Genomic DNA, 44,150 nt, shown 5'->3' with positions numbered 1-44,150 from the left:
ACTGGTGTTTCCACACCTTAACGTTTAGAAGTGGAGGACTTTTGCCCTAAGCTGTTAAATTTAGTTGCTGTCCTCTTTTTATTTGCCTTTAAGTCCTAACTTTCCCGATGGCGTTATAATTATACTAGGTAGTATTGGGGGGGATAATATGTTTAAAGATGAACAAGAAATCAAAGAAGAAACTCAGAGAATAAGAGAAGAGACGATAATGGGTCTTTTTAAAATGTATGCAATCTTTTTTATAATGAAAAAAAGATGGATCCTGACAAATTATTGTCGTGATCCATCTTTTTTTATAAAACGTTCTTGAACGCGCCCGTTTTTTCGGTCACGGCGCAGAAGGAATCCTGCGAAAAACGCTAAACCTGCACCAAACATGAGCAGACCGACTATAAATTGCAACCAGCTTGCTGGAAAAGGGGAGAAAACAATCCCATATAATGAATCTCTCATAAATTTTATCCCACCAGCAGCAATGACTCCTGGAATAATAAGTACAATAAAAGCAGCTAAGCGTGCCATTAAAACAACTCCTTTAGATACTTTAATTTTAACTGCTGAAGATATATTGTCAAGAAGAGGGCAATCGTGTATGATAATAGTGTAATTGCAAAAGATTGCACACGCCAAAAAGGAGAATGAATATCCTTGCAAAACGTTCTTATTGTTGGAGCTGGAACAGGCGGTTTAATCATTATGGACCTTCTTCAAGATCTTGATTTTATGAATGTGAGGGCAATCATTGACACCGATGAAAAAGCACCAGGAATAATTCGAGCAAAAGAACTAGGGATTGTCCACGGTAGTGATTGGAAAAAACATCTTTCATCAGATATACATATTGTGTTTGATGTATCCGGTGATCAGGAAGTTTTTACTGAATTATTGAAAGTCAGATCAAATCATACTGTACTCATTCCTGGTTCAGTCGCAAATCTACTTGTTCGTCTGCTAGAAGAGAATGATTCATATACAAAAAGGATTCGTGCCGAGGTACATAAACAACGGATGGTCTTCAATTCGGTGGATGAAGGTATGATTGGCATAGATCAACAAGGGAAAGTCGATTTCTTTAATAAGAGTGCTGCACGTATGACAGCTACATCAATCGATAAAGCGATTGGCAAAAAAATTACTGAAGTCATACCGACCTCTAGATTGACCCATGTATTCAATTCGGGCAGACCAGAGTTAAACAAGGAATTAGTCTTAGCGAACGGTCTTAAAATTGTCACATCCAGATATCCGCTTTATGATCATAAAGGTAGGATTGTTGGCGCATTTGCAGTTTTTAAAGATATGACTGAGGTTTTGACCCTTGCTGAAGAGATTACAGATTTGAAAAGCGTTCAGACGATGCTAGAAGCGATTATTCAATCAAGTGATGATGCGATTTCGGTCGTTGATGAAAAAGGAAACGGAATACTTATTAACCGTGCCTACACACGTATCACCGGGCTTAAGGCTGAAGACGTAATTGGAAAGCCTGCTGGGGTAGATATTATTGAAGGCGAAAGTATCCATATGAAAGTACTGAAAACAAGACAACCCGTTCGCGGTGTGAATATGCGTGTTGGTGAGAATAACAATGAAGTCATTGTCAATGTCGCACCAATCATCGTAGATCGACAAGTGCGGGGAAGTGTTGGAGTCATTCATGACATTACCGAAATTAGAAATTTAATGACTGAATTAGACCAGGCGCGAACTATTATTCGGAAATTGGAATCGACGTATACATTTGACGATGTATATGGAAAGTCAGCCGACATTCAAATTGCGATTGAACAAGCTAAACTTGCTGCTAGAAATAACCTACCAGTCTTGCTAAGGGGCGAGGCCGGAAGCGGTAAAGAATTATTTGCACATGCAATACATAGTGAAAGCGAACAGAAGTTTAATAAATTCATTCGCGTTAACTGTGGTGTCAGTGATCCGCATAAATTGGATGCCGAATTATTTGGTACCACTGACGGTGTTCAAGTGCCTAGTAGAAAAGACAACCTATTCATGCAAGCGAAAAATGGAACGCTTTTTTTAGATGAAATTGCGGACATGCCTTTAACGGTGCAAAGAAAGATTCTAATTTACTTACAAGAAGGAAAAATATATACCGGAGACGGTAAAGAAACAATGACTATACCTGTTCGCATTATTGCGTCCTCATCAAAAAAAATAGAGAAGGCCATGCAAGATGGTCAATTATTGGAAGATCTCTATTATGTATTAACTAGAATCTCTATTCAGATTCCATCCCTTCGTTCGCGAAGTGAAGATATCCCAGTCATTGTCGAAAATATACTCATTAAGTTAAACCAAGAATTTGGTATGAATGTCATTGGTATTACAAAGGAAACAAAGGATTTTTTAAAACGTTTCGATTGGCCTGGAAATGTTCGCGAACTTGAAAACGTGTTAAGCCGTGCAATGATTTATATCGATCAAGGGAAAAACATGTTGGAACTTGCGGACATAACAAAATCTCTTTTTATAGGCAACCATAAAGAAGAAAATGCTGTGCTACCAGAAAAAAGTACACTTAGTTCAATAATGGATGACTATGAGAAAACGATATTAGAAACAGCTTTACGTGAACATAAGGGCAATAAATCGATTACTGCAAATAGGTTAGGCATTTCACTTCGTTCACTTTATTATAAGTTAGAAAAATTTAACCTAGTGTAGTAGTAGGAGGAATCGATATGAAAACACTTGCGTCCTTAGTCGAAAAAGCTGCAAGAGAAAGTAATCCAATTGTAGCGGTTGCATCTGCTGCGGATATGGAAGTGCTTACATCTGTTTACGAAGCAATAAAGAGAGGAATAGCCTCATTTATATTATTTGATGATCAAGATAAAATAAAGCAATTACTCACACAAAATTTCAGAGAATTACTAACGCATGAAAAGTTGGAAATTTTCCATACGGCGAACCTAAAAGAATCAGCCATTGAAGCCGTTAAAGCTGTGTCAAAAGGCCAGGCGCATGTTTTGATGAAAGGGAATATTCCAACGCCTGTGTTGTTGAAAGAAGTATTACATTCAGAATATGGTCTTAGAACAGGGAAAATACTTTCACATGTTGCTGCATTTGAAGTGCCAAACTATGATAGACTTTTGTTTGTTACAGATGCAGCGATGAACATTGCACCAGATTTAGAAGCCAAAGCACAAATCATTCGGAATGCTGTGGCGATCGCTCATTCTTGTGGAATCGCTGAACCTATCGTTGCGCCGTTAGCTGCAATTGAAACAGTAAACCCTGCGATGAGCACGACAATTGATGCAGCTTCTCTAGTTGCAATGAGTAAACGTGGTCAAATTGATGGTTGTATAATCGATGGTCCATTGGCTCTTGATAATGCAATCTCCGTAGAGGCTGCTAGACAAAAAGGAATTATTGGTTCAACAGCTGGAAATGCGGATATCTTAGTGGTTCCAAATATCGAAGCTGGTAACATTTTATATAAGTCGCTGATGTATTTTGCCGGAGCCAAAGTTGGAGCAGTCATTGAAGGAGCTAAAGCGCCAATTGTACTAACATCTAGAGCGGATAGTGCAGAAAGTAAACTATATTCGCTTGCACTCGCAATCCTTTCAATCAGAAATTAAAACATACCTACTAGGAGGAATTAGTAATGGAAATTTTTAAATATATGGAGAGCGAAGATTTCGAGCAAGTTGTTTTTTGCCAAGATAAAACATCGGGGTTAAAAGCAATCATTGCAATTCATGACACAACATTAGGACCAGCTCTTGGTGGAACGCGAATGTGGACGTATGCAAGTGAAAGCGAAGCAATTGAAGATGCACTTCGATTAGCACGTGGAATGACTTATAAAAATGCTGCTGCCGGTTTAAATCTAGGCGGAGGAAAAACAGTGATAATCGGAGACCCAAAAACAGATAAAAACGATGAAATGTTTAGAGCATTCGGTCGTTACATCGAAGGTTTAAATGGTCGATATATTACTGCCGAGGATGTTGGAACGACTGAAAAAGACATGGACCTGATTCACCTAGAAACTGATTATGTCACAGGAACCTCTTCCGAAGGTGGATCTTCTGGGAATCCTTCACCAGTAACTGCATACGGTATTTATGTAGGTATGAAGGCAGCTGCAAAAGAAGCATTCGGCACTGATTCACTTAAAGGTAAAAAAATTGCTGTACAAGGTGTTGGAAACGTTGCTTTTACACTCTGTAAACATTTGCATGAAGAAGGCGCAATCCTTTTTGTTACAGATATTGATCAGGAAGCGGTTCAACGTGCAGTCGATGCATTCGGTGCTACAGCTGTAGATATAAATGATATTTACGGACAAGATGTTGATATTTTTGCACCATGTGCACTTGGTGCAGTTATAAATGATGAAACAATACCACAATTTAAGTGTAAAGTAATTGCAGGATCCGCGAATAATCAATTGAAAGAAAATCATCATGGCGATCAAATCCATGAAATGGGTATTATTTATGCACCAGACTATGTTATTAACTCAGGTGGGGTCATTAATGTTGCCGATGAATTAGCTGGCTATAACCGTGAACGTGCACTAAAACGTGTTGAAGGAATTTACGACATTATTGGTGAAATCTTCAATATTTCTAGACGTGATAACATTCCGACATACGTGGCTGCAGATCGATTAGCAGAAGAGCGGATAGCGCGTGTTGCGAAATCACGAAGCCAATTTTTACAAAATGAAAAAAGCATCTTAACAAATCGATAATCGGAAATTAAAGAATTTCGCGATTTAGTGGAAGGAGGTATGATTGTGCAACCAATAGAAGGTCGAGTTTTAGTTATTAATCCAGGTTCTACTTCTACAAAGATTGGTGTCTTCAATGGTAGCACTTTACTGATGGAGACCACTATTCGACATACAGTAGATGAGATTGCACAATATCCTTCCATCATTGAACAATATAGCTTTCGAAAAGATGCCATATTATCTGCCTTAGAATTAGAAGGTATCAGCATTTCAAAACTACATGCAGTATGTGGCCGTGGTGGATTGCTTCGTCCAATAGAAGGTGGAACTTATCAAGTGAACGATGAGATGCTCGAGGATTTGAAAAAAGGATATTCGGGTCAACATGCATCTAACTTGGGCGGTATTTTAGCGAACGAAATTGCCGTAGGCTTGAATATTCCTGCATTCATCGTTGACCCGGTTGTTGTCGACGAACTCGAACCTGTCGCCAGGATATCTGGATTTTCATTAATAAATCGAAAATCAATTTTCCATGCCCTCAATCAAAAAGCTGTCGCAAGAAGGTACGCAAAAAAAGTCAATAGAAATTATACCGATCTTCGTCTTATTGTGACACATATGGGCGGTGGAATTACAGTAGGGGCCCATGTTGGAGGAAAAGTAATCGATGTCAATAATGGGTTACATGGTGATGGTCCATTTAGTCCTGAAAGAGCAGGAACCGTCCCCACTGGAGAACTTGTAGATTTATGTTTTTCAGGAAAGTATTTTAGAAGCGAAGTTATGAAGTCACTTGTTGGTGAGGGCGGACTAGTCGGTTATCTCGGAACAAATGATGCTGTTCTTATTGAAAAAAGAATTGCTTCAGGTGATGAAAAAGCAAAACTAATCTATGAAGCGATGGCTTATCAAATTGCTAAAGAAATTGGTAGTGCAGCCGTTGTACTAGATGGCCAAATTGATGCAATTATTTTAACCGGCGGACTTGCGTATGGAAAAGAATTTATAGAAATGATTTCTTCAAAGATAGATTGGATTTCTGATGTACTCGTCTACCCCGGGGAAGACGAATTAGAAGCACTTGCTGAAGGTGCACTGCGTGTGCTTGCCGGTGAAGAGAAAGTGAAAAACTATCCGTCATAATAGATAGTTTTAGGGAGGTAACTGAATTGGGACGAGAATATGATGTTGTGATATTAGGCGGCGGTACAGGCGGTTACGTTGCTGCTATACGAGCCGCACAGTTGGGACTAAAAACAGCACTTGTTGAAAAAGAAATGCTAGGTGGAACATGCTTGCATAAAGGTTGTATACCTAGTAAAGCATTATTAAAAAGTGCTGCAGTCTACGATCTCGCGAAAAATCAAGCTGCTGAATTTGGCGTAGATACAAATGATGTTTCGCTTGATTTTACCCGTGTGCAAGAACGTAAAGATGGAATCATCAAACAACTTCATCAAGGGGTAACTAGCCTGATGAAAAAAGGAAAGATTGATGTTTTTGAAGGACTAGGCAGAATGCTTGGACCCTCTATTTTTTCTCCAATGCCAGGCACAATTTCAGTTGAAATGACTAACGGCGAAGAAAACGAGATGCTTATCCTAAAACATTTAATAATTGCTACAGGATCAAGACCAAAGTCATTACCAGGACTGAAAATTGATGAAACTGACGTCTTATCTTCTGACGGGGCTCTTTCTATGGAAGCGCTTCCGAAGTCGATCATTATTGTTGGCGGTGGGGTTATCGGAATCGAATGGGCATCTATGCTACATGACTTCGGAGTTGAAGTAACAGTTCTCGAATATGCTGAACATATCATTCCGACAGAAGATGAAGATATATCAAAGGAAATGAAGAAAATCCTTTCGAAAAAAGGCATTACATTCATCACAAATGCGAAAGTATTACCAGAAACACTTGTAAAAGAATCCGGTTCAGTTACAATTTCAGCAGAAGTATCTGGAGAAACCAAAGAATATTCGGCGGAAAAAATGCTTGTATCAGTTGGGCGACAAGCTAACACTGAAGGTATCGGCATTGAAAACACCGAAATCGAAGTGGTCAATGGCTTTATCCAAACGAGGCCAACTTTTCAAACGAAAGAACATCATATTTATGCGATTGGAGATGTAATTGGTGGCTTACAGCTAGCACATGTCGCTTCTCATGAGGGAATTGCCGCTGTCGAACATATCGCAGGTTTGAAAAATGAACCAATCGACTATCAAGCAATTTCACGTTGTATATATTCTAGTCCAGAAGTTTCAAGTGTTGGAATTACAGAAAAACAAGCAAAAGATCAAGGCTTCGATGTCAAAGTAGGTAAGTTTCCATTTATGGCAATCGGCAAGTCTTTGGTAAATGGTAATTCAGATGGATTTGTGAAAATTATTGCTGACAAAACGACAGATGATATTCTTGGTGTTCATATGATTGGTTCTCATGTGACAGAACTCATTTCAGAAGCTGGTTTGGCTATGGTACTAGATGCAACACCGTGGGAAGTAGCAAGTTCGATACATCCACATCCATCACTTTCAGAAGTTATGGGCGAAGCGGCATTGGCTGTAGATGGAAAAGCGATACACATGTAAAAGGGGGACATATATAATGGTGAAAAATCGTCATGAAGAACTTGGATTGTCCGATCAAGACGTACTAAACATTTTTGAAACGATGGTTCGAGCGCGCCGTATTGATGAGCGGATGTGGTTATTGAACCGGGCTGGGAAAATCCCTTTTGTTATTTCTTGTCAAGGTCAAGAAGCGGCGCAAGCAGGTGCGGCTTATGCATTAGATAAAGATAAAGATTGGATTGCACCTTATTATCGAGATATGGCTGTTGTTTTACATTTTGGCATGACTACAAGAGAATTGATGCTATCTGCATTTGCAAAAGCAGAAGATCCGAATTCGGGCGGACGTCAAATGCCAGGTCATTTTGGACAACGGAAAAATAGAATTCTGACGGGTTCATCTCCGGTTACAACGCAATTACCACATGCGGTTGGTGTGGCATTAGCAGCGAAAATGCAAAAAGAAGATTTTATTACGTTTGTCACTTTGGGTGAAGGATCTTCTAACCAAGGCGACTTCCATGAAGGAATGAACTTTGCAGGTGTTCATAAATTACCTACGATAATTATGGTTGAAAACAATAAATATGCCATTTCTGTGCCGATTGAAAAACAAATTGCAGCAGAAAATGTTTCGGACCGTGCAATCGGTTACGGCATGCCAGGTGTTACAGTGGATGGAACTGATCCGCTTGAGGTTTATCGTGTAGTAAAAGAAGCAGCTGACCGTGCGCGTAACGGAGAAGGACCTAGTCTAGTTGAAACTGTTTGTTATCGACTCACTTCGCATTCATCTGATGATGATCAACGTCAATATCGTTCTGCTGAGGAGCTTGAGATTGAAAAGTCAAAAGACCCAAACATTTCGTTTGGTGCTTATTTAAAAGAAGTAGGGGTTTTAACAGACGAACTCGAACAAGAAATGGAAGCGCGTATTATGAACGAAGTAAACGAAGCGACTGATTATGCAGAAAATGCACCTTATGCAGATGCTGAAACCGCGCTCCTTCATGTATATGCCGAAGAAGGAGGTAATGAATAATGACAGTTATGTCTTTTATTGATGCAATCACGCTAGCGATGAAAGAAGAAATGGAACGAGACGATCGTGTTTTCGTTGTTGGTGAAGATGTTGGTGTAAAAGGTGGCGTTTTTAAAGCGACACAGGGCTTATATGAACAATTTGGTGAGGCACGTGTAATTGATGCGCCTCTAGCAGAATCTGCCATTGCCGGTGTAGGAATTGGTGCGGCTATGTACGGGCTACGTCCAATTGCAGAAATGCAATTTGCGGATTTTATCATGCCAGCAGTAAACCAAATTGTTTCAGAAGCAGCAAAAATTCGTTACCGGTCTAATAATGATTGGTCATGTCCAATTGTCATTCGTGCACCATTCGGGGGCGGAGTACACGGTGCGCTTTATCATTCGCAATCTGTTGAAGCAATGTTTGCCAGCACACCAGGTTTGAAAATCGTTATTCCTTCCACACCTTATGATGCGAAAGGTCTTTTAAAAGCAGCAATACGTGATGAAGATCCTGTTTTATTTTTCGAGCATAAGCGCGCTTACCGTTTAATTAAAGGACAAGTTCCAAGTGATGACTATGTTCTTCCAATTGGAAAAGCTGACGTAAAACGTGATGGTGATGACATTACGATTATCACTTATGGTCTTTGTGTGCATTTTGCACTTCAAGCGGCTGAACGACTTGCAGAAGATGGGATTTCAGCACATATTCTCGATCTTCGGACAGTGTATCCACTAGATAAAGAAGCAATCATTGAAGCGGCTTCAAAAACTGGTAAAGTACTTCTTGTTACTGAAGACAATATGGAAGGTAGCATTATGGGAGAAGTGGCTGCAATTATTTCTGAAAACTGCCTATTTGACCTAGACGCTCCGATAAAACGTATTGCAGGTCCAGATGTACCGGCAATGCCATATGCGCCGACAATGGAACGATTCTTTATGATGAACCCTGACAAAGTTGAAAAAGCGGCACGTGAACTTGCCGAGTTTTAATAGAGATGGAGGTAAATTAATTGGCGATTGAAAATATACTAATGCCACAACTCGGTGAAAGTGTTACTGAGGGGACAATTGAAAAATGGTTGGTTAAACCTGGCGATAAAGTAAACAAATACGATCCACTCGCAGAAGTGAATACTGACAAAGTAAATGCTGAGGTGCCTTCATCATTTGAAGGCGTTATTAAAGAGCTGGTTGCCAAAGAAGGCGAAACACTGGCTGTCGGTGAAGTTGTTTGTGTGATTGAAACGGCAGAAAAAAGCACGAATAATGAAGATTCACAAATAGCTGCCTCTCCGGCAAAAGAAGAACCTGCTAATGAAATGCCAGCTGATGGTTCCCTTAAACCGACATCACCTATTAAGCGTGATAAAAGTGAAAGTGGTCGATATTCACCAGCAGTCTTACGTTTATCCCAAGAAAACAATATCGACTTATCGCTGATTGAAGGTACAGGGCGAGGTGGAAGAATTACACGAAAAGATTTGTTAGCAATCATAGAAAGTGGCGAAATACCGACAGCAGTGGCCGCGCCAGAAACGAAAGTTCAAACGCCACCATCCGCACCTGGACCTGTAGAACAAGTAAAAGCGGACGTGCCGGTTATGGCCGGTGATATCGAAATACCAGTTACTGGTGTCCGTCGTGCTATCGCGAACAACTTGTTACGTTCAAAACACGAAGCACCACATGCTTGGATGATGATTGAGGTCGACGTCACAAATCTTGTTGCTTATCGAGATTCTTTGAAAAATGAGTTCAAACAAAAAGAAGGATTCAACCTAACGTACTTTGCATTTTTCGTAAAGGCGGTATCACAAGCGTTGAAAGAGTTCCCGATGATGAATTCTATGTGGGCTGGCGATAAAATCATTCAGAAAAAAGATATTAACATTTCAATTGCAGTCGCAACAGAAGATTCACTATTTGTTCCAGTTATTAATCATGCAGACGAAAAGACGATTAAAGGAATTGGCCGAGATATTCAAGAATTGGCCACTAAAGTACGTACTGGAAAGTTAAAGTCAACTGAGATGCAAGGTGGAACTTTCACCGTGAATAATACTGGATCATTTGGTTCTGTACAATCTATGGGGATTATCAATCATCCACAAGCTGCAATTCTTCAAGTCGAATCAATTGTTAAACGTCCCGTTATCATGGACGGTGGCATGATTGCTGCACGCGATATGGTTAACCTTTGTCTATCGCTTGATCACAGAGTACTTGATGGACTTGTTGCGGGTCGTTTCCTTGCGCGCGTTAAAGAAATTTTAGAAAATATATCTAAAGAAAATACATCAATTTACTAAATGGAAAAAGCCCAGAACAGAAATAAGGTTCTGGGCTTTTTCAACTTACAATATGCTCGGTGCTCATGTAAAATAGAAGTTAGTCCAGTAGTTTAGGAGGGAATCGAAAAATGACAATACATACGATGAAAACAACGACTTTTGAAGATGTAAACTATTCCGAATGGAAAGAGGTTGCAGTTAAATCATTAAAAGGGAAACAGTTTGAAAAACTAATTACGAAAACGCCTGAAGGCATCGACTTACAGCCATTATATGTTAAAGAAGAAACAGATCATTCAGCGATGATTTCGACTATCAGGGCTGCAAAAAAACAACCTGGATGGGTGGTTGCTCAACATCAATATGCCGATGACGGGAAGTCATTTGTTCTAGCGCTTTCAAATTCACTTGAACGTGGAAACGAAGCGATTGTTTATGATGGGACAAAGCAACTTAAATGGGATGATAAGTCACTTGAAAGATTAGCGAATCTTCTTCCTTTACACCCAATATTCATAACAAATACGAAGCATGACGATTCTGTACTTAAAATATTTGATTTAGTAACAACAGAAAATCGAAGCAAGGTGCGGGGTGCCGTTTCGATTACGGGTTGTTTTTTACCAGAAGGCTATAAAAATATTCGAACTAATTTTTCAGATACACGCAGTGCGCATTTAAACGGTGCAGATGCGGTTACAGAGCTGGCACTTGCACTTGCAAAAGGGGCTGAAACTGCAACTACTTATAAAAGTTTTCATGAGTTTAGTGAACAGTTTTTTGTTGGTTTTGCAATTGACAGCCATTTCTTTATGGAAATCGCTAAAATCCGTGCTTTTCGTGTTTTATGGCAAGCACTTGGTACATCATTCGGTGAAACGAAGGTTGGTCATGTTCCAATTTTAACAGAAACTTCTCTTCGGACTTTTTCGAAACTAGATCCGTATGTCAATTTACTCCGTGCAGGAAACGAAGCATTTTCAGCTGTCCTCGGTGGTGCCGATGTGATTACTGTACACCCACATAACATATTAACAGGGGCAACACCTGCCTCCATTCGTTATGCGCAAAATGTACAACTCGTTATTAAAAATGAAACACTAGTGGATAAAGTACTCGATCCATCAGGTGGGTCATATTTTATCGATACTTTGACAAATGAACTTGTTGAAAAAGCGTGGGCATTATTTGTTGAAATCGATACAGCAGGTGGCTATAACACATATGTCAACGATGGAAAGCTTGAACAACATTTAAAAGCCTGCAGGTTGGATAATGCGAAGCAAGTAGCAATCGGGAAGAAATCCTTAATTGGAACAAATATTTATGCAGATTTAACTGCGGTTGAATTAAAAGAAAGCAGCAAAATAGTGATAGAGGGTCGTTTAGCTGAACCGTTTGAAAAGATAAGAGTCCATTTTCAAGAACAACAGCCCAAAACAGTTTTACTCTCATTTGGCGAATTAAAAGATGTGAAACCACGAGCAGATTTTGTTAGCGGATTTTTAGCTACAGGGGGGATTCACTCATCTTGGAGTCCCTTATTCACCAACCCGAAGGAAGCAAATGAATGGCTCCTGAATGCTAATCCTGATTATGTAGTCGTCTGCGCAAAACCTAATGTAACTGAAGAAGTCATGACAGATTTACTTAGCGGTCTTCCAAATGGAATTTTAATCGACGTAGCTGGAAATTTCGAGTCTGAACTGAGTGAAAGTTGGTTAGCCAACGGACTTAATGGGTTCATTTTCAGTGGACAAGACAAAATAAAAAAACTTGTAGAGATTAAAAATAAATGGAAAGGAGAAGTGAGCAATGAATAAGCCGAAGTTTAGTGATATAAATCCATTACAGGCAGCTAAATTATCAGAAGCAGTTACTATACCGGGCAATCCATTTTTAACGAATGAAGGAATCGACATTAAACCAGTTTATTCAAGAGAAGATGTTGAAAGCGTTTCCCATATGAACGATTATCCGGGTATCGCACCGAATATCCGAGGCCCTTATCCAACAATGTACGTTTCAAGACCTTGGACCGTTCGTCAATATGCAGGCTTCTCCACTGCAGAAGAGAGTAACGCATTTTATAGACGAAACCTTGCTATGGGACAAAAAGGCTTATCTGTTGCTTTTGATTTAGCAACGCACCGAGGTTATGATTCTGATCATCCCCGTGTGACGGGTGATGTTGGAAAAGCTGGTGTCGCAATCGATTCAGTGGAAGATATGAAAATCTTGTTTGATGGGATTCCGCTCGATGAGATGTCAGTATCCATGACGATGAACGGCGCAGTGCTCCCAGTAATGGCATTTTATATCGTTGCAGCTGAAGAACAAGGGGTAACGCCAGATAAACTTGCTGGGACCATTCAAAATGATATTTTAAAAGAATATATGGTTCGAAACACATATATTTTTCCGCCTGAAATGTCCATGAAAATTATTGCTGATATCTTTGAATTCACTTCCAAGAAGATGCCGAAATTCAACTCGATTTCAATTTCTGGCTATCATATGCAAGAAGCTGGTGCAACTGCGGATATCGAGTTAGCCTATACGCTGGCTGACGGACTTGAGTATGTGCGAACAGGATTAAAAGCAGGCATCGATATTGATTCATTCGCACCGAGATTGTCCTTTTTCTGGGCAATAGGGAAGAATTATTTTATGGAAATTGCGAAGATGCGCGCTGCTCGAAAAATGTGGGCACAAATGATTCAATCGTTTGAACCAGAAAACCCAAAGTCACTCGCACTTCGTACACATTCCCAAACGTCTGGTTGGAGTTTAACCGAGCAAGATCCGTTTAATAATGTGACACGCACACTTATCGAAGCAAATGCAGCAGCGATGGGCCATACACAGTCCCTTCATACGAATGCACTTGATGAAGCGATTGCACTTCCAACTGATTTTTCTGCACGGATTGCACGAAATACACAATTATTCTTACAAGAAGAAACCTTGATGACAAAGATTGCTGATCCATGGGGTGGTTCTTACTATGTTGAAAAATTGACAGACGAACTAATGGAGAAGGCATGGGCTTTAATTGAAGAAATCGAAGAACTAGGCGGTATGGCGAAAGCAATTGAAACAGGACTTCCTAAAATGAAAATTGAAGAGGCAGCGGCCAAACGACAAGCGCAAATCGATTCTAAAACGGAAACGATTATCGGGGTCAATAAATATCAACTCGACGTTGAAGAGCCCATTGATATCTTGGATATCGATAATACTGTCGTTCGACAAAAACAAATTGACCGAATCAATCACATAAAAGCAGAACGGAACAATGCTGAAGTTGAACGTACACTTCAAGCATTAATAAGCGCAGCGCGTACGGGAGAAGGTAATCTCCTTGAGATTGCAGTAGATGCAGCACGTGCACGTGCAACCATTGGTGAGATTTCAGATGCAATTGAATCAGTTTCAGGAAGACATAAGGCGGTGATTCGTTCTGTGAGTGGTGTATATAGTTCGAACTTTTCGAATCAGGAAGAAATTGATGAAGTGAAACAAATGGCAGAAGACTTCATGGAAAACGAAGGACGCAGACCAAGAATATTAATTGGGAAAATGGGACAAGACGGTCATGATAGAGGAGCAAAAGTGATTGCCTCTTCTTTTGCGGATTTAGGCTTTGACGTTGACATTGGTCCGCTATTTCAAACACCGGAGGAAACTGCCTTACAAGCCGCAGAAAACGACGTGCATGTCATCGGTGTGAGTTCACTTGCGGCAGGGCATAAAACACTCGTCCCAGAATTACGAAAAGAACTCGTTAAAATTGGACGTGAAGATATTCTTATCGTAGTCGGAGGCGTAATTCCTGCACAAGATTATGATTTTCTTCGTGAGAACGGGGCAGCTGCAATATTTGGTCCTGGAACTGTTATTCCTGTTGCCGCCCAAAAAGTTATTGAGGAAATTTACCATAGACTTGGGTATGAGGAAGTGACAGATTAATGGATAAAAAAGACGATTTCCGTGTCGATAGTGCTATGAACATCATGGATGGCATCAATTCTACACATGATGGAATGATCGCATTGCCTCGGAAACGTTTTGTTAAAAAACAACAAGTAATCTCAATTCCAGATTTAACTAAACACATTATGGATGGATCACGTCTAGCATTAGCAAAAGGGATTACCCTCATAGAAAGCATTACTGAAGCCGATAAAAAAGCGGGGCAACAACTTTTACTTAATTTGTTGCCTACTACCGGAAATAGTATTCGTATTGGAATTACAGGAGTTCCTGGTGCAGGGAAAAGTACTTTTATTGAAAGCTTCGGGCTCCTGTTAGCTCAAGCTGGTCATAAAGTTGCCGTGCTTGCAATTGACCCTAGTTCATCATTGACAGGTGGAAGTATTCTTGGCGATAAAACACGGATGGAAGAGCTAGCTAGACACCCTAACGCATTCATTAGGCCTTCTCCGACAGCGGGTACCCTCGGGGGTGTTCATAAAAAATCACGTGAAACGATGTTATTATGCGAAGCGGCTGGGTATGACATTATTCTAATTGAAACTGTTGGCGTTGGACAAAGTGAAACGGTTGTTCGTGGGATGGTCGACTTTTTTATGCTACTTGTTTTGACCGGTGCTGGAGATGAACTGCAAGGGATGAAAAAAGGAATTATGGAGCTCACGGATTTAATTGTCGTTCATAAAGCAGATGGAGATAATTTAAAGCTCGCAAAAAAGACTGTGAGAGAGTACAAACAACTGCTCCATTTTTTACAACCTACTTCTCCCGGTTGGACTTCAACAGCACTGCCAGTATCATCGCTTGCCAAAACTGGTCTCGATGACGTTTGGGAAAAAATCTTGCTCTTTAAAGAGGAAATGGAAAATAACCACGCCTGGGACAACCGTAGAAATTTACAAACAAAAGATTGGTTCCATTCGATGATTAATGACCGTCTCATAGATTCATTTTTTGCAGAAGCCGGTAGGAAAGAAACAGTTGCTAGATTAGAACATGAGTTACTTCAAGGAAATCTTACAGTAGCAAACGCGGTTGATCGTTTGTTTGATGTGTGAATCGAGTAGGAAGTTCACCTTAATAGATGCACAACTTTTTATGGTTATCCCTTGCAAGTCCTTTGCATGTCAATAATGCTCCTGTTATGATTACATTGAAACAAAGAAAGGGGTTAGATAGTAATGACTATGGATTTTAATCTTTTAATGAATGAAACAGTAACTAGAGCCCGCACCGAAATGGATGCAATCGGCTATGAACAATTAACATCAGTTGAACAAGTTGAGGAAGCAGTTAAGCGTTCAGGTACGACACTAGTCATGGTAAACTCGGTTTGTGGTTGTGCAGGTGGAATTGCACGTCCTGCAGCACAACATGCTATCCATTTTGATAAGCGCCCAGACCATCTCGTCACAGTGTTTGCTGGACAAGATAAAGAGGCTACAGCGCAAGCTAGAATGCATTTTGGTGAGGATCACTTACCATCATCTCCATCTTTTGTATTGTTAAAAGACGGGAAACCGGTCGCGGAAGTTGGCCGTTATGAAATCGAAGGACATGATCCAATGTCCGTTGTAGCAAACTTACAAGGCCATTTCGAGACGTATTGCGAAGACTTATAATACGTGATCAAAAAAACTGTTCGCACACATTTTATGTGTGCAAACAGTTTTTTTATTGGCCATCTTGCTACGGATGCCCTTAACTATTGAAATTACATCATACTTAATCCCATACCAAGTCCTGATACTAACATCAGTGCGATCATAACATATAGAATCCATTTGCGTACGTTTTTATTGGCCATTTTCAAACTCCTTAAAATAATTCTTATTCCTATTTTAACAGAAATTGTGGAAATCACAACAGGTAGCGGATTCTTCTTGTAAAATGGTACAATAGAGAGAGGGAGGGGTTTTGGGTGAAAAATGTTGATCATATTGGTATTGCTGTCAAGAACATCGATGATTCACTTAAATATTACATACATACACTGGGTTTAACATTGCTCGGGATTGAAGAAGTAAAAAGCCAGAAAGTTCGCGTGGCATTTATAGATGCTGGGAATATTAAACTTGAATTACTTGAGCCAACGGATGAAAGCGGTCCGGTTGCAAAATTTATAGAAACAAAAGGCGAAGGGATTCACCACATCGCATTTGGGGTAGCGGACATTCGGTCAAGAATGGTTGAACTTAGAGAAAAAGGCATTCACTTATTATCAGAAGAACCCAAAACAGGAGCGGGCGGCGCAGAGGTCGCATTTCTGCATCCTAAATCTTCTTTTGGTGTCTTATACGAACTATGTGAAAAAAGCGATAAAGGGGAATAATTGAATGGACATTTACGATAAAATTAATGAACTTTATGATAAACGCAGAGCAATTGAACTTGGTGGCGGTGACGAACGTATTAAGAAGCAACATGAGAAAGGGAAGTTAACCGCAAGAGAACGAATTGATCTTCTACTTGATAAAGACACTTTTGTCGAGCTAAAACCATTCGTCACGCATCGTACACGGGATTTCGGCATGGACATGCAAGAAGGACCCGGAGACGGTGTAGTGACTGGATACGGGAAAATTGAGGGTAGGCCGATTTACTTGTTTTCCCAGGATTTCACTGTTTTTGGCGGTGCACTCGGTGAAATGCATGCGATGAAAATCGCAAATGTTATGGATTTAGCTGCGAAAAATGGTGCGCCTTTTATCGGTTTAAATGATTCAGGCGGTGCAAGAATTCAAGAAGGCGTCCTTTCTTTAGATGGTTATGGGGAAATTTTTTATCGTAACGCGATTTATTCTGGTGTTATTCCGCAAATTTCGGTAATTTTAGGGCCATGTGCAGGTGGCGCAGTTTATTCGCCGGCGATTACGGATTTTGTATTTATGACAGACAACACTAGTCAAATGTTTATTACTGGACCAAAAGTAATTGAAACCGTAACCGGCGAAAAAATTTCTTCAGAAGCGCTTGGCGGTTCAAAAGTACATAACTCAATTAGTGGGAATGCACATTTCCGTGGGGAAGACGAAAAGACCGTTTTGGAAAATGTTCGTAAACTCCTGTCATACTTGCCGCAAAATAACGAGGAAAAGCCGCCTATTGCGAACTACGCTGACAGTGATGATTATCGTCCAGATCTTGCAGATGTCGTTCCTTATGAAGGCATTCGCCCTTATGATGTTCGACGTGTAATTGAACAAGTCGTCGATGTAGATTCATTTATGGAAGTACAGCCTGAATTTGCACGGAATATTGTCATCGGATTCTCTCGTATTAAAGGTGAAACGGTAGGATTAGTTTGCAATCAGCCGCGTGTCATGGCTGGTGGACTTGATATCGATTCGTCCGATAAAGCCGCTCGTTTTATTCGTTTTTGCGATGCTTTCAACATTCCGATTATTACATTTGAAGATGTTAGTGGATTTTTCCCTGGTGTAAAACAAGAGCACGGCGGCATTATTCGCCACGGAGCAAAAATCTTGTATGCATATTCAGAGGCTACCGTTCCAAAGATGACTGTTATTTTACGAAAAGCTTTCGGCGGTGCGTATGTTGCGCTTAACTCGAAATCGATTGGGGCAGACATTGTTTATGCATGGCCGAATGCCGAGATTGCAGTTATGGGTCCTGAAGGCGCTGCAAATATTATTTCCTCACGTGATATCGCAAACTCGGATAATCCAGAGGAAACCCGAGCAGAGAAAATTGAAGAGTATCGTGCAAAATTTGCTAATCCATATGTCGCTGCCTCTCATGGAATGGTTGATGACGTTATCGATCCAAGAGAAACGCGCATTAAGCTAATTCAAGCATTGGATATGATGCGGAATAAAAAAGAAACAAGACCTAAAAAGAAACATGGAAATATACCGCTTTAAGGAGATGGAATTTAATGAATAAAGAAAGACTACTAGAAGAATTTTTTGAGCTTGTGCAAATCGACTCTGAAACAAAAGATGAACGTGTAATTGCAGATGTATTGAAAACGAAAATGGAAGAACTCGGGTTTACGGTCATTGAAGATGATTCCGCACAAAGAAGTGGACACGGTGCTGGAAATCTAATTGCTTCTATTAAAGGGACCGTAGCTGACGCGGATTCCATTTACTTCACATGTCATATGGACACTGTTGTTCCAGGATTAGGTATAAAACCAGAACTGCGCAAAGACGGCTATGTCTATTCCGACGGCACGACAATTCTGGGTGCGGATGATAAAGCAGGTATCGCAGCATTATTTGAAATGATGCGTACGGTAAAAGAAAATAATATCTCACACGGGAATATTCAATTTGTTATTACTGCGGGTGAAGAAAGTGGACTTGTAGGCGCGAAGGAAATGGACACTTCCCTCATTACATCAAAATACGGTTATGCGGTAGATAGTGATGGAAAAGTAGGCGGCATTGTAACATCAGCACCGTATCAAGCTAAACTATGGACCACGATTTTAGGTAAAACGGCGCATGCGGGTGTTGCGCCAGAAAAAGGTGTATCAGCGATTAATATTGCAGCCAAGTCAATTTCCGCAATGACGCTTGGGCGCATTGATGCTGAAACGACAGCAAATATCGGGAGTTTCCACGGAGGGCGCGCAACAAATATCGTCTGCGATGAAGTTACAATCGTAGCAGAAGCACGTTCGATTAATCCGGAAAAGTTAGAAAAGCAAACGAATCATATGGTTTCAACATTTGAACGAGTAGCTGAACAAATGGGTGGTCATGCTAAAACTGAAGTTCAAGAAATGTATCCGGGATTCAGCTTTGAAGAAAATGCTGAAGTTGTTCAAACAGCAATTCAAGCCATTAACAATATCGGTAGAACTCCTGAGCTATTATCGAGTGGCGGAGGTAGTGACGGTAACGTCTTTAACGGCGCAGGTATTCCAACCGTTACATTATCAGTTGGGTATGAAGAAATTCATACGAAAAATGAACGGATGCCAGTTGAAGAATTAAATAAATTAACTGAATTACTTATAGAAATTGTTAAGGTAACAGCTTCAAAAGAATAAAGTAATTAGCAAATAAATGGGGGGGAAGTCATGTGGCGACTGTCGGTGAAACACGGGCAAGGGTCATCCTGCATCTTGATATGAATAGTTTCTTCGCTTCAGTTGAACAGGCACATGACCCCTCACTAAAAGGAATTCCAATGGCGGTTGCGGGAAATCCGAAACAACGCCGTGGGATCCTCGTAACTTGTTCGTATGAAGCGAGAGCACTCGGCATCTATACAACGATGACAGTGGGTGAAGCGAGACGACTTTGCCCCGACTTAGTTATCGTTCCGCCTGATTTCGAAAAATATAGAATCGCATCCAAAGCCGTATTTGATATATTACGAACGTATACGGACCTTGTTGAACCCGTTTCCATTGATGAGGCATATATCGATATTACTGGCATCGGCGGCCTCACTGATGCCGTTTCAATTACGGAAGGCATTCAACAACGAATCATGCAAGAGCTGGATTTGCCATGTTCAATTGGAATTGCACCGAATAAGTTTCTTGCTAAAACAGCATCTGATATGAAGAAACCCATGGGAATAACAATTTTACGTAAGCGTGAAATCGAAAAAATCCTTTGGTCACTTCCTGTCATTGAAATGCATGGGATTGGAAAAAGTACTGAAAAGAAGCTGAACGAACTCGGTATTTACACCATTGGAGATATCGCTACAGCGGATGAAAAAAGAATAAGCTTATCTCTAGGCAAAAATGGGGAACGCTTAAGGAAACGAGCGAACGGCATTGATGAGCGACTTGTGGATCCAGAAGCAGCGGAAGAACGGAAAAGCGTAGGAAGTTCGACGACCTTACCAATCGATGAAACTGAACTAAATGAATGCTTAAAAACATTCAAATGGTTGGCCAATAAAGTTGCCATGCGACTGGAACGTGAACAATTAGCTGGAACTGTGATTATGATTCAAATTCGCACTGCTGATTGGAAAAACCAAACGAGAAGCAGAACAGTACTTAATCCGCTTTATAAAGAAGATGAAATCTATCATGAAGCAGTCGAATTATTTAAATTATATTGGGATGGTGAACCGATCCGTCTACTTGGGATAACTATATCAAACGTCATACCGACGAATGAATTATATGAGCAATTATCGATTTATAATTTTGAAAAACATGCGGAATCAGAGAAACTGGATAGCCTTGTGAAAAAAATTGAACAGAAATTCGGACCTGGCTCAATAAAAAGAGGGCAATCCTAACAAATCGTGGAAAGGTGGGAAAATCTTATGGAATTACAGTTTTTAGGAACTGGCGCAGGGATGCCGTCTAAAATGCGTAATACGTCCTCAGTCGTCGTAAATCTTTCTGCCGAAGGAGAAGGATTGTGGCTAGTTGACTGCGGGGAAGCAACACAACATCAAATATTACATACTCCATTGAAACCGAGTAAAATAGCTAAAATTTTTGTCACCCACCTACACGGGGATCATATTTTAGGCTTACCAGGCCTTTTAAGTTCCAGGTCATTTCTTGGTGGCGAGGATGCCCTTCATATTTATGGACCAGTCGGACTGGAAGAATGGCTGACAACTACATTTCAATTAAGTCAAACTCATTTAACATATCAACTTGTTATTCATGAAGTTCGAGACGGAATTGTTTTTGAGAATGATTACTTTCTGGTTACAGCAAAATCATTACGCCATGTGATTCCGTGTTTCGGTTATCGGATTGAACAAAAACCGCTGCCAGGGAAATTACTGATTGAAGAAGTGACAAAAATAGGTGTTCCAAAAGGTCCGCTTTTGAAGCAATTAAAAGATGGAGTAGACGTTGAATTGCCAGATGGTCGACTCGTCTTAAGTAAAGATGTGACAGGAGAACCACAAGAAGGATTTACCGTTACAATCCTTGGTGACACACGTTATTGTGCTGAAGCAATTGAGTTGGCGCATAAAGCGGATATTTTAATTCATGAAGCAACCTTCGATCTAGAAACGGGCGAACTTGCAAAAGACTATGGTCATTCAACAATTGGCGATGCGGCAACAACCGCAAAATTAGCCGAAGCAAAAACACTAATTGCCAATCATATTAGTGCTCGTTTTTTGCCAAGAGACATTCCCGAATTATTAAAGCAAGGACAAGCCATTTTTCCAGACCTTTATATTGCTGAAGACTTTGCGAGGTTTGAATGGAAAAACCACACACTTATTCATATAGAAAACTAAAGTAAAACACAACTAATAGGTCAAGAAACAAACCCGGTTTTTCCTTTGAGTAGGAACAATCGGGTTTATTTTTAAAAAAACATCATTTCACTGATACAACTTGTCCGTTTGTCATCTTCATAAGTTCATCTGGTGTTAGTTGAAATACTGCTTTTGGATGTCCGGCGGCCGCCCAAATCGTTTTAAACTGAAAAAGATCTTCGTCGATTAAGGTGCGCACTGGTTCTTTATGTCCTAGTGGAGGTACACCACCGATGACAAACCCTGTCGACTCGCGAACAAAGTCTGCATCAGCTTTCCCTAATTTATCATCGAGTTGCCTGGCAATAGACTTCTCGTTGATACGATTGATACCACTTGCAACAACTAAAAGAGGTTCATTTGTACTTTTAAGTCGGAAAATAATTGATTTGGCAATTTGCGCCACTTCACATCCTAACGCATCTGCTGCTTCTTGCGCGGTTCGCGCACTGTCTGTTAATTGGACAATCTCGTTTGAATAGCCCAATTCACGTAAAGAATTCTCTACAAGCTGGGTGCTTCCCGATAAAATCTGCATAATTCCCAATCCTTTCGAACCTTTTTGAATTATTAAAATAACTATTTCTTCATTCAATATATCATAGTAGTGTTTCACATTAACAATCATTTTGGAAAATAGTTATTTTATACGTGAGAAATGGTTCAGACGATAGGTATGGAAAACCCACGAATGAGAAAATTCGTGGGTTTTCGATTATTATCTAATTAAAAAATCCAGCCTCGCTCATATTGTTTCGGAGTTTCAATTTTCACGCCTAACTCTTTCGCTGCGGTGTATGCCCAGTAGGGATCACGTAATAATTCTCTTGCCAATAAAACGACATCGGCGCGGTTGTTTTTTAAAATTTCTTCTGCTTGGATGCTAGTGGTAATTAGACCAACAGCCCCAGTAGCAATACCCGCGCCTTCTTTGATTGTCTCCGAAAACTTCACTTGATAACCCGGATAAGCGTCGATTCTTGCCGGAACCACAGCCCCAGAACTCACATCAATCAAATCCACACCTTGCGCTTTCATCCATTTTACCATTTCAATATAAGTTTCCGGCGTCATGCCGCCTTCTGTGTAATCATATGCGGAAATACGGACAAATAAAGGTCCTTCCCAAACTGAACGCACTTCCTGGATGATTTCACGTAAAATGCGGTAGCGATTTTCACTCGTTCCGCCATATTCATCTGTCCGTTTATTCGATAAAGGAGATAAGAACTCGTTGATTAGATAACCATGTGCTCCGTGCAGTTCGATTACATCGAATCCAGCTTTCTCAGCTCGAATTGCGCCATCTTTAAATGCTTGAATCGTCTCCTGTATATCGTCTTTCGTCATTTCAACAGGCGTTTTATAGGAATCGTTGAATCGAATCGCAGACGGTGCGTAAATATCGCTGTCAACAGTCGCTTTCCGTCCGGCATGTGCCAGTTGGATGCCCGTTTTTGCGCCGTGTTGTTTCATGAGGCGAACGGCTTCTGCAAGACCGTCGATATGATCATCGTTCCAAATGCCAAGATCCTGCGCGGATATGCGTCCTTCTGGTTGTACCGCCGTCGCCTCCACAATAATAAGTCCAACTTGCCCGACGGCACGCGTTGCATAATGAGTTTTATGCCAGTCTTCAATCATGCCATCTTCATGATGACTCGAATACATACACATTGGTGCCATCACAATGCGGTTTTTAAATTCGACACCGCGTATTGTATAAGGTTCAAATAACTTAGCCAAATGAATAACCTCCATATTTATTTCTTCTACTAGTATAGCAATAAAGAAGAATGCAGTTCAATTCTTGGCTGTTACAGTTCAGGAATAATAGTATGTTGATGAATTTCTAATAGTTGCATCAGTTATGACTAAAGTTCCCCCGAGAAGGAAAACGTTTTATCGAAAGAAAGCAACATCAAGAAAAAATGGTGAATAAATATTGCTATTCCGCACCTAGTTCACGCGACCGAGCAGTTGCTTTTTCAATGCACTCAGCAATTGTTTCTTTGAAAAATCGATTTTCCAATGCTTGTAGTCCTGCCGCGGTTGTTCCACCGGGACTTGTCACATTTTCCCGGAGTTCAGCTGGTTCCGTTCCAGTCACTTTCATCATCGCCGCAGCACCTTCAAGCGTTTGGATGATGAGTGAGCGTGCCACATCTTTTTTCAACCCTTTACTAATCGCAGCTTCCTCGAGCGCTTCCGCCAAGTAATAGACATAAGCCGGACCACTTCCGGAAAGGGCAGTCAACGCGTGCAAATCGTCTTCTTCAACTTCTTTTACTAGGCCAATCGATTCTAACAAACCTAGAAGCTGTTTTCGCATATTGATATCGACTGCAGTATTCATAGCAATGCCAGTTGCTGATTTTCCAATCGTTGCGGATGTGTTCGGCATGGATCTCGCAATTGGTCGATTTCCTAGACCGTTTTCAATAGTGCTTATGGAAACGCCGGCAATTACAGATAAAACAGCAGTATTTTTATTTATGAAAGGGCAGATGTCAGTTAGTACTTGCTGAATGTCTTTTGGTTTCGTCGCAAGAACGACAAGATCCGCATTTTCGAATGCTTTTTTCTCCTTGCACACGATGGACACTCCATACCTTTTTTGCAATGAAATCAATCTTTCATCGTCAGATTTATTCATCACAAATACATCTTGAGGTAGTACCGCACCTTGCGCTACAATTCCACCGATAATAGCCTCCGCCATCGAACCCGCACCTACAAATATGATCTTTTCCAAAAAATCGCCTCTTTCATTTCAATAAAATCAAAAAAAATGCGTTCTCATCCTACTTAAAGGACGAAAACGCATGTTTCCGCGGTACCACCTAAATTTGCCGAATTTACGGCACTACTTGTTTCCAACTTAACGCGTTGGAGACGGTCGTGTTTCCACAACAGCTCGGAAGCAGGTTCGAAATGGGAGAGGGATGTGTGGCTTTCAGCCGGTGGCCACATTTTCTTATCTCCATCACCATAACTACTCGTCTTCGTCAAAGCTTACATGTTCCTGAATTAGTCTGATTATTGCATGCTAACCATTGAAAGTCAACAAATTAATAATTCGACTAAAAGAATAGATGACCTCGACTCCCAAAAGATGTACAATGAACTGAATACCTATTCATTTACACATGAAGGAGATTTTACATATGATACATACAATAGTTATTCCGACACCATTCGCAGTTGGTGATGTAAACGCGTTTCTCATCAAAGGAGATACGTTATCACTCGTTGACGCGGGACCGAAAACACCAGAAGCGTATGAAGCACTCAAGCATGGCCTGAAAGAGGCAGGTTACACATTTTCTGATATTGAACAAGTCTTCTTAACACACCATCACCCTGATCATGCGGGTTGGATTGATGCATTTGAAAACGCAACAGTGCTCGGACATCCCTACAATAATTTTTGGTTAAAACGAGACGAAGCTTTTTTTAATTATCATGACAAGTTTTACCTTGATTGCCTTATCGAAGAAGGTGTACCCGATGAGTATTTAGCTTGGGTAAAAAAGATGAAAAGATCCGTTGCGCTTATGGGAGACAGACCGTTAGATAAAATACTTATTGAAGGAGATGCGCTACCTGGACATCCGGGTTGGACAGCTCTAGAAACATTGGGACATGCGCAAAGCCATCATGTCTTTTGGAATGAAGACACAAGACAGATGATTGGGGGCGACCTCGTCCTTCCGAAAGTGGCATCAAATCCACTAATTGAACCACCACTTGATCCAGAAGATAAGCGCCCGCGTTCATTGCTTCAATACAATGAATCCTTAAAAAGAATTCTTACGTTGCCTGTTGAAGTCATTTACCCGGGCCATGGGGACGAAGTACGAAATGCACATCCGCTTATTGAGGCCAGACTTGAAAAACAACGGGAACGTGCCATGAAAGTACATGCCATGATGGACAATGGACCACGAACAATTTTCGAATTAACAAAAGCACTTTTCCCAACTGTGTACGAAAAAGAACTCGGGCTCACATTATCTGTAGCAATCGGACATACTGATTACCTTGTCGACAAGGAACTCGTTCGTGAAACTCGAGATGAAAGTGGTATTTTGCATTATGAAAAAGCGTAAATCCTTCCTAATCACAGGCGCAACAAGTGGAGTAGGATATGCATTGACCAAGCGATTGCTAAAAGAAGGGCATGAAGTTTGGGCAACCGGAAGAGCCCCGGATGTATTATGGGAGTTGGAGAATGAAGGGGCACATACGATACCCGCGGATTTATCTGAAATGGAAGGCATCGATTTTATCATGGAACAAATTGGTTTTCCAGACGTTGTTATTTTTTCCGCAGGTGTCGGTACGTTCCAATATGCGCATGAACTTTCCAGCGAAACAACACGTAGAACAATGGACATCAACGTCGTTGCACCAATCGAACTGACAAAACGTCTACTGCCGAACATGATGGCACGTAAAAGTGGCCATTTAATCTACCTCGGCTCTCAAGCGGGGAAGGTTGCAACCCCGAAGGCCTCTGTCTACGCTGCGTCAAAACATGCACTATTAGGGTATGCGAATGCACTACGTATGGAAGTTGCGCCGTTCGGCATTCACGTTACGACAATTAATCCAGGTCCAATCGATACAGCGTTCCTAGATCTTGCAGACAAGACTGGGAATTACCGTAAATCGTTAAGTAAACATTTACTGACCGTAGACACAGTTGTCGATTCAGTGATGCAATCGATTGAAAAACCTGTAAGAGAAGTGAATCTACCTTGGTATATGGGAATTACAAGTAAACTTCACGCGCTTGCACCAACGCTTGTCGAACGATTAGGACGCAACTACTTTTTGAAAAAATAGCCGATGAAAAACCAGCCGATTAATTTCTCACGGCTGGTTTCATTGTTATTAGGCCTTTATTTCAGGAAACGTTATGGCCAATTTTTGGTTTATATTTATGACTTCCATGAGTTCATGATCGAAGAGATAGGGCGTATCATTTTTGTCTTGGGGTGTTATTTCTTCGTAGAGATTATTTACGGATAATACAGGAAATGTAATAGGCATAGATCGACCCTGGTTACGAATCGTCATATTGCCCATCAAAAATAGCTCTTTGCTAGATGCGGCAAAACTTAGGTGCCCGACTTCTTTGTTTAAGCTACCAGAAACGATTTTTACGTCCTGCAATAATGAAATCATACAGATAATGAAATCATTGATGATGTCTAAAGGTAGTTTTTCAAAGCCAAGTTGTAGAAATAAAGCGTTGAAACCGTTTCTGATTTCTTTAAACGAGAAGATATTCTCAATTTTTCTACGGTTTTTTTCTTTTCCTAGATTATTAATAATATCCTTACATTCATTCAGGTAATCCTTTACGTAGCCCGTACTCTTTTCTCTATGTACAATAAAGTCTGAAAGTTCTTTAATCACTTTAATTTCGCTCGCATGCTCTCTAACGCCCATTAAAAAGCTATACACATCTTTTTCATCAAAACTTCTTTCGGAAAACTTTTTGTAGTAGTGATCAACTAATTGTTTTTCTTTTCTATCCATGATATTCTCTCCTAATCTTGCATGCAAAATAATTATGCTTCTATACAACTATAACATTTTCTACTACAAAGACCTGTACAAACATATTTTACACGTCACTTTTTAGTGCTAAACTGAAATGAAAAAATGGTCAAGAGGGCAACCTCCTGACCATTTTAATCTTGCAAAATCACTGATTTCCAAAGAAAACAACAAGAATAGTAATAACTACAATAGCAACTAACGAAAAAATCGTTACCTTTAGAGCACTTATTGGCGCGTTTCCACTGACTTTTCCAGTTTGTCCATTCACTAAAAATCGGTAAACCTTATTATTGAAATGAAACGATGAAATCCAGATTGGCAATAAGATATGTTTATACGTAATGTCATCGTAATTGGTAGAGACGCTTGTAACTTGTACAACATCCCCGTGAACTTGTCTTTCGATCCCATTTGTAATCCGCCTGTCAATTATCGCTTTTGCCCCATTCCAACCTTCCTTCAGAGGAATTGAATATCTTTCTGCCAAGAAACCCGATAGAAACTGAGATTTATAGTCAACAAGGGCATTCAATTGGAAAGGTTCGATTTTATGAATGAGATCACTTGCTACATTACGGGAGGCTTTTACAAGAACATCATCAAAAAACTCATTGTACCGGCCGCTCTCTGTCCGCCATCTAATTTTCCGAACTTGTTCTGTTACTTGTCTAGATTTACCGTCCTCAACGACGGTTCGCGTGACGGTAACATAATAATAGGTTCCGATTCGTACGACAAAATTTGAACGGGTCTCCGAATCGAATGTCCAATAGGGAAGATACGCCCCGGAAATTTTACTTAATTGATAAGATTTTTTCAGTGAAGAAGGGGCGAAGTAGCGCTTATTAATCCAAACTTTAAATTTCTCGATTGCTTCCTCTTTCGGCACTTGAAAGGGAAGGACTAGGGCGGGTTTAATCCCCGCGTGATTTTCACTTGAAGAAATATGAGATGAGCCGCAAAATGTACAAAAGTCAGCTACTTTGTCTTTATCTAAAACCGTTTCAGCTCCACAGTTTTCACATGAAAAAACGCGTTTTTCATCATCCCAACTATGGTCATCTTTTTCTAATGCTTGTAAAAAGCTATGCTCAATTGTATTATGTTGTGTTTTTTCAATTTCTTTTTCGCTTCCACAAAAAGGACATTTAAGAGCGCCGCTGGAAGGGTCATAAACTGTATTCCCCCCACAAGAAGAACATTGATTTACTTCGGTTTGTTCAATCGTTACCGGTTCGGTTTGTTCGTTATTTTCCGAGTTTGTCACGAGCTCACCTCTTTTTCCCTGTTATAGCGTTTCTCCGCAGTCCCCACAAAACTTGGCATTTGGATTATTTTCTTTCCCACATTTTTCACAAGTTTTCTTAGAAAGCTGGTTAGTCCCACACTCGCCGCAGAACTTCGCATCTTCATTTATTTCTGTTTTACAATTAACGCATGGAACTTTTTTCTTTTGTACTGATTTTCCGCAATCTCCGCAAAACTTAGCGTTTTTGTTGACGAGGGCATCACAATGCGGACAATTTACTTTTTCAGACGCTGGTGATGGTGCTGGTGCTGCATTTTGTTGTTGATTGCCTGAAAACGCATTCGCCATGACACCACCTAATGCAGCTCCAGCTCCGAGTCCAGCGCCCGCTCCTGCAAGTCCGCCGCCTTCATTCTTCGCAGCGTCCCGAAGTGCTTCAGCCGCTTGAAACTGTTGGTACTGTCCTAGGTCACCAAGAACGCCCATCGATGTTCGTTTATCCATCGCTTGTTCAACTTCTTTTGGCAACGATAAGTTTTCGATGTATAGGGAAGTGATTTCAAATCCAAATGCACTAAAACGCTCTTGCATTTTTTCTTTCCCTTGTGTGCTTAACTCGTCGTAGAACATCGCCAAATCTAGTGCTGCTATTTTCGACTCTGCGAATAAATCTGTCAAACCGGAGATAATCATCTTTTTCAACTGATTCTCAATGCTACTCGTATCATATGTAGCATTCGTTCCAAATAATTCTTTTAAAAATACAGTCGGTTCGGAAACGCGGTAAGAATAGATCCCATATCCACGTAAACGAATCATCCCAAATTCAGGATCTCTCATCATAATTGGATTTGACGTACCCCATTTTTGATTCACAAATTGTTTCGTATTGACAAAGTATACTTCTGCTTTAAAAGGAGAGTTAAAACCAGTTTTCCAAGACTTTAACTTTGTTAAGACAGGCATGTTTTGCGTCCATAATTGATGCCTACCTGGACCAAATACATCGGCAATTTCACCTTCATTGACAAAAATCGCTACTTGCGATTCTCTAACGGTTAATTCTGCACCCATTTTAATTTCATTATTTTGAACGGGGAATCTGTAAACCATTGTGTTGGTATTACTGTCTGTCCATTCGATTACTTCTATAAATTGACTTTTAAAGAATCCAAAAAGTCCCATATTTCGCCCTCCTAGTAGTTTCCATTCACTAATTTAACTAATGCCATTATATCATAATACGTTCGAATCTATTTTTGGTTTCATTTTAGTCAGTTGTAACTATTTCTAAATTTTACCGTCTACTTCATTAACGAGACCAGGAGGGGAATCTATGATGAAAAAAGTGTTATGGATAGGGTTAATAATAAGTGTTTCTATCTTTATGACCGCATGCAGTTCAAATGATTCAATGAAAGAAGATAAGGGGCTATCTGCGGGGAAATATGAATCATCCCCTGAATCATCGATTTCAAATGATATGGCTGTTGACCGGGATAGTTCAGTGACAGAGAGCGAGGAGTCCGGCGCAGAGGCTGAATCAGAATCAGAATCAGAAACAGACGTTGGAAAAGTGGTTAGCGAAGTTTCAACGGACCGGATGATCATCCACCGGGCAAATTTGCAACTGAATGTAAAAGATTTTGCAAAAGCTGAACAAAATATAGAAAAAAAGGTGACTGAATACGGTGGATACATCGTGGAGTCAAATGTATATCGAGAAGATGATGAATCAGTTAGCGGAGAAATTACAGTTCGAATTCCAGAACAACATTTCCAAAAGTTTTTGACAGCTGCCGAGGGAGAAGCTGCTGACATCTTAGAGCGTTCAGTAACCGGCCAAGATGTGACGGAGCAATACGTTGACTTGAAATCACGAGTTAAATCGAAACGCGCAGTTGAGGAAAGGTTGCTTGATTTTATGGGCGATGCAGAAAAAACCGAGGATTTATTAAAAATATCGTCTGACTTATCGGCTATCCAAGAAGAAATTGAACTAATTGTTGGGAAAATGAATTTCTTAGAAAACCAAACAGCTTATTCGACGATTGAAATTATGATGTTTGAGAATCGCGTTATTGTACCCGAACTAGATAATAAAGACTTAGATACATGGGATAAAACGAAAAAACAACTTGCGACTAGTACGAACTTTATACTTGCAGCCGGTTCAGGTTTGATCGTATTCATCATTGGAAATTTACCGATTTTTATTCTTTTACTGCTGATTGGGTTTGGCGTTTATTTCGCCTTTGTTCGAAATAGGGTTAAGTAAATTTGGAATCCGGCTATTTTAACGGACATTCACGAATAGAATGGTAAGGTACAGCGATCAGCCTAATAAAGGGGAAAACAAAATGAGTTTGAACCAAATCATGCGCATTGCAGTGATCCTTATTGGAATTATTATCGCGATTAAATTCTTGCTGTTCTTATTCGGAGGATCTGGAGATGAGTTAAGCAAATCCATTGCCGCTGATCATATTGTAAATGTGAATGTGTCTACGGATATCGGCGACATTCAAATTGCGCCACATGACGGGCATGACATACGGGTGCAATTAGAAGGAAAAGCAACGAAGAAACCATCAAAAAAGTTCAAGCTGACTTTAAAAGAAAAAAACGGCGAAGTAACGATAAAAGCAAAAATGAAATCCGGTTTTTTTTCCTTCCGAAAATTATCTGACGGTTATACCATTTTAGTAGAGCTTCCTACTAAACAATATGATCGACTTCAGGTACACGCCGATGTTGCAAACATTTATGTCGATTCGATCTATGCCAACGAATCGCATATAACTATAACCACCGGGAATATTAACTTACTCGGAATAGGTGGAGTGGTCAATGCCAAGGCGGAAGTTGGGGACATTACAATTAACTTACAAAGTATAGCGAATAACATTCAAGCGAAAACCGAAGTTGGGAATATTGACGTCAAAACAAAAGAAGCACCACTCGCCCTCCAAACCGACTTAAATAATAGTGTGGGGAATACAACAATCAACTTACCGAACGAAGTAGGCGGTTCTATTGGAATTGGCGGACCGAACGTCAAATTGACAGTAGCTGTAGGGAGTATCTCTTTGTCACTCAGCGATTAATTTAATGACTAATGCAAAAGCCGACGCAAAATGTTGGCTTTTTCTAATTCCCTTCTTAATTGTAAAAACTTCTCATTGATTAACAATGGAAAAATGGGCTATACTGAATTATAGAACACATGTTCCTTGGAGGTGTTAGTATGTATGAGGATTTACCGAATCGAAAAATTATTTGTCTTGATATGCGTAGTTTTTACGCGAGTTGTGCGGCAGTGATGGAAGGGCTTGATGTTATGGAGACGCCTATTGCGATTGTCGGAAATAAGGACCGAAAAGGCGGAGTTGTCCTCGCTGCATCACCGCCGTTAAAAGAAAAATTCGGGATAAAGACTGGCAATCGATTGTTTGAAATACCGGATGATCCATCAATTCATCTTATTGAACCGAAGATGGGCTTCTTTATCGACGTATCGATGGAAATTACTCGGCTTTTGAACCGATATGTTCCAAAAGAGGCCATTCACACATATAGCGTCGATGAAAGTTTTATTGACTTAGCTGGGACAGAACGTTTATGGGGACCTCCAGAAAAATTAGTCCGCCGTATACGCGAAGATCTTATGAGTCAATTTGAGCTTCGGTCCGCAATTGGGATAGGTCCAAACATACTTCTTTCCAAACTAGCGCTCGATCTTGAAGCGAAGAAAACGGGAATTGCGGAATGGACGTATGACGACGTGCCGGAAAAGTTATGGCCAGTCGTACCGCTAAGTCGAATGTGGGGGATTGGCAGTCGCCTAGAAAAAACGCTCAACGGTATGGGGCTTTTCTCTGTTGGCGATCTTGCGCATGCACCGCTTGAAAGGCTCGAGAAGAAATTCGGTGTAATGGGGAATCAGCTGTATTACCATGCACATGGAATCGACTTATCCGACATGGGCGCACTGCTTGTCGAAGGGCAAGTAAGCTACGGAAAAGGGCAAGTTCTATACCGTGACTATGTCGAACGAGAAGATATTCTTACGGTTATCTTGGAAATGTGTGAGGATATTGGGATGCGAGCGAGGGAAGCGAAGAGGGCAGGGCGTACTGTCCATTTGTCTGCCAGTTATTCAAAGCACGCATTCGGCGGGGGTTTTAATCGATCACGTTCAATGGCCGAAGCGACGAACGACACGATGAAAATTTATCAACTTTGTACGGTATTACTAGATGAGTTTCATGATGGACGTCCAATACGGCGTCTATCCATCAGTCTTACAAACTTGGAAGAAGAGCATTCCATGCAACTGAGCTTATTTGATGAGAGCAAGTGGCGCAATCGGAAGCTCGGGGAAACAATCGATTCGCTTAGAAATAAATACGGTTCGAATGCTGTACTCCGCGCGGTTTCCTATACGAAAGCGGGAACGGCCGTAGAACGAGCAAAACTTATCGGTGGACATTTTAAGTAAGAATTTTGAAATTTTCGAATAAAAAAGAACGCATGTGTGGTATGATGGAGGAGGAATAGAATAGTGTGTGTTCATAGGCGGTTGGCGCATCTGTAATCCCTTAATTCTCGCGACTTTGCGTGAATAACAGGGAAAGGAGGTGTTGCTAATGACGACATTTGAAGCATTGAGCATGTCAATTGGATTTTCAACTCTAATTGTTACGGTCATTGCGTTGTCATATACTTTTTCAAGAAAAAAGTAAACCGCCTCTGAACCTCTAAGTGAGAGTGCGGTTTACTGCCTCGTGCTGATCGCCTTTGAAGCGATACTATTCTATGACAGGCCGTTTGATGGTGGTACATCAAGCGGTCTTTTTTAATGTATGTTAATTCACTTATATTATACGTGTTAGTTATTTGTATTGCAATTACTAGTATCTATATGAGTAAATCAAATAATGTACTATCTTTGTTTATTTCTTTATAAGCAAAGCCCCATTGATTCATTCGCTGAATAAGCTCCGCGTAGTCCTCGCTGTGCTTTAATTCAATGCCGACAAGTCCCGGACCGCTTTCTTTGTTGTTCTTCTTCGTGTATTCGAATGTCGTAATATCATCATCCGGTCCAAGTACTTCGTCCAAAAATTGGCGGAGTGCTCCGGCACGTTGGGGAAAATTAACGATGAAATAATAGAGAAGTCCTTCATAAATTAATGACTTTTCTTTGATTTCTTGCATTCGGCCGATATCATTATTCCCGCCGCTAATGACGCAGACAATCGATTTCCCTTTAATTTCTTCTTTGTAAAAATCGAGTGCGGCAATCGGCAGAGCGCCGGCTGGTTCAGCAATAATCGCATGCAAATTATACAATTCTAAAATCGTTGAACAAACTTTGCCTTCTGGAACAGGCACGATGTCCGTCACATATTTTTTACAAATTTCATAAGTGTGTTGCCCGACACGTTGTACGGCAGCTCCGTCAACAAATTTATCGATATTCTCTAATGTTGTCACGCCTTTATTGGCGAATGCCGCTTGCATACTTGCCGCACCAGCTGGTTCGACGCCGATCATCTGTGTACTTGGTGAAACATTTTTAATGTAAGTGCTAAGTCCTGATAGGAGACCGCCTCCACCAATGCTGGAAAAGACATAATCGATAGGTTCTTCTATGTCATTCATAATTTCAATAGCGACTGTTCCTTGACCTGCGATAATATCTAAGTCGTCGAATGGGTGGATGAAAATCCTGTCATTCTCATTAGCATACTCCGTTGCGCTGGCGGACGAGTCATCAAAAGTATCGCCAGTCAAAATAATTTCGACATGTTCACGTCCAAACATTTTTACTTGATTTACTTTTTGCTTGGGCGTTGTTTGGGGCATGAATATTTTGCCATCGATTCCTAATTGTGCACAGGCATAGGCGACCCCTTGCGCATGGTTACCAGCACTCGCACAAACGATTCCTTTTTCACGTGCGACTTTTTCGACTTTCATCATCTTATAATAAGCGCCGCGTAATTTGAAGGAGCGAACATACTGCAAATCTTCTCTTTTTATATACACATGGCAACCATATTTTTCGGACAACTGCTCATTTTTTTGTAAAGGTGTGTGTGCAACCACATCTTTTAATTGCTGGTATGCTTTTAAGATATCTTCTACATGCAATGTTTGTGATTCTTGTTGTTTTACTGTCATTTGTTTTCCCTCCGCTATTGACTAAACATTTCTTAATAATAGCATGAAACTAAATAGTATGTGTAAATATTCACAAATATTAATGCGATAAATTTAAAAACTTGTGAACGAAACAAGCGTTTATTCTTAAAGTAAATATAAAAGTATTTCAGAATCCGAATAATTTAGAACTCGGAGCTTTTATATTGTTCCTAATTTTGCTAAACTAGTAAAAGGTTCAATTTTAAAGAAAAGTAGGGGGAGTCATGTGAAAGTTTTATTACAACTGAGTTGGTTTTTTAAACAACGAAAAAAGCAATATGCTTTGGGAATTGCTGCACTAGTCCTTGTTTCCATTTTGCAATTGCTGCCGCCAAAAATCATTGGGTATATTGTCGATGACATTACGCTAAACGAATTGACAGCTCCTGGTCTAACAAAATGGCTCATTATCTTGGCGATTGCAGGGATTCTTATGTATTTCGCGCGTTTTTATTGGCGTGTCATGATTTTCGGATCAGCCGTCCTGTTATCACGGACGATGCGTGAAAAGTTATTCAATCATTTTACGAGAATGTCTCCGTCATTCTATCAAAAAAGGCGTGTCGGTGATTTAATGGCTCATGCGACAAATGATATTAATGCCTTACAACAAACTGCTGGCATGGGGATTCTAACGTTAGTCGATTCCATTTCTACGGGTGGATTTGTAATTTTAACGATGGCCCTTACGATTAACTGGAAATTGACGTTAATCGCACTCATTCCGCTGCCATTCATGATTTTCTTGACAAGCTATTATGGAAGATTGCTTCGGAAACGATTCCGTTTCGCCCAAGAAGCCTTTTCCAATTTAAATGACAAAACACAAGAAAGTATAACGGGCATTAAAGTCATTAAGACATTTGGTCAACAGAAGGAAGATATTGAAGATTTTACTGATCAATCAACAGACGTTGTCGGTAAGAATATGCGTGTTGCAAAAATAGATGCATTATTCGACCCAACAATTACAGGAATATTTGCGATCTCATATATTTTATCATTTTACTTTGGTACAAAGTACATCATCGCTGGAGATATGTCTATCGGCGACATGGTTGCATTTAGTACATATCTTGGACTTCTCGTCTGGCCGATGCTTGCATTTGGATTCCTGTTCAATATTGTTGAACGCGGAAATGCTTCTTATAGCCGGATTACAGAATTACTTTCCATTGCACCTGAAATCACTGATTTACCTGGAGCGATTGATAAAAAACCAGAAGGGAATTTACAATTCAATATTGAAGAGTTTACATTCCCTGGGGATGAAACACCCGCATTGCAAAACGTGAATTTCACATTAAATCAAGGGGAAACGATGGGGATTGTCGGAAGAACCGGTTCAGGTAAAACGGCTATTCTTAAACTATTGCTACGCGAATTTGAAGGTTATAAAGGCAATATTTCTTATGGTGGGAATCCAATCAACAAATACAAACAGCAACGTTTACGAGAGTCTATCGGATATGTTCCGCAAGATCACTTCTTGTTTTCAACGACAATTGCTGAAAATATTGCATTCACAAATCCTAAGATTGAGAAGGAGAAAATTTATGAGGCTTCTCGGTTAGCACAAATTCATGATGATATTCTCGGATTTACTGAAGGATATGAAACCATAGTCGGAGAACGTGGTGTCTCTTTGTCAGGTGGACAACAACAGCGGGTATCTATTGCTCGCGCATTGATTATGAAACCTGAATTACTTATTTTGGATGATTCATTATCCGCGGTAGATGCAAAAACGGAAGAAGCCATTTTAGAAGCATTAAAACAAAACCGTACAGGTGAAACGACAATTATTACTTCACATCGACTTAGCGCAATTCAACATGCGCATAGAATTATCGTTATGCATGAAGGTACGATTGCCGAGGCAGGTACACATGAGGAACTATTGGCAAAGGATGGGAAATATAAAGAAATGTATGATCTTCAACAATTAGAAGTTATGGTCGAACAGGGGGGCGAAGTATAATGTCCGAAGAAAAACAACCTAAACTGACAGGTAAGGATCAATGGCAGGTTCTGAAAAGGCTGTTAAGTTACACTGCCCCGCATAAAGTAAGTATTACAATTGCGCTTGTTTTACTCATCATGACAATTACAGGTGGCATCGTCAGTCCGTTAATTATTCAGCGATTTATTGATAATAATTTGACACCATTGAATTTCCCAGAACGTGAAGTAACGACAATTGTTGTGCTTTACATTGGAATTCAGGTATTTATGGTCGTCGTATCTTATTTCCAATTGTTACGTTTTCAAGACATTGCTCTGAAAATTATCCAACAAATGAGAATCGATGTATTCTCAAAAGTACATGGACTTGGGATGCGTTACTTCGATAAAACACCTGCTGGAAGTATTGTGTCACGTGTAACCAATGACACAGAATCGATTAAAGAAATGTTTGTAAGTGTTATTGTCACGTTTTTACAAGCAGTATTTATGCTCTTAGGTGTTTATATTGCGCTATTTTCACTTGATGTGAAGTTAGCCTTCATTTCAATGTTATTAATGCCGCTCTTTATAGCGATTGTTGTGATTTATAGACGTTATAGTACAGACTTCTATCAAGATCTTCGTGAGCGACTAAGTCAACTTAATGCAAAAATCGCTGAATCCTTATCAGGAATGGGCATGGTTCAAGCATTTAGACAAGAAAAACGCTTAGAAGAAGAGTTCGATGAGATTAATGAAAAACACTACCGTGCTGGAATGCGTAATATTAGATTCGATGGAATTCTACTTAGCCCAGCAATTGATTTGCTCTATGCAGGGGCTATTGTATTCGTTCTTGGATACTTTGGGTTTATTTCGCTTGATAGTCCAGTTGAAGTAGGTGTTTTATATGCGTTTACTACGCTGATTGGACGCTTATTCCAACCTGTTCAGCAAGTCATGCAACGACTTTCGATTTTCCAACAAGCGATTGTTTCTGCATCACGTGTGTTTAAATTAATGGATGATACTGATATGGAACCTGAGCAGAAAATTGTGGAAAATGCTGAAATTGGGGATGGAAAAATCGAATTCCGTAACGTATCGTTTTCTTATGACGGTCAATCGGACGTTTTAAAGAACATTTCCTTTACCGCAAATGCTGGTGAAACCGTTGCACTCGTTGGCCATACAGGTAGCGGTAAGAGTTCCATTATCAACTTACTTATGCGTTTTTATGAATTTGAACGCGGTGATATCTACATTGACGGTGTTTCGTTAAAGGAATATCCGACAGAAGAGCTTCGTCAGAAAACTGGGCTTGTCTTACAGGATCCTTTTATGTTTTATGGAGATATTGAAAGTAATATTCGTTTGCATAATAAAGAAATGACACCCGAGGAAGTCAGAGGCGCAGCGGAATTTGTCCGCGCAAATGAGTTCATCGAAAAATTGCCAGGAAAGTACGCTCAAAGAGTTACGGAAAGAGGATCTACTTTTTCGAGTGGGCAACGTCAACTTGTTGCATTTGCGCGTACAATTGCTACGAATCCAAAAATTCTTGTTCTAGACGAGGCAACTGCAAACATTGATACAGAAACTGAAGTTGCCATTCAAGCAAGCCTGGAGAAGATGAGAAGGGGCCGAACAACAATTGCCATTGCTCACAGATTAAGTACAATTCAAGATGCGGAACTTATTCTTGTTCTGCACAAAGGCGAAATTGTTGAGAGAGGCACACATCAAGAGTTACTTGCACAAAAAGGGCTTTATCATATGATGTACGAATTACAAAATAGTACAGTTGAAGACGCAATTTAATCATTATGACTTACAGTGAATCCACAAGATTCCTGTAAGTCGTTTTTTTATGCATTCAACAACTTCAAAGCGCTCTATTGAAGAAAGTGAAAAGGATTGTAGTATAATTCTTCTCAAAGAGGCTAGATAGCATTCGCTTTTATTATTTGTCACAAAGCTTTCACAGTCGTTTTCAGCGAATTTCTATACTAGTTTTGTTACGATTGAGGTAGAAAAAATTAGGGGGGAAATAAATGGGGACTGATTTAAATCTATTCTTCGCCTTTGGAGCTGGTCTGCTAAGCTTCTTATCACCATGTACATTGCCTTTATATCCCGCATTTCTTTCATATATTACCGGAATGTCACTTGATGATTTGCAATCGAATTCCAAGCGGATGAATAAAACAGGTATGCTTCATACATTATTCTTCCTGATTGGATTCTCACTCATCTTTGTTGCATTGGGATTCGGTTCATCATATTTAGGCGTATTTTTCAAACAGAATATGGAGCTTTTAAGACAAGTCGGTGCCATATTCATCGTATTATTCGGTCTAGTGATTACAGGCATATTTACACCAACATTTTTATTGAAGGAACGGAAACTTCAGTTTAAAAATCGACCAGCAGGTTATTTAGGAACGATGTTAATTGGATTAGGATTTTCAGCAGGGTGGACACCTTGTATGGGACCAATCATTGGTGCGATAATAGCACTTGCTAGTACTAATCCAGGTTCAAGTATGTTTTATATGTTGGCATACGTCCTTGGATTTGCAATTCCATTTTTCGTTCTCTCTTTCTTTGTTACAAAAATTGTAGCGATTCGAAAGTACAGCGGTTTAATTATGAAAATCGGCGGATATGTAATGATTGCAGTCGGAATTTTATTGTTTTTTGATGGCATGACATATATTATTACGTTACTTCAACCAATTTTCGGAGACTTTACTGGATTTTGATTTGACTAATGGAGTGGAAAATGTGGAACGGATAAATTCATATGAAGACTGGACCAGAATCGTAAAGGATCAAAACTCTCTTCTCCTTTTTGTGAAAACAGATAATTGTTCTGTCTGTGATGGCTTGCTACCACAAGTTGCTGCACTCCAAGGGGATTCTGTTCCGTTTTATCTCGTAAATGTGGCAGAAACCCCTGAAATTGCAGGGCAATTATCCTTATTTACAGCACCGGTCGTATTGTTATATAAAAATGGAAAAGAACACGCTAGATTTGCGCGTTTCGTACAAATAAGAGAATTAAAAAAACGCTTGATTGAACTTCAGGAATGGAGGAATCAAGTTGATTGAAGCCATTTTCACTAAGATTCCGCCTGTTTACCTAATCATTGGTTCAACGTTTTTGGCGCTTTTTATGGGCACGATGGCGGCGATTGTTCGTTCAAAAGCAGCAAAACGACCCGTATCTGTTAAGAAGATTATTTTACCACCAATTTTTATGTCGACCGGCGCATTCATGTTTATATTTGAAGAATTTCGCGTTGCACCAATTCAAATATTGGAAGCTATTGGCGTAGGAATGTTATTTTCGATTATTTTAATTCGGACGACTCATTTTGAAATTCGTGATAATGAAATCTTCATCAAAAAATCAAAAGCTTTTGTATTCATTTTGTTTGGACTTTTAATCATACGACTTATTGGGAAGTTATTATTAAGTAATACAATCGATATCGGAGAACTTGGCGGCATGTTCTGGATTCTTGCTTTTGGGATGATTGTCCCCTGGCGAGTCGCAATGCTAGTTAAATATAAAAAGCTACACAATAAAAAAGATGTCGGCATGTAATTCATGCCGACATCTTTTTTTATGTATTACTTTTTTCTTTTTGAAATAAATGCTCATACGGTGATATGTCGAAATCTAATTCAGTAAGTTTTTTACGTAAAAACTTATAATCACGCGGCGGCGTCGCAATAATATACCCGCGAATAATAAGGTCCATATCTATTTTCTTCGCTTTTTCACTAAGCGCAATTTCACCTATTTTGGCACCTATTTTTTGCTTAGCAACGGGACGAAACAATTCTGGAACAGGTTTTGTCAGTTCCTCAAGCATATCCTTTGCGTCGTCACTCCATAGATGAATCGATTTATCGACATAATATTCTTCCCAGTCTAAATCTGATTTTCCATCTGCCTTCGGGAATACTTTTAAAAATTTTCGAAACATAAAAAAGCCACCTATTGCAAACAACGCAACAAGTACAATTACCCAAAACATGATAAACCACAGAAACCAACCTTCTAGCATTGCTTTCACCTCTTCCATACTAGTTTACATTATAAAAGAATTTTAGGGAAAAGACACGGAGAACGTATCCCTTTTCCTTTTTTTCATCTATATAGGTGTTGAAAGGGGGTGAGAAATATGGCGACAATCGATTTTAAACATGCAGTGGGTCGTGTTTTCTTTGACGGTGGATTGACGGAGGGTGGAAAGCTCATCCGAAAATCGAAAACTTATCGTAATATTGCGGCAGGTGTTGATGCAACGAGTTTGTATAACGGACTTGAAGAATTGGCAAATTTGTCATCGCTTCCGTTTATCGGAGCAGAAAAAGTTGAAACTTCATCAGTGAACAACTAATTAGAGAAGGAGGAGAAAGTAAATGGCCAAAACATTACAACTTAATTTTGAGACAGCAAATGGTAAGAAAATGATGTTAACTGTTGATGAACCGCGTGAGGATCTTACCCAGGTCCAAGTCGAAGCCGCAATGCAAGAAGTGATTAATGCAGGAATCTTTGGTGTTGACGACTCACTCATCGCATCAGCAATTGGTGCACGGGTAGTCGAACGCACAGTTACAGAACTAATAGAAGCATAAAAACGAAGCCGGCCTCCTAAATTTTGTCGAGGTCGGTCTTTTAAATTATATTGAAGAAAGGAGAGGACCATATGGATCAATGGATTAGTCTCGTTCAAGAAATCGGCTTTCCGATAATTGTATCCTTTTATCTATTGCACCGAATCGAATCGAAACTCGTAGCGATCCATGATGTGCTTGTCACCGATAGTAAGAAGTAAACTTCACAGAAACGTCAGTGTTTCGCCACACCAGATTACAGCCCTTCGCTTGTCCAGGAAGGGTTTTTACGATATGATTAGTGCATCATTTGATAGTGAGGGAGAAACCGATGCATAATTTTTTCAAGACATCTTTACTTATAATTAGTGTACTCATTTTGGGTGCTTGCTCCGGGAATGAGTTTAAACCAGATCATAAACTTAAAATTGAACCATTCGCTTTTACAAATCAGCAGAATGAAGAAGTGACACTTGAAGACTTAGAAGGGGAAGTATGGCTTGCCCAATTTGTGTTCTCGAATTGTACTTCAGTTTGCGGACCCATGATGGTCAATATGGCAAACCTGCAAGATGAACTTATTAAAGAAAAGGTTGAAGACTATAAAATTGTTTCTTTCACAGTTGACCCAGCAGTGGATACACCGGAAGTGCTGCAAGGGTATTTAGATATGTTTGCGCCGATGGACGAGACTAAATGGGAAATGTTAACAGGTTATAAGCAAGCAGAAATTACTGAAATCGCAAAAAAATCATTCGCACAAATCGTGATTCCAGATCCGAATTCTGATCAAGTGACGCATGGTACACGCTTCGCACTCGTCAATCAGGAGGGGTTGGTCGTCAAATTATACGATGGTATAGGGGACAGTGAAAACCCCTTCGATAATTACGTGGATGATATTGTAAAAGATATGAAGGCGCTTATAAAACAAGGCGCGTAGCTGAGGAGATAGGATAATGAAGCTTAAAAAAAAACGATTCTCTTTTAAAACGAAAGCATTGTTCATTGTCCTTTTTATACCTGTAGCGGTTACAGTATTTACTCTTACAGCAATTATTTGGGCAAGTATTAACAACTCAGATCTTTTAAGAAAATCTGCTAGTACGCTATTTGATAATCAAGATGAAATTCCAGAAGAGTATATTTCTGTTTATATGGATGCTGCGGACGCATATGATATTCCCTGGACACTACTAGCAGCACAACATCGAATTGAAACCAGATTCTCTACGATGGACCCACTACTTTCGCCGGTTGGTGCCGAAGGGCATATGCAGTTTATGCCTTGCACGTTTGTTGGATGGACGTACCCTGGTTGTTCTGGCCTTGGTAAAGGGGAAATCCCGGAGAATGATAAAAAGAATCCTGAAGTGATAGAACATTACGGAGGATACGGCGTCGATGCAAATGGGGACGGAATTGCTGATCCATACGATATTGAAGACGCCATGTTTAGCGCAGCTAACTACCTTGCGGACACCGGTGCCGCAACAGGTGACTATGAAAAGGCGATATTTGATTATAATCATAGTGAAAAGTACGTAGAAGATGTGCTTTGGTTCTTTACTAAATTTGAAGAATCCCGTCAGGAAATTGAAGCATCCTACGAAAAAAGATGAAGCGATAAACGAGGCCACTGAAAAAGTCCGCTTTTGAACATTGTTGTGAGAATGGAAACTGAGAGCGAAAAAAAATAAAAAAGGCGTTTTCTGTTCTAATTAGAACAGAAAACGCCTTTTTTCGATAAACAGTTCATCTTTTTTACTTTCGCATTGATTTTAATATTAGACTTACAATAAACACCAGAATTACTGCTCCGATCAGAGCTGGGAAAACATAAAAATCGGAAACTTTCCAACCCCACTCACCGAGTAGTGTACCACCTATCCAAGCACCAATTATACCAGCAATAATATTACCAATTATGCCGCCCGGAATATCTTTTCCTAAAATAACGCCAGCTAACCAACCGATGATTCCACCGATGATTAAAAACCAAATAAAACTCATTGGTAATTCATCTCCTTTAGATTTAAAAATAAATGATTAATGATTAGAACTATTGTTGGTATAACCTCATTCATGGATTTTAAACATTCATCTCTAAAAAAAATAAAAGTATTCGTATATTTTTCAAGTTCACCATTAACTTAGTTCTTGAACAAGTATGCAAATTGTACAACCCGACTCCCTAACAACAAAAAATGTCGTACAACTTTGATGTTCATTTACATTAAAATAGGGTAAATATAAATAATGCTGTCAGTTCACGGAATATAAATAGAAAGGGTTGATAATTTAGTAGGATATGACTTATGTAATAGGTCATCACATTTACTTATGATAAACTATAAAGTTATTGTATTTTACTTATGTTTGAATCTATTATATGATTAGGAAGAGAAAAGACGCGCTTTTATCGACTTTTCAGTAGTTAGAAGGAGGAATTCAAATGGCAAAAAGCAACTTACACAATAGCCGCACATCATTTGAACTAGATGGTAAAACATATAATTATTATCGTCTAAAAGCAATTGAAGAAGCTGGTATTGCAAACATTTCCAAACTACCCTATTCAATTAAAGTATTACTTGAATCCGTACTGAGACAACATGATGGGTATGTCATTAAAGATGACCACGTATCAAATCTTGCTAAATGGGGAACTGGAGCTGATCCTA

Annotated in this window: 45 protein-coding genes (1 of these 45 cut by a window edge); 34 read left to right on the top strand and 11 right to left on the bottom strand. The window is 39.9% G+C overall.

From position 1 onward, the window contains the following. Positions 1-270: 270 nt before the first annotated feature. A complete protein-coding gene (locus tag AC25Y1_RS12050) occupies positions 271-522 on the bottom strand; it encodes a DUF2627 domain-containing protein (RefSeq protein ID WP_488148241.1) in 252 nt (83 codons plus the stop codon). 126 nt (positions 523-648) lie between these two features. On the opposite strand from AC25Y1_RS12050, the gene AC25Y1_RS12045 reads away from it, so the two are divergent. The 12 genes from AC25Y1_RS12045 (at position 649) to AC25Y1_RS11990 (ending at position 16,240) form a co-directional block, all read left to right on the top strand. Beyond that, positions 649-2,685, top strand: coding sequence for a sigma-54 interaction domain-containing protein (locus AC25Y1_RS12045; protein WP_488148240.1), 2,037 nt, complete (start codon positions 649-651; stop codon positions 2,683-2,685). Between the two features lie 17 nt (positions 2,686-2,702). After that, a complete protein-coding gene (yqiS, locus tag AC25Y1_RS12040) occupies positions 2,703-3,611 on the top strand; it encodes a phosphate butyryltransferase (RefSeq protein ID WP_488148239.1) in 909 nt (302 codons plus the stop codon). A 26-nt stretch (positions 3,612-3,637) separates the two neighbouring features. Then, the gene (locus AC25Y1_RS12035) at positions 3,638-4,732 is read left to right on the top strand and encodes a Leu/Phe/Val dehydrogenase (protein ID WP_488148238.1); all 1,095 of its coding nucleotides are present in this window, start codon (positions 3,638-3,640) and stop codon (positions 4,730-4,732) included. Between the two features lie 45 nt (positions 4,733-4,777). After that, positions 4,778-5,860 carry a butyrate kinase gene (buk, locus tag AC25Y1_RS12030; protein WP_488148237.1) on the top strand — a complete coding sequence of 361 codons (1,083 nt, stop codon included), beginning with the start codon at positions 4,778-4,780 and terminating at the stop codon, positions 5,858-5,860. Positions 5,861-5,886: 26 nt separating this feature from the next. After that, entirely contained in the window at positions 5,887-7,314 is a 1,428-nt protein-coding gene (lpdA, locus tag AC25Y1_RS12025) for a dihydrolipoyl dehydrogenase (RefSeq protein WP_488148236.1), read from the top strand. Positions 7,315-7,330: 16 nt separating this feature from the next. Then, on the top strand, positions 7,331-8,338 hold the full coding sequence (locus AC25Y1_RS12020) for a thiamine pyrophosphate-dependent dehydrogenase E1 component subunit alpha (RefSeq protein WP_488148235.1): 1,008 nt from the start codon (positions 7,331-7,333) through the stop codon (positions 8,336-8,338). Next, positions 8,338-9,321, top strand: a complete 984-nt coding sequence (locus AC25Y1_RS12015; RefSeq protein ID WP_488148234.1) for an alpha-ketoacid dehydrogenase subunit beta — start codon at positions 8,338-8,340, stop codon at positions 9,319-9,321. Before AC25Y1_RS12020 ends, AC25Y1_RS12015 begins: the two co-directional genes overlap by 1 nt. Positions 9,322-9,341: 20 nt before the next feature. Next, positions 9,342-10,640 (top strand): dihydrolipoamide acetyltransferase family protein, encoded by a 1,299-nt coding sequence (locus AC25Y1_RS12010; RefSeq protein WP_488148233.1) that lies wholly within the window; start codon positions 9,342-9,344, stop codon positions 10,638-10,640. 110 nt (positions 10,641-10,750) lie between these two features. Continuing rightward, a complete protein-coding gene (locus tag AC25Y1_RS12005; protein ID WP_488148232.1) occupies positions 10,751-12,445 on the top strand; it encodes a methylmalonyl-CoA mutase family protein in 1,695 nt (564 codons plus the stop codon). Next, positions 12,438-14,594: a methylmalonyl-CoA mutase gene (gene scpA / locus AC25Y1_RS12000; RefSeq protein WP_488148231.1), complete on the top strand. Its 2,157-nt coding sequence runs from the start codon at positions 12,438-12,440 to the stop codon at positions 14,592-14,594. The genes AC25Y1_RS12005 and scpA overlap by 8 nt, the downstream gene beginning before the upstream one ends. Further along, the gene (gene meaB / locus AC25Y1_RS11995) at positions 14,594-15,676 is read left to right on the top strand and encodes a methylmalonyl Co-A mutase-associated GTPase MeaB (protein ID WP_488148230.1); all 1,083 of its coding nucleotides are present in this window, start codon (positions 14,594-14,596) and stop codon (positions 15,674-15,676) included. Before scpA ends, meaB begins: the two co-directional genes overlap by 1 nt. A 123-nt stretch (positions 15,677-15,799) precedes the next feature. Then, entirely contained in the window at positions 15,800-16,240 is a 441-nt protein-coding gene (locus AC25Y1_RS11990) for a BrxA/BrxB family bacilliredoxin (RefSeq protein WP_488148229.1), read from the top strand. A 92-nt stretch (positions 16,241-16,332) separates the two neighbouring features. Here AC25Y1_RS11990 and prli42 read toward each other — a convergent pair whose 3' ends face one another. Further along, complete coding sequence (gene prli42 / locus AC25Y1_RS11985; protein ID WP_488148228.1) at positions 16,333-16,425, bottom strand: stressosome-associated protein Prli42; 93 nt, start codon at positions 16,423-16,425, stop codon at positions 16,333-16,335. Positions 16,426-16,539: 114 nt separating this feature from the next. Here prli42 and mce point away from each other — a divergent pair, with 114 nt between their 5' ends. The 5 genes from mce to rnz are packed head-to-tail and all read left to right on the top strand — an operon-like array spanning position 16,540 to position 21,830. Next, positions 16,540-16,950, top strand: a complete 411-nt coding sequence (gene mce / locus AC25Y1_RS11980) for a methylmalonyl-CoA epimerase (protein ID WP_488148227.1) — start codon at positions 16,540-16,542, stop codon at positions 16,948-16,950. Between the two features lie 4 nt (positions 16,951-16,954). Then, complete coding sequence (locus tag AC25Y1_RS11975; RefSeq protein WP_488148226.1) at positions 16,955-18,502, top strand: acyl-CoA carboxylase subunit beta; 1,548 nt, start codon at positions 16,955-16,957, stop codon at positions 18,500-18,502. 14 nt (positions 18,503-18,516) lie between these two features. After that, complete coding sequence (locus tag AC25Y1_RS11970; protein ID WP_488148225.1) at positions 18,517-19,641, top strand: M20/M25/M40 family metallo-hydrolase; 1,125 nt, start codon at positions 18,517-18,519, stop codon at positions 19,639-19,641. A gap of 32 nt (positions 19,642-19,673) precedes the next feature. Beyond that, entirely contained in the window at positions 19,674-20,858 is a 1,185-nt protein-coding gene (locus AC25Y1_RS11965; RefSeq protein WP_488148224.1) for a DNA polymerase IV, read from the top strand. A 27-nt stretch (positions 20,859-20,885) separates the two neighbouring features. Further along, a complete protein-coding gene (gene rnz, locus AC25Y1_RS11960; protein ID WP_488148223.1) occupies positions 20,886-21,830 on the top strand; it encodes a ribonuclease Z in 945 nt (314 codons plus the stop codon). 82 nt (positions 21,831-21,912) lie between these two features. Here rnz and AC25Y1_RS11955 read toward each other — a convergent pair whose 3' ends face one another. The 3 genes from AC25Y1_RS11955 to proC form a co-directional block, all read right to left on the bottom strand. After that, a complete protein-coding gene (locus tag AC25Y1_RS11955) occupies positions 21,913-22,446 on the bottom strand; it encodes a YbaK/EbsC family protein (RefSeq protein WP_488148222.1) in 534 nt (177 codons plus the stop codon). A gap of 131 nt (positions 22,447-22,577) precedes the next feature. Next, positions 22,578-23,597, bottom strand: a complete 1,020-nt coding sequence (gene namA / locus AC25Y1_RS11950) for an NADPH dehydrogenase NamA (protein WP_488148221.1) — start codon at positions 23,595-23,597, stop codon at positions 22,578-22,580. A gap of 202 nt (positions 23,598-23,799) precedes the next feature. Continuing rightward, on the bottom strand, positions 23,800-24,606 hold the full coding sequence (proC, locus tag AC25Y1_RS11945; protein ID WP_488148220.1) for a pyrroline-5-carboxylate reductase: 807 nt from the start codon (positions 24,604-24,606) through the stop codon (positions 23,800-23,802). Between the two features lie 412 nt (positions 24,607-25,018). Between proC and AC25Y1_RS11940 the strand changes: the two genes are divergently transcribed. Together AC25Y1_RS11940 and AC25Y1_RS11935 are read left to right on the top strand one after the other, a co-directional pair. Continuing rightward, positions 25,019-25,963, top strand: coding sequence for an MBL fold metallo-hydrolase (locus AC25Y1_RS11940; RefSeq protein WP_488148219.1), 945 nt, complete (start codon positions 25,019-25,021; stop codon positions 25,961-25,963). Continuing rightward, positions 25,950-26,702 carry an SDR family NAD(P)-dependent oxidoreductase gene (locus tag AC25Y1_RS11935; protein ID WP_488148218.1) on the top strand — a complete coding sequence of 251 codons (753 nt, stop codon included), beginning with the start codon at positions 25,950-25,952 and terminating at the stop codon, positions 26,700-26,702. The genes AC25Y1_RS11940 and AC25Y1_RS11935 overlap by 14 nt, the downstream gene beginning before the upstream one ends. Positions 26,703-26,750: 48 nt before the next feature. On the opposite strand, the gene AC25Y1_RS11930 is transcribed toward AC25Y1_RS11935, so the two are convergent. The 3 genes from AC25Y1_RS11930 to AC25Y1_RS11920 form a co-directional block, all read right to left on the bottom strand. After that, a complete protein-coding gene (locus AC25Y1_RS11930; protein ID WP_488148217.1) occupies positions 26,751-27,401 on the bottom strand; it encodes a hypothetical protein in 651 nt (216 codons plus the stop codon). A gap of 169 nt (positions 27,402-27,570) precedes the next feature. Beyond that, positions 27,571-28,692 carry a hypothetical protein gene (locus AC25Y1_RS11925; RefSeq protein WP_488148216.1) on the bottom strand — a complete coding sequence of 374 codons (1,122 nt, stop codon included), beginning with the start codon at positions 28,690-28,692 and terminating at the stop codon, positions 27,571-27,573. Between the two features lie 21 nt (positions 28,693-28,713). Continuing rightward, positions 28,714-29,859, bottom strand: a complete 1,146-nt coding sequence (locus tag AC25Y1_RS11920) for an SPFH domain-containing protein (protein ID WP_488148215.1) — start codon at positions 29,857-29,859, stop codon at positions 28,714-28,716. A gap of 151 nt (positions 29,860-30,010) precedes the next feature. On the opposite strand from AC25Y1_RS11920, the gene AC25Y1_RS11915 reads away from it, so the two are divergent. The 4 genes from AC25Y1_RS11915 to AC25Y1_RS11900 all read left to right on the top strand — a co-directional run bounded on the left by AC25Y1_RS11915 (position 30,011) and on the right by AC25Y1_RS11900 (position 33,419). Continuing rightward, positions 30,011-30,952 (top strand): DUF4349 domain-containing protein, encoded by a 942-nt coding sequence (locus AC25Y1_RS11915; protein ID WP_488148214.1) that lies wholly within the window; start codon positions 30,011-30,013, stop codon positions 30,950-30,952. 82 nt (positions 30,953-31,034) lie between these two features. After that, positions 31,035-31,781, top strand: a complete 747-nt coding sequence (locus tag AC25Y1_RS11910; protein WP_488148213.1) for a DUF4097 family beta strand repeat-containing protein — start codon at positions 31,035-31,037, stop codon at positions 31,779-31,781. Between the two features lie 140 nt (positions 31,782-31,921). Beyond that, positions 31,922-33,175 carry a Y-family DNA polymerase gene (locus AC25Y1_RS11905; protein ID WP_488148212.1) on the top strand — a complete coding sequence of 418 codons (1,254 nt, stop codon included), beginning with the start codon at positions 31,922-31,924 and terminating at the stop codon, positions 33,173-33,175. Between the two features lie 148 nt (positions 33,176-33,323). Beyond that, positions 33,324-33,419, top strand: coding sequence for a putative holin-like toxin (locus AC25Y1_RS11900; protein ID WP_488148211.1), 96 nt, complete (start codon positions 33,324-33,326; stop codon positions 33,417-33,419). Between the two features lie 175 nt (positions 33,420-33,594). Here the strand turns inward: AC25Y1_RS11900 and ilvA are convergent, their stop codons facing one another. Beyond that, entirely contained in the window at positions 33,595-34,863 is a 1,269-nt protein-coding gene (ilvA, locus tag AC25Y1_RS11895; protein ID WP_488148210.1) for a threonine ammonia-lyase IlvA, read from the bottom strand. Between the two features lie 247 nt (positions 34,864-35,110). Here ilvA and AC25Y1_RS11890 point away from each other — a divergent pair, with 247 nt between their 5' ends. The 5 genes from AC25Y1_RS11890 (at position 35,111) to AC25Y1_RS11870 (ending at position 40,444) form a co-directional block, all read left to right on the top strand. Then, positions 35,111-36,865 (top strand): ABC transporter ATP-binding protein, encoded by a 1,755-nt coding sequence (locus tag AC25Y1_RS11890; protein ID WP_488148209.1) that lies wholly within the window; start codon positions 35,111-35,113, stop codon positions 36,863-36,865. Beyond that, the gene (locus AC25Y1_RS11885; protein ID WP_488148208.1) at positions 36,865-38,652 is read left to right on the top strand and encodes an ABC transporter ATP-binding protein; all 1,788 of its coding nucleotides are present in this window, start codon (positions 36,865-36,867) and stop codon (positions 38,650-38,652) included. The genes AC25Y1_RS11890 and AC25Y1_RS11885 overlap by 1 nt, the downstream gene beginning before the upstream one ends. Positions 38,653-38,885: 233 nt before the next feature. Continuing rightward, positions 38,886-39,596: a cytochrome c biogenesis CcdA family protein gene (locus AC25Y1_RS11880; protein WP_488148207.1), complete on the top strand. Its 711-nt coding sequence runs from the start codon at positions 38,886-38,888 to the stop codon at positions 39,594-39,596. Positions 39,597-39,618: 22 nt separating this feature from the next. Next, positions 39,619-39,945 carry a thioredoxin family protein gene (locus tag AC25Y1_RS11875; protein ID WP_488148206.1) on the top strand — a complete coding sequence of 109 codons (327 nt, stop codon included), beginning with the start codon at positions 39,619-39,621 and terminating at the stop codon, positions 39,943-39,945. Then, on the top strand, positions 39,941-40,444 hold the full coding sequence (locus AC25Y1_RS11870) for a CcdC family protein (protein WP_488148245.1): 504 nt from the start codon (positions 39,941-39,943) through the stop codon (positions 40,442-40,444). Before AC25Y1_RS11875 ends, AC25Y1_RS11870 begins: the two co-directional genes overlap by 5 nt. A gap of 19 nt (positions 40,445-40,463) precedes the next feature. Here AC25Y1_RS11870 and AC25Y1_RS11865 read toward each other — a convergent pair whose 3' ends face one another. Continuing rightward, the gene (locus AC25Y1_RS11865; protein ID WP_488148205.1) at positions 40,464-40,910 is read right to left on the bottom strand and encodes a DUF2621 family protein; all 447 of its coding nucleotides are present in this window, start codon (positions 40,908-40,910) and stop codon (positions 40,464-40,466) included. A 117-nt stretch (positions 40,911-41,027) separates the two neighbouring features. On the opposite strand from AC25Y1_RS11865, the gene AC25Y1_RS11860 reads away from it, so the two are divergent. The 5 genes from AC25Y1_RS11860 (at position 41,028) to AC25Y1_RS11840 (ending at position 43,088) form a co-directional block, all read left to right on the top strand. After that, complete coding sequence (locus AC25Y1_RS11860; RefSeq protein WP_488148204.1) at positions 41,028-41,246, top strand: DUF1659 domain-containing protein; 219 nt, start codon at positions 41,028-41,030, stop codon at positions 41,244-41,246. A gap of 22 nt (positions 41,247-41,268) precedes the next feature. Beyond that, positions 41,269-41,487, top strand: a complete 219-nt coding sequence (locus AC25Y1_RS11855; RefSeq protein ID WP_488148203.1) for a DUF2922 domain-containing protein — start codon at positions 41,269-41,271, stop codon at positions 41,485-41,487. A 71-nt stretch (positions 41,488-41,558) separates the two neighbouring features. Next, complete coding sequence (locus AC25Y1_RS11850) at positions 41,559-41,687, top strand: YvrJ family protein (RefSeq protein ID WP_488148202.1); 129 nt, start codon at positions 41,559-41,561, stop codon at positions 41,685-41,687. A 110-nt stretch (positions 41,688-41,797) separates the two neighbouring features. Beyond that, complete coding sequence (locus tag AC25Y1_RS11845) at positions 41,798-42,409, top strand: SCO family protein (protein WP_488148201.1); 612 nt, start codon at positions 41,798-41,800, stop codon at positions 42,407-42,409. Positions 42,410-42,425: 16 nt separating this feature from the next. Next, positions 42,426-43,088, top strand: coding sequence for a lytic transglycosylase domain-containing protein (locus AC25Y1_RS11840; protein WP_488148200.1), 663 nt, complete (start codon positions 42,426-42,428; stop codon positions 43,086-43,088). A 142-nt stretch (positions 43,089-43,230) separates the two neighbouring features. On the opposite strand, the gene AC25Y1_RS11835 is transcribed toward AC25Y1_RS11840, so the two are convergent. Next, positions 43,231-43,479 carry a GlsB/YeaQ/YmgE family stress response membrane protein gene (locus AC25Y1_RS11835; protein WP_488148199.1) on the bottom strand — a complete coding sequence of 83 codons (249 nt, stop codon included), beginning with the start codon at positions 43,477-43,479 and terminating at the stop codon, positions 43,231-43,233. Between the two features lie 442 nt (positions 43,480-43,921). Here AC25Y1_RS11835 and acnA point away from each other — a divergent pair, with 442 nt between their 5' ends. After that, positions 43,922-44,150 carry the 5' end (the start) of an aconitate hydratase AcnA gene (acnA, locus tag AC25Y1_RS11830; protein WP_488148198.1) on the top strand. Its footprint extends 2,486 nt past the window's final position, so 229 of the gene's 2,715 nt are visible here — the first part of the coding sequence; the start codon lies at positions 43,922-43,924; the stop codon falls past the right edge of the window.

The sequence above is a fragment of the Sporosarcina sp. Y1009 genome (assembly GCF_057669865.1).
The sequence above is the reverse complement of the archived record's forward strand: the minus strand, read 5'-3'. Positions and strand labels throughout refer to the sequence as shown.

Bases quoted from the DNA above. Each gene is read 5' to 3' on its own strand.
- AC25Y1_RS11905 (WP_488148212.1), top strand. From the start codon at position 31,922: ATGTATGAGGATTTACCGAATCGAAAAATTATTTGTCTTGATATGCGT.
- AC25Y1_RS11900 (WP_488148211.1), top strand. From the start codon at position 33,324: ATGACGACATTTGAAGCATTGAGCATGTCAATTGGATTTTCAACTCTA.
- AC25Y1_RS11935 (WP_488148218.1), top strand. From the start codon at position 25,950: ATGAAAAAGCGTAAATCCTTCCTAATCACAGGCGCAACAAGTGGAGTA.
- AC25Y1_RS11920 (WP_488148215.1), bottom strand. From the start codon at position 29,859: ATGGGACTTTTTGGATTCTTTAAAAGTCAATTTATAGAAGTAATCGAA.
- AC25Y1_RS12050 (WP_488148241.1), bottom strand. From the start codon at position 522: ATGGCACGCTTAGCTGCTTTTATTGTACTTATTATTCCAGGAGTCATT.
- rnz (WP_488148223.1), top strand. From the start codon at position 20,886: ATGGAATTACAGTTTTTAGGAACTGGCGCAGGGATGCCGTCTAAAATG.
- AC25Y1_RS12035 (WP_488148238.1), top strand. From the start codon at position 3,638: ATGGAAATTTTTAAATATATGGAGAGCGAAGATTTCGAGCAAGTTGTT.
- scpA (WP_488148231.1), top strand. From the start codon at position 12,438: ATGAATAAGCCGAAGTTTAGTGATATAAATCCATTACAGGCAGCTAAA.
- AC25Y1_RS11850 (WP_488148202.1), top strand. From the start codon at position 41,559: ATGGATCAATGGATTAGTCTCGTTCAAGAAATCGGCTTTCCGATAATT.
- AC25Y1_RS11840 (WP_488148200.1), top strand. From the start codon at position 42,426: ATGAAGCTTAAAAAAAAACGATTCTCTTTTAAAACGAAAGCATTGTTC.
- AC25Y1_RS11880 (WP_488148207.1), top strand. From the start codon at position 38,886: ATGGGGACTGATTTAAATCTATTCTTCGCCTTTGGAGCTGGTCTGCTA.
- AC25Y1_RS11855 (WP_488148203.1), top strand. From the start codon at position 41,269: ATGGCCAAAACATTACAACTTAATTTTGAGACAGCAAATGGTAAGAAA.
- AC25Y1_RS11845 (WP_488148201.1), top strand. From the start codon at position 41,798: ATGCATAATTTTTTCAAGACATCTTTACTTATAATTAGTGTACTCATT.
- AC25Y1_RS12005 (WP_488148232.1), top strand. From the start codon at position 10,751: ATGACAATACATACGATGAAAACAACGACTTTTGAAGATGTAAACTAT.
- yqiS (WP_488148239.1), top strand. From the start codon at position 2,703: ATGAAAACACTTGCGTCCTTAGTCGAAAAAGCTGCAAGAGAAAGTAAT.
- AC25Y1_RS11885 (WP_488148208.1), top strand. From the start codon at position 36,865: ATGTCCGAAGAAAAACAACCTAAACTGACAGGTAAGGATCAATGGCAG.
- meaB (WP_488148230.1), top strand. From the start codon at position 14,594: ATGGATAAAAAAGACGATTTCCGTGTCGATAGTGCTATGAACATCATG.
- AC25Y1_RS11835 (WP_488148199.1), bottom strand. From the start codon at position 43,479: ATGAGTTTTATTTGGTTTTTAATCATCGGTGGAATCATCGGTTGGTTA.
- AC25Y1_RS11910 (WP_488148213.1), top strand. From the start codon at position 31,035: ATGAGTTTGAACCAAATCATGCGCATTGCAGTGATCCTTATTGGAATT.
- AC25Y1_RS11940 (WP_488148219.1), top strand. From the start codon at position 25,019: ATGATACATACAATAGTTATTCCGACACCATTCGCAGTTGGTGATGTA.
- AC25Y1_RS11975 (WP_488148226.1), top strand. From the start codon at position 16,955: ATGGACATTTACGATAAAATTAATGAACTTTATGATAAACGCAGAGCA.
- AC25Y1_RS11990 (WP_488148229.1), top strand. From the start codon at position 15,800: ATGACTATGGATTTTAATCTTTTAATGAATGAAACAGTAACTAGAGCC.
- AC25Y1_RS11860 (WP_488148204.1), top strand. From the start codon at position 41,028: ATGGCGACAATCGATTTTAAACATGCAGTGGGTCGTGTTTTCTTTGAC.
- AC25Y1_RS11915 (WP_488148214.1), top strand. From the start codon at position 30,011: ATGATGAAAAAAGTGTTATGGATAGGGTTAATAATAAGTGTTTCTATC.
- AC25Y1_RS11930 (WP_488148217.1), bottom strand. From the start codon at position 27,401: ATGGATAGAAAAGAAAAACAATTAGTTGATCACTACTACAAAAAGTTT.
- prli42 (WP_488148228.1), bottom strand. From the start codon at position 16,425: ATGGCCAATAAAAACGTACGCAAATGGATTCTATATGTTATGATCGCA.
- AC25Y1_RS12015 (WP_488148234.1), top strand. From the start codon at position 8,338: ATGACAGTTATGTCTTTTATTGATGCAATCACGCTAGCGATGAAAGAA.
- AC25Y1_RS12020 (WP_488148235.1), top strand. From the start codon at position 7,331: ATGGTGAAAAATCGTCATGAAGAACTTGGATTGTCCGATCAAGACGTA.
- AC25Y1_RS11865 (WP_488148205.1), bottom strand. From the start codon at position 40,910: ATGCTAGAAGGTTGGTTTCTGTGGTTTATCATGTTTTGGGTAATTGTA.
- ilvA (WP_488148210.1), bottom strand. From the start codon at position 34,863: ATGACAGTAAAACAACAAGAATCACAAACATTGCATGTAGAAGATATC.
- AC25Y1_RS11970 (WP_488148225.1), top strand. From the start codon at position 18,517: ATGAATAAAGAAAGACTACTAGAAGAATTTTTTGAGCTTGTGCAAATC.